Origin of the sequence: Sphingosinicella sp., from assembly GCF_052388015.1 — a bacterium.
Taxonomy (GTDB): Bacteria; Pseudomonadota; Alphaproteobacteria; order Sphingomonadales; family Sphingomonadaceae; genus Allosphingosinicella.
Genome location: NZ_JBQTIN010000023.1, coordinates 1 through 51,686 on the forward strand (window position 1 = coordinate 1; position 51,686 = coordinate 51,686).

The 51,686-nt window shown below is 67.6% G+C and carries 51 protein-coding genes, 3 tRNA genes and 1 pseudogene; 15 read left to right on the forward strand and 40 right to left on the reverse strand.

Going from position 1 to position 51,686, the window contains the following annotated elements; genetic code table 11:
• A partial coding sequence (locus ACT4N3_RS01620; protein WP_444853461.1) for a LysR substrate-binding domain-containing protein occupies nucleotides 1-521 on the forward strand: 521 nt, incomplete at its 5' end.
• On the opposite strand, the gene ACT4N3_RS01625 is transcribed toward ACT4N3_RS01620, so the two are convergent.
• Both ACT4N3_RS01625 and ACT4N3_RS01630 read right to left on the reverse strand, forming a co-directional pair.
• Nucleotides 518-2,320: an acyl-CoA dehydrogenase C-terminal domain-containing protein gene (locus ACT4N3_RS01625; RefSeq protein ID WP_444853462.1), complete on the reverse strand. Its 1,803-nt coding sequence runs from the start codon at nucleotides 2,318-2,320 to the stop codon at nucleotides 518-520. The genes ACT4N3_RS01620 and ACT4N3_RS01625 overlap by 4 nt on opposite strands.
• A 39-nt stretch (nucleotides 2,321-2,359) precedes the next feature.
• Nucleotides 2,360-2,767 carry a MerR family transcriptional regulator gene (locus ACT4N3_RS01630; RefSeq protein ID WP_444853463.1) on the reverse strand — a complete coding sequence of 136 codons (408 nt, stop codon included), beginning with the start codon at nucleotides 2,765-2,767 and terminating at the stop codon, nucleotides 2,360-2,362.
• A gap of 114 nt (nucleotides 2,768-2,881) precedes the next feature.
• Here ACT4N3_RS01630 and purF point away from each other — a divergent pair, with 114 nt between their 5' ends.
• Nucleotides 2,882-4,360, forward strand: coding sequence for an amidophosphoribosyltransferase (gene purF / locus ACT4N3_RS01635; protein WP_444853464.1), 1,479 nt, complete (start codon nucleotides 2,882-2,884; stop codon nucleotides 4,358-4,360).
• Nucleotides 4,360-5,070 carry an SDR family NAD(P)-dependent oxidoreductase gene (locus ACT4N3_RS01640; RefSeq protein WP_444853465.1) on the forward strand — a complete coding sequence of 237 codons (711 nt, stop codon included), beginning with the start codon at nucleotides 4,360-4,362 and terminating at the stop codon, nucleotides 5,068-5,070. Before purF ends, ACT4N3_RS01640 begins: the two co-directional genes overlap by 1 nt.
• 10 nt (nucleotides 5,071-5,080) lie before the next feature.
• Here ACT4N3_RS01640 and ACT4N3_RS01645 read toward each other — a convergent pair whose 3' ends face one another.
• The 4 genes from ACT4N3_RS01645 to ACT4N3_RS01660 form a co-directional block, all read right to left on the reverse strand.
• A complete protein-coding gene (locus tag ACT4N3_RS01645; protein ID WP_444853466.1) occupies nucleotides 5,081-5,650 on the reverse strand; it encodes a TetR/AcrR family transcriptional regulator in 570 nt (189 codons plus the stop codon).
• A 99-nt stretch (nucleotides 5,651-5,749) separates the two neighbouring features.
• Nucleotides 5,750-7,021 carry a class I SAM-dependent methyltransferase gene (locus ACT4N3_RS01650; protein ID WP_444853467.1) on the reverse strand — a complete coding sequence of 424 codons (1,272 nt, stop codon included), beginning with the start codon at nucleotides 7,019-7,021 and terminating at the stop codon, nucleotides 5,750-5,752.
• Between the two features lie 15 nt (nucleotides 7,022-7,036).
• On the reverse strand, nucleotides 7,037-8,059 hold the full coding sequence (locus ACT4N3_RS01655) for a 2-oxoacid:ferredoxin oxidoreductase subunit beta (RefSeq protein ID WP_444853468.1): 1,023 nt from the start codon (nucleotides 8,057-8,059) through the stop codon (nucleotides 7,037-7,039).
• Between the two features lie 81 nt (nucleotides 8,060-8,140).
• Nucleotides 8,141-10,021 (reverse strand): 2-oxoacid:acceptor oxidoreductase subunit alpha, encoded by a 1,881-nt coding sequence (locus ACT4N3_RS01660; RefSeq protein ID WP_444853469.1) that lies wholly within the window; start codon nucleotides 10,019-10,021, stop codon nucleotides 8,141-8,143.
• Between the two features lie 122 nt (nucleotides 10,022-10,143).
• Here ACT4N3_RS01660 and ACT4N3_RS01665 point away from each other — a divergent pair, with 122 nt between their 5' ends.
• From ACT4N3_RS01665 to ACT4N3_RS01675, 3 genes are read left to right on the forward strand one after another with little or no spacing between them, the layout of a single operon-like run.
• Nucleotides 10,144-11,094 carry an alpha/beta hydrolase gene (locus ACT4N3_RS01665; protein ID WP_444853470.1) on the forward strand — a complete coding sequence of 317 codons (951 nt, stop codon included), beginning with the start codon at nucleotides 10,144-10,146 and terminating at the stop codon, nucleotides 11,092-11,094.
• Nucleotides 11,091-11,558 (forward strand): RNA pyrophosphohydrolase, encoded by a 468-nt coding sequence (locus tag ACT4N3_RS01670; protein ID WP_444853471.1) that lies wholly within the window; start codon nucleotides 11,091-11,093, stop codon nucleotides 11,556-11,558. The genes ACT4N3_RS01665 and ACT4N3_RS01670 overlap by 4 nt, the downstream gene beginning before the upstream one ends.
• A gap of 57 nt (nucleotides 11,559-11,615) precedes the next feature.
• Nucleotides 11,616-12,038 carry a DUF3775 domain-containing protein gene (locus ACT4N3_RS01675; RefSeq protein WP_444853472.1) on the forward strand — a complete coding sequence of 141 codons (423 nt, stop codon included), beginning with the start codon at nucleotides 11,616-11,618 and terminating at the stop codon, nucleotides 12,036-12,038.
• On the opposite strand, the gene ACT4N3_RS01680 is transcribed toward ACT4N3_RS01675, so the two are convergent.
• Both ACT4N3_RS01680 and ACT4N3_RS01685 read right to left on the reverse strand, forming a co-directional pair.
• On the reverse strand, nucleotides 12,035-12,475 hold the full coding sequence (locus tag ACT4N3_RS01680; protein ID WP_444853473.1) for a 2'-5' RNA ligase family protein: 441 nt from the start codon (nucleotides 12,473-12,475) through the stop codon (nucleotides 12,035-12,037). The genes ACT4N3_RS01675 and ACT4N3_RS01680 overlap by 4 nt on opposite strands.
• Before the next feature lie 56 nt (nucleotides 12,476-12,531).
• Nucleotides 12,532-14,466, reverse strand: a complete 1,935-nt coding sequence (locus tag ACT4N3_RS01685; protein WP_444853474.1) for a potassium transporter Kup — start codon at nucleotides 14,464-14,466, stop codon at nucleotides 12,532-12,534.
• Between the two features lie 155 nt (nucleotides 14,467-14,621).
• Here ACT4N3_RS01685 and ald point away from each other — a divergent pair, with 155 nt between their 5' ends.
• Complete coding sequence (ald, locus tag ACT4N3_RS01690; protein WP_444853475.1) at nucleotides 14,622-15,722, forward strand: alanine dehydrogenase; 1,101 nt, start codon at nucleotides 14,622-14,624, stop codon at nucleotides 15,720-15,722.
• A 152-nt stretch (nucleotides 15,723-15,874) separates the two neighbouring features.
• Here the strand turns inward: ald and ACT4N3_RS01695 are convergent, their stop codons facing one another.
• Genes ACT4N3_RS01695 through ccmC form a run of 7 tightly spaced genes read right to left on the reverse strand, consistent with a single transcriptional unit; the run spans nucleotide 15,875 to nucleotide 20,743 of the window.
• Entirely contained in the window at nucleotides 15,875-16,570 is a 696-nt protein-coding gene (locus ACT4N3_RS01695; RefSeq protein WP_444853476.1) for a tetratricopeptide repeat protein, read from the reverse strand.
• Nucleotides 16,570-16,980, reverse strand: coding sequence for a cytochrome c-type biogenesis protein (locus ACT4N3_RS01700; RefSeq protein ID WP_444853477.1), 411 nt, complete (start codon nucleotides 16,978-16,980; stop codon nucleotides 16,570-16,572). The genes ACT4N3_RS01695 and ACT4N3_RS01700 overlap by 1 nt, the downstream gene beginning before the upstream one ends.
• Nucleotides 16,977-17,507, reverse strand: a complete 531-nt coding sequence (locus ACT4N3_RS01705; protein ID WP_444853478.1) for a DsbE family thiol:disulfide interchange protein — start codon at nucleotides 17,505-17,507, stop codon at nucleotides 16,977-16,979. Before ACT4N3_RS01705 ends, ACT4N3_RS01700 begins: the two co-directional genes overlap by 4 nt.
• Nucleotides 17,504-19,441: a heme lyase CcmF/NrfE family subunit gene (locus ACT4N3_RS01710; RefSeq protein WP_444853479.1), complete on the reverse strand. Its 1,938-nt coding sequence runs from the start codon at nucleotides 19,439-19,441 to the stop codon at nucleotides 17,504-17,506. The genes ACT4N3_RS01705 and ACT4N3_RS01710 overlap by 4 nt, the downstream gene beginning before the upstream one ends.
• Complete coding sequence (gene ccmE / locus ACT4N3_RS01715) at nucleotides 19,438-19,878, reverse strand: cytochrome c maturation protein CcmE (RefSeq protein ID WP_444853480.1); 441 nt, start codon at nucleotides 19,876-19,878, stop codon at nucleotides 19,438-19,440. Before ccmE ends, ACT4N3_RS01710 begins: the two co-directional genes overlap by 4 nt.
• A 14-nt stretch (nucleotides 19,879-19,892) precedes the next feature.
• Nucleotides 19,893-20,024: a heme exporter protein CcmD gene (gene ccmD / locus ACT4N3_RS01720; RefSeq protein WP_444853481.1), complete on the reverse strand. Its 132-nt coding sequence runs from the start codon at nucleotides 20,022-20,024 to the stop codon at nucleotides 19,893-19,895.
• A complete protein-coding gene (gene ccmC, locus ACT4N3_RS01725) occupies nucleotides 20,021-20,743 on the reverse strand; it encodes a heme ABC transporter permease CcmC (protein ID WP_444853482.1) in 723 nt (240 codons plus the stop codon). The genes ccmD and ccmC overlap by 4 nt, the downstream gene beginning before the upstream one ends.
• A gap of 89 nt (nucleotides 20,744-20,832) precedes the next feature.
• Here ccmC and ACT4N3_RS01730 point away from each other — a divergent pair, with 89 nt between their 5' ends.
• Nucleotides 20,833-21,750, forward strand: coding sequence for a DMT family transporter (locus ACT4N3_RS01730; protein WP_444853483.1), 918 nt, complete (start codon nucleotides 20,833-20,835; stop codon nucleotides 21,748-21,750).
• Between the two features lie 3 nt (nucleotides 21,751-21,753).
• Here the strand turns inward: ACT4N3_RS01730 and ACT4N3_RS01735 are convergent, their stop codons facing one another.
• The 8 genes from ACT4N3_RS01735 to lon form a co-directional block, all read right to left on the reverse strand.
• Nucleotides 21,754-22,806: a Leu/Phe/Val dehydrogenase gene (locus ACT4N3_RS01735; RefSeq protein WP_444853484.1), complete on the reverse strand. Its 1,053-nt coding sequence runs from the start codon at nucleotides 22,804-22,806 to the stop codon at nucleotides 21,754-21,756.
• 29 nt (nucleotides 22,807-22,835) lie between these two features.
• Nucleotides 22,836-22,912: transfer RNA gene (locus ACT4N3_RS01740), tRNA-His, on the reverse strand.
• A gap of 57 nt (nucleotides 22,913-22,969) precedes the next feature.
• Nucleotides 22,970-23,107 (reverse strand): hypothetical protein, encoded by a 138-nt coding sequence (locus ACT4N3_RS01745; protein ID WP_444853485.1) that lies wholly within the window; start codon nucleotides 23,105-23,107, stop codon nucleotides 22,970-22,972.
• A gap of 117 nt (nucleotides 23,108-23,224) precedes the next feature.
• On the reverse strand, nucleotides 23,225-24,760 hold the full coding sequence (locus ACT4N3_RS01750) for an ABC transporter permease/substrate-binding protein (RefSeq protein WP_444853486.1): 1,536 nt from the start codon (nucleotides 24,758-24,760) through the stop codon (nucleotides 23,225-23,227).
• Nucleotides 24,757-25,494 (reverse strand): ATP-binding cassette domain-containing protein, encoded by a 738-nt coding sequence (locus tag ACT4N3_RS01755; RefSeq protein WP_444853487.1) that lies wholly within the window; start codon nucleotides 25,492-25,494, stop codon nucleotides 24,757-24,759. The genes ACT4N3_RS01750 and ACT4N3_RS01755 overlap by 4 nt, the downstream gene beginning before the upstream one ends.
• 10 nt (nucleotides 25,495-25,504) lie before the next feature.
• A tRNA-Val gene (locus ACT4N3_RS01760) sits at nucleotides 25,505-25,579 on the reverse strand.
• Between the two features lie 57 nt (nucleotides 25,580-25,636).
• A complete protein-coding gene (locus ACT4N3_RS01765; RefSeq protein WP_444853488.1) occupies nucleotides 25,637-25,912 on the reverse strand; it encodes an HU family DNA-binding protein in 276 nt (91 codons plus the stop codon).
• A gap of 148 nt (nucleotides 25,913-26,060) precedes the next feature.
• Nucleotides 26,061-28,415, reverse strand: coding sequence for an endopeptidase La (gene lon / locus ACT4N3_RS01770; RefSeq protein ID WP_444853510.1), 2,355 nt, complete (start codon nucleotides 28,413-28,415; stop codon nucleotides 26,061-26,063).
• A 230-nt stretch (nucleotides 28,416-28,645) separates the two neighbouring features.
• Between lon and ACT4N3_RS01775 the strand changes: the two genes are divergently transcribed.
• The 3 genes from ACT4N3_RS01775 (at nucleotide 28,646) to ACT4N3_RS01785 (ending at nucleotide 30,246) form a co-directional block, all read left to right on the forward strand.
• The gene (locus ACT4N3_RS01775; RefSeq protein ID WP_444853489.1) at nucleotides 28,646-29,182 is read left to right on the forward strand and encodes a hypothetical protein; all 537 of its coding nucleotides are present in this window, start codon (nucleotides 28,646-28,648) and stop codon (nucleotides 29,180-29,182) included.
• A gap of 9 nt (nucleotides 29,183-29,191) precedes the next feature.
• A complete protein-coding gene (locus ACT4N3_RS01780; protein ID WP_444853490.1) occupies nucleotides 29,192-29,953 on the forward strand; it encodes a hypothetical protein in 762 nt (253 codons plus the stop codon).
• Nucleotides 29,954-30,087: 134 nt separating this feature from the next.
• The gene (locus tag ACT4N3_RS01785) at nucleotides 30,088-30,246 is read left to right on the forward strand and encodes a hypothetical protein (RefSeq protein WP_444853491.1); all 159 of its coding nucleotides are present in this window, start codon (nucleotides 30,088-30,090) and stop codon (nucleotides 30,244-30,246) included.
• Between the two features lie 38 nt (nucleotides 30,247-30,284).
• Here ACT4N3_RS01785 and ACT4N3_RS01790 read toward each other — a convergent pair whose 3' ends face one another.
• The 4 genes from ACT4N3_RS01790 to ACT4N3_RS01805 form a co-directional block, all read right to left on the reverse strand.
• Nucleotides 30,285-30,911 (reverse strand): hypothetical protein, encoded by a 627-nt coding sequence (locus ACT4N3_RS01790; protein ID WP_444853492.1) that lies wholly within the window; start codon nucleotides 30,909-30,911, stop codon nucleotides 30,285-30,287.
• A gap of 95 nt (nucleotides 30,912-31,006) precedes the next feature.
• Nucleotides 31,007-32,272, reverse strand: coding sequence for an ATP-dependent Clp protease ATP-binding subunit ClpX (gene clpX / locus ACT4N3_RS01795; RefSeq protein ID WP_444853493.1), 1,266 nt, complete (start codon nucleotides 32,270-32,272; stop codon nucleotides 31,007-31,009).
• 108 nt (nucleotides 32,273-32,380) lie between these two features.
• Complete coding sequence (clpP, locus tag ACT4N3_RS01800; protein WP_444853494.1) at nucleotides 32,381-33,019, reverse strand: ATP-dependent Clp endopeptidase proteolytic subunit ClpP; 639 nt, start codon at nucleotides 33,017-33,019, stop codon at nucleotides 32,381-32,383.
• Between the two features lie 220 nt (nucleotides 33,020-33,239).
• On the reverse strand, nucleotides 33,240-33,695 hold the full coding sequence (locus ACT4N3_RS01805) for a GNAT family N-acetyltransferase (RefSeq protein ID WP_444853495.1): 456 nt from the start codon (nucleotides 33,693-33,695) through the stop codon (nucleotides 33,240-33,242).
• Between the two features lie 119 nt (nucleotides 33,696-33,814).
• Here ACT4N3_RS01805 and ACT4N3_RS01810 point away from each other — a divergent pair, with 119 nt between their 5' ends.
• Nucleotides 33,815-34,180, forward strand: coding sequence for a hypothetical protein (locus ACT4N3_RS01810; RefSeq protein WP_444853496.1), 366 nt, complete (start codon nucleotides 33,815-33,817; stop codon nucleotides 34,178-34,180).
• 5 nt (nucleotides 34,181-34,185) lie between these two features.
• Here ACT4N3_RS01810 and ACT4N3_RS01815 read toward each other — a convergent pair whose 3' ends face one another.
• The gene (locus ACT4N3_RS01815; protein ID WP_444853497.1) at nucleotides 34,186-35,616 is read right to left on the reverse strand and encodes a terminase large subunit domain-containing protein; all 1,431 of its coding nucleotides are present in this window, start codon (nucleotides 35,614-35,616) and stop codon (nucleotides 34,186-34,188) included.
• On the reverse strand, nucleotides 35,613-36,326 hold the full coding sequence (locus ACT4N3_RS01820) for a hypothetical protein (RefSeq protein ID WP_444853498.1): 714 nt from the start codon (nucleotides 36,324-36,326) through the stop codon (nucleotides 35,613-35,615). The genes ACT4N3_RS01815 and ACT4N3_RS01820 overlap by 4 nt, the downstream gene beginning before the upstream one ends.
• A 345-nt stretch (nucleotides 36,327-36,671) precedes the next feature.
• Here ACT4N3_RS01820 and ACT4N3_RS01825 point away from each other — a divergent pair, with 345 nt between their 5' ends.
• Entirely contained in the window at nucleotides 36,672-36,956 is a 285-nt protein-coding gene (locus tag ACT4N3_RS01825; RefSeq protein ID WP_444853499.1) for a type II toxin-antitoxin system ParD family antitoxin, read from the forward strand.
• Nucleotides 36,953-37,258 (forward strand): type II toxin-antitoxin system RelE/ParE family toxin, encoded by a 306-nt coding sequence (locus tag ACT4N3_RS01830; protein ID WP_444853500.1) that lies wholly within the window; start codon nucleotides 36,953-36,955, stop codon nucleotides 37,256-37,258. Before ACT4N3_RS01825 ends, ACT4N3_RS01830 begins: the two co-directional genes overlap by 4 nt.
• Before the next feature lie 10 nt (nucleotides 37,259-37,268).
• On the opposite strand, the gene ACT4N3_RS01835 is transcribed toward ACT4N3_RS01830, so the two are convergent.
• The 5 genes from ACT4N3_RS01835 to ACT4N3_RS01855 all read right to left on the reverse strand — a co-directional run bounded on the left by ACT4N3_RS01835 (nucleotide 37,269) and on the right by ACT4N3_RS01855 (nucleotide 41,262).
• A complete protein-coding gene (locus ACT4N3_RS01835; protein WP_444853501.1) occupies nucleotides 37,269-38,342 on the reverse strand; it encodes an HNH endonuclease in 1,074 nt (357 codons plus the stop codon).
• A 21-nt stretch (nucleotides 38,343-38,363) separates the two neighbouring features.
• Nucleotides 38,364-39,308 (reverse strand): glycosyltransferase family 2 protein, encoded by a 945-nt coding sequence (locus ACT4N3_RS01840; RefSeq protein ID WP_444853502.1) that lies wholly within the window; start codon nucleotides 39,306-39,308, stop codon nucleotides 38,364-38,366.
• A gap of 23 nt (nucleotides 39,309-39,331) precedes the next feature.
• Complete coding sequence (tig, locus tag ACT4N3_RS01845; RefSeq protein WP_444853503.1) at nucleotides 39,332-40,789, reverse strand: trigger factor; 1,458 nt, start codon at nucleotides 40,787-40,789, stop codon at nucleotides 39,332-39,334.
• Nucleotides 40,790-40,841: 52 nt separating this feature from the next.
• A tRNA-Leu gene (locus ACT4N3_RS01850) sits at nucleotides 40,842-40,926 on the reverse strand.
• 78 nt (nucleotides 40,927-41,004) lie between these two features.
• Nucleotides 41,005-41,262, reverse strand: coding sequence for a hypothetical protein (locus tag ACT4N3_RS01855; protein ID WP_444853504.1), 258 nt, complete (start codon nucleotides 41,260-41,262; stop codon nucleotides 41,005-41,007).
• Nucleotides 41,263-41,434: 172 nt separating this feature from the next.
• On the opposite strand from ACT4N3_RS01855, the gene ACT4N3_RS01860 reads away from it, so the two are divergent.
• Complete coding sequence (locus ACT4N3_RS01860) at nucleotides 41,435-43,066, forward strand: M28 family metallopeptidase (RefSeq protein WP_444853505.1); 1,632 nt, start codon at nucleotides 41,435-41,437, stop codon at nucleotides 43,064-43,066.
• A gap of 148 nt (nucleotides 43,067-43,214) precedes the next feature.
• On the opposite strand, the gene ACT4N3_RS01865 is transcribed toward ACT4N3_RS01860, so the two are convergent.
• From ACT4N3_RS01865 to ACT4N3_RS01890, 6 genes and pseudogenes are all read right to left on the reverse strand, one after another.
• Complete coding sequence (locus ACT4N3_RS01865; protein WP_444853506.1) at nucleotides 43,215-44,207, reverse strand: polysaccharide deacetylase family protein; 993 nt, start codon at nucleotides 44,205-44,207, stop codon at nucleotides 43,215-43,217.
• An 83-nt stretch (nucleotides 44,208-44,290) separates the two neighbouring features.
• The gene (locus ACT4N3_RS01870; RefSeq protein ID WP_444853507.1) at nucleotides 44,291-45,145 is read right to left on the reverse strand and encodes a cupin-like domain-containing protein; all 855 of its coding nucleotides are present in this window, start codon (nucleotides 45,143-45,145) and stop codon (nucleotides 44,291-44,293) included.
• Complete coding sequence (locus tag ACT4N3_RS01875) at nucleotides 45,145-46,308, reverse strand: GNAT family N-acetyltransferase (protein ID WP_444853508.1); 1,164 nt, start codon at nucleotides 46,306-46,308, stop codon at nucleotides 45,145-45,147. Before ACT4N3_RS01875 ends, ACT4N3_RS01870 begins: the two co-directional genes overlap by 1 nt.
• A 43-nt stretch (nucleotides 46,309-46,351) precedes the next feature.
• A complete protein-coding gene (locus tag ACT4N3_RS01880) occupies nucleotides 46,352-47,941 on the reverse strand; it encodes a long-chain fatty acid--CoA ligase (RefSeq protein WP_444853509.1) in 1,590 nt (529 codons plus the stop codon).
• Between the two features lie 106 nt (nucleotides 47,942-48,047).
• A complete protein-coding gene (gene dnaE / locus ACT4N3_RS01885) occupies nucleotides 48,048-51,527 on the reverse strand; it encodes a DNA polymerase III subunit alpha (protein ID WP_444853511.1) in 3,480 nt (1,159 codons plus the stop codon).
• 60 nt (nucleotides 51,528-51,587) lie between these two features.
• A pseudogene (locus ACT4N3_RS01890) lies at nucleotides 51,588-51,686 on the reverse strand (ABC transporter); the annotation flags it as partial.

Sequence of the window (51,686 nt, forward strand, 5' to 3'; positions counted from 1 at the left end):
AGCGCACGCACCCCGAAATCGACCTGCGCCTCTCCACCAACAACAACCGCGTCGACATCGCCGAGGAAGGCCTGGATTTCGCGATCCGCTTCGGCGACGGCGCCTGGCACGGCACCGAGGCGGACAAGCTGTTCGACGCGCCGCTCACCCCGCTCTGCGCGACGGACGTGGCGGCGCGGCTGAAGGAGCCCGCCGATCTCGCCCACGAAACCTTGCTCCGCTCCTATCGCATCGACGACTGGCCCCTATGGTTCCGCGCCGCCGGTCTGGAGCCGCCGCGCCTGCGCGGGCCAGTGTTCGATTCCGCAGCGCTCATGGTCGAAGCGGCGCGGCGCGGCCACGGCGTCGCGCTCGCACCAGCCCGGCTGTTCTCACGTGTCCTCGCCGATAGCGACATCGCCCAGCCCTTCGCGATCGAAGCCGGTGGCGACGGCTATTGGCTGACGCGGCTCAAGTCGCGCCCGCTCAACGCGGCGATAACCGCGTTCCGCGATTGGCTGCTTGCCGAAACGGCGCCCTAAAACGCCTCCATCGGCAGCGCCATCAGGCTCTCGCTCCCGGTCTCGATCTTCCGCCTGAGCGCATTGCTTTCCGGCATGATCTTGTCGGCGAAGAAGCGGCCGGTGATCAGCTTGTTGCGGTGGAAATCGGCATCCTCCGCGCCGGCCGCCAGCGCCGCGCTGCTCGCGCTCGCCATCCGGAGCCACATCAGGCCGAGGCAGACGATGCCCATGATGTGCATGTAATTGTAGGAGGCGGCGCCGGCATTGTTCGGGTTGGTCATCGCGTTCTGCGTCAGCCACATCGATGCGGTCTGGAGGTCGCCATTGGCCCGCTCCAGCGCCGCGGCGAGCGCCGCCACCGTCGTGTCGGACGAGCCCTTGCCCGCCGCCGCTTCCTCGCCGACCATCTTCATGAAGGCCTGGATCGCGCGGCCGCCGTCCTTGGGCAGCTTGCGGCCAACCAGGTCGAGCGCCTGGACGCCGTTCGTGCCCTCGTAGATCTGGGCGATGCGGGCGTCGCGGACGAACTGCTCCATGCCCCATTCGCGGATATAGCCGTGGCCGCCGAACACCTGCTGGCTGTTGACCGCCGCGTCGAAGCCCTTGTCGGTGAGATAGCCCTTGATGACCGGCGTGAGCAGGCCGAGCAGGTCGTCGGCGGCGATCCGCTCCTCCTCGGTCTGCGCCTTGCGGCTGATGTCGACCTGGAGCGCGCCCCACAGGACGAAGGCGCGGGCGCCCTCGTTGAAGGCCCGCGCCTCCATCAGCATCCGGCGCACGTCGGGATGGTGGATGATCGTGTCGGCCTTGGCGTCGGCCTCGCGCTCCTCGGGGCGCAGCGCCCGACCCTGCCGCCGCTCTTTCGCGTAGGCGACCGCGTTCTGATAGGCGATCTCGCCCTGCGCCAGCCCCTGCAGGCCAACGCCGAGCCGGGCGGCGTTCATCATGATGAACATCGCCGCCAGCCCCTTCTCCGGCTCGCCGACCAGATAGCCGGTCGCATTGTCATAGTTGAGCAGACAGGTCGAATTGCCGTGGATGCCCATCTTGTGCTCGATCGAGCCGCAGGAGACGCCGTTGCGTTCGCCGAGCGAGCCATCGTCGTTCACGATGAACTTGGGGACGATGAACAGGCTGATGCCCTTCACATTGTCCGGCGCCCCGGTGATCTTGGCGAGGACGAGGTGGATGATGTTCTCGGCGAGGTCATGCTCGCCGGCCGAGATGAAGATCTTGGTGCCGCTGATCCGGTAGCTGCCGTCGGCCTGCGGCTCCGCCTTGGTCTTGATGAGCCCGAGATCGGTGCCGCAATGCGGCTCGGTCAGGTTCATCGTCCCGGTCCATTTGCCGGCGACCATGTTGGGCAGGTAGGTCTGCTTCTGCTCGTCCGAGCCCTTGACCAGGATCGAGGCCATCGCTCCCTGGGTCAGGCCGTTATACATCTCGAACGCCTGGTTGGCGGAGAGCAGATATTCGGTGACCGCGGTGGCGAGGACGGAGGGCAGCCCCTGCCCGCCATATTGCTCGGGCGAGTGAAGCGTCGTCCAGCCGCCGGCGACGAACTGGTCGTACGCCTCCTTGAAGCCCTTGGGCGTCGTCACGCTGCCATCGGCATGGCGGGTGCAGCCTTCCTCGTCGCCCGAGCGGTTGAGCGGGTGCAGCACCTCGCTCGCGAAGCGGCCGCCCTCGGTCAGGATCGCCTCGATCACGTCCGGCGTCGCATTCTCGAAGCCGGGCAGGTTCGAGTAGCGCTCGATCCCCAATATCTGCTCGAGGACGTAGCGCGTGTCGCGGACCGGCGCGGTGTAGCTGGGCATGGCTTCCCTCCCTCGGACTCGCGTCGGACGGCGCGGCTCTCAGGCCGACTCGACCATCGCGATGAAGCGTTCAAGTTCTTCGATCGTGGCGTCGATGTCGACCTTCTGCTTCCTGAGCAGATCGACCCGGCCCCGGCATTTTTCCAGCGTCACCCGCCGCTGCGAGGCGCGATCGTCGTCGACATCGTAAAGATCGATCATCTCGCGGATCTCGGCGAGGCTGAACCCGACTCGCTTGCCGCGCAGGATCCAGGCGAGCCGCGCCCGGTCGCGCCAGCTGTAAACCCGCGTCAGGCCTTCCCGCCGCGGCGCGATCAGGCCCTCATCCTCATAAAAGCGCAACGCCCGGGCGGTAACGCCGAACTCGTCGCACAATTGGGTGATCGTGTAGGTGCGCGCGCTGCGGTCGTCGGCCCGATAATCGGCGTGGAGCGCGGTTTGCGACATCGCCCGCCGCCTAGGCGCACTTTACGTTAACGTCAAGCATTCGACAAGGCGCGTGGACGGGGGCGACAAGCCGGCCCGTGACTCCTATATGACCGCCAGCGCGCCGGGATTCTCATGCTGACGACTCATCCATTTCAGGACGACAAGCTCCGCGAAGAGTGCGGCGTGTTCGGCGTCTGGGACATCGAGACCGCCGCCGCGGTCGCCGCGCTCGGCCTCCACGCCCTTCAGCATCGCGGCCAGGAGGCGGCGGGCATCACCAGCTTCGACGGCGCCGGCTTCCACAGCCACCGCGCCATGGGCCATGTCGCCGGCAATTTCGACAAGGACGAGATCATCCGCGCCCTCGCCGGCCGCTCGGCGATCGGCCATGTCCGCTATTCGACCACCGGCGCCTCGGCGCTGCGCAACGTCCAGCCCCTGTTCGCCGAGCTCGCCACGGGCGGCTTCGCGGTCGCCCATAACGGCAACATTTCCAACGCGATGCGGCTGCGCCGCGAGCTCAACGCCCGCGGCTCGATCTTCCAGTCGACCTCCGATACCGAGGTCATCATCCACCTCGTCGCCACCTCCGGCTACCGCTCGCTGCTTGATCGCTTCATTGATGCCCTGAAGCACGTCGAAGGCGCCTACAGCCTGGTCTGCCTGACCGAGGAAGGGATGATCGCCTGCCGCGATCCGCTCGGCATCCGGCCCCTGGTCATGGGCAAGCTGGGCGAGGCGACCATCTTCGCCTCCGAGACGGTGGCGCTCGACGTGATCGGCGCGACCTATGTCCGCAGCGTCGCGCCCGGCGAGCTGATCGTCGTCTCGGAGCGCGGCGTCGAGAGCCACCGGCCGTTCGCTCCGGCCCGACCCCGGCCCTGCATCTTCGAGCATGTCTATTTCTCGCGGCCGGATTCGATCGTCGACGGCGCCTCGGTCTACACCGTCCGCAAGGCGATCGGCGCCGAGCTGGCGCGCGAGAGCGGAGTCGAGGCCGACCTCGTCGTGCCGGTGCCCGATTCGGGCGTGCCGGCGGCATTGGGGTACGCGCAGGAAAGCGGCATTCCGTTCGAGCTCGGCATCATCCGCTCGCATTATGTCGGCCGCACCTTCATCCAGCCCGGCGATCAGGTCCGCCACCTTGGCGTCAAGCTGAAGCACAATGCGAACAGCGCCCTGATCAAGGGCAAGCGGCTGATCCTCGTCGACGATTCGATTGTGCGCGGCACGACCAGCCTCAAGATCGTCCAGATGATGCGCGAGGCCGGCGCGACCGAGGTCCATATGCGGATCGCCAGCCCGCCGACCCGCCATTCCTGCTTCTACGGCGTCGATACGCCGGAGCGGACCAAGCTGCTCGCCGCCCGCATGGATGTCGCGGCGATGAACCAATATATCGGCGCCGACAGCCTCGCCTTCGTGTCGATCGATGGCCTCTACCGCGCGCTCGGCGAACCCGGCCGCGATCTCCATGGGGATGTTGCCGGCGATGTTCACGCCCCCAGCCATTGCGACGCCTGCTTCTCCGGCGACTATCCGACCGCGCTGACCGATCATGACGATTCCGAGCAGCGCGGCCAGCTCATTCCGATCGAGCGCTACGCCTGATGACGGGATTGCTCGACGGCAGGCTCGCTCTGGTCACCGGAGCGAGCCGCGGGATCGGCGCGGCGACCGCCGAAGCGCTGGCCGGCGCCGGCGCCCATGTCGTCCTCACCGCCCGCACTGCGACCGAGCTCGAGGCGATCGAGGACCGGATCCACGCCAGCGGCGGATCGGCGACTATCGCGCCCCTCGATCTGACCGAAAGCGACAGCGTCGCCCGGTTGGCGAGCGCGATCGCCGGACGATGGGACAAGCTCGACATTCTGGTGCTCAATGCCGCGATGCTCGGGACGTTGGGGGCCGTCGCGCAGATCGACGGCAAGGAGTATAACCGCATATTGACCCTCAATGTCCTAGCACAACAGGCTATGATTGCTGCATTTGATGGACTGATGCGACGAAGCGACGGGGCCAGGTTGATCGCCGTCACTTCCAGCGTCGGACAGGCCCCGCGCGCCTATTGGGGGGGCTATGGCTCATCCAAGGCTGCGCTTGAGAATCTCGTTCTAAGCTATTCACAGGAAGTCGGAAATATCACAAGCATTCGCGCCGCGATCGTCGATCCCGGAGCGACGGCGACCCAGATGCGCGCCCGCGCCTTTCCGGGCGAAGATCCAGCAACGCTGAAGCCGCCGGCGGCGGTCGCCGACGCCATTCTCGACCTGCTCGAAAGCGACTTCGAAAATGGCCGGTTAATCGCCGTTAACGGTTGAAGCCTCCTCGTTAACCGGTCGGAAAGTTTGATTGCAAAATCGCCAGCAGCGCGCCGGACGGCGGCTTCGCGAAGCCGGCGGCGTCATCCGGCGATCGCAGCGGCGCGGCGAGGTGAATGGCGTGAAAAAGGCGGGCGAAAGCGTGCGCTTCGGCTCCCTTGATGCCGTATGCGGCCGCCAACAGGGTCGTCGTCACCAGCTCGCGCCGGTCATCGGCCTTGCGGACAATCTCGCTCAGCTCGGCATCGTTGAGGGTCAGCGCGCGCACCCCTCTTTCGAGCCGATGATCGGCCGTCTCGGTGAGCGCGAGCAGCGCCCGGAGACGCTCCAGGGGCTTGCTGCCGACCGATGCGGCACGCCCAACCGATTCGCTCTCCGCCTCCGCCCAGGCCCTTGCGACCGCGCCGGTCAGTTCCTCTATCCCCTTGAAATGGTGATAGAATGATCCCTTCGTCCGGTGCGCGCGCCGGCACAGATGATCGACCGTGAAGCGCGCCGGCCCCTCCAGCCGCAGCGTCTTGACCGCGAGATCGACCCAATCCTGGCGGCGGAAGATGGCGAGCGGCTTCTTAGCCGGCACGGGGCCGAACCGTACGATATGGTATGGTCATCGCCCCGGCCATACCGCCGGTCATGCTTTTCGGCAAGAAACGCCATACTTCGCGGTATGGCGCGCGATTCAACGCCGGATCAGCGTGATTTGGGCGACATCGATGCCGCCGCCCCGGAATCCGCCCTCGCAATACATCAGATAATAGCGCCAGAGATCGTTAACCTTGGTTACGAAACCCGGCGGCAGTCGATCTTCGGCGATCGCCGCATCGTAACGCTCACGCCAGATCCGCAGCGTTTCGGCATAATGACGGCCATAGCCCTGGCGATCAGTCCACTCGAGGCCCGCCTCGCTGGCGAGCCGGGCGAAGCGCTCCTCCTCGATCAGCATCCCGCCGGGAAAGATGTAGGTCTGGATAAAATCGGCGTTTGCCGCATAGGCGTCGAACAATTCCGTTCGCATCGAAATGAGTTGCAGTGCGGCCTTACCCCCTGATTTCAACGCGCGGGCGATCGCGGCGAGGTAATCTGGCCAGTAGGCCTGGCCGACCGCCTCGACCATCTCGACCGAGACGACCGCGTCGAATGACGCCATGACGTCACGATAGTCAGTGAGCGCTATCTCGACCCGGTCGGCCAAGCCGGCGGCCGCCAGGCGCCGTTCCGCATAGGCTTTCTGCTCTTCCGACAGCGTCAGGCCGACAACCCGCACACCGTAATCGCGGGCCGCCAGCTCCGCGAGGCCGCCCCAACCGCAACCGATCTCGAGCAGCCGCTGGCCCGGCTTCAGGTCCAGCCTGTCGAGCAGCAACCGGTTCTTGCGCGCCTGCGCCTCCTCCAGCGGCTCGCCGGGCGCGGCCGGATCGGCGAAGACAGCGCTGGAATAGGTCATGCCCGGATCGAGCCAGGCCGCGTAGAAATCGTTCCCCAAGTCGTAATGATGGGCAATGTTCGTCCGCGCCCGCGCCCGGTCGTTGTGGCGAAGGGCGTGGGCGAGGCGATTGAGCAGGCGCCACGGCCCCTTCGCGCGACCGGCATTGCCCAGGGGGGCGGCGTTGCGCGCGAACAGATCGAAGAGCGGCACCGGATCAGGGCTCGACCATTCGCCCTTCGCCCAGGCCTTGTACCAGCCCACCGAACCCGAGACGGCGAGCCGGACGAGTGCCCGCCAGTCGTGCAAGCGCACAATGGCCACGGGCCCGTCGTCCCGGCCGCCGAGCGTTCGTGTCGCACCGTCCGGCAGCGTCGCTTCAATCCTGCCCTGCGCCAGGCCCGCGTCGATCCTATCGAGCAGTCGCGAGAAACCGCCGGCAAACAGTCGTGAGATCAGCCCGCCCCCTGTCGCGAAGCCGCGATCGGCCTGGACGAGGTGGAGGCCGCGAGCGTCCGGTGACGTCATGACGCCGCCCGCACGCTAAATCTCCCGCGGCTCCTTGCCGACCTGCCAGGTCTGGCCCTTGGCGACCAGCGCCTGCAGGTCGGCGGGCTTGCCCTTCGCCGCCGCTGCATTCTGCTCGCGCACAGCGCTCTCGAAGGTCGGGCGGGGATCGTCGTAGATGACGCCCAGCGCCATCGGGAAGCTGCCGATCGGCATGTCGATCAGCATATGCGCCACCGCCTTGTTGGCCGGATCGTGGACGATGACATCGGCCGCCTGCCAGTCTCCCTCGACCACATCGACGACCGTGAGGTTCAGCGCTTCCCGGTCGAGGGCGATGCCCTTGGCGCCGTTGTCGAACAGCATCGGTTCGCCCGCCTTCAGCCAGAGCTGCTTGCCGGCATTCTCCTTGGCGGTGAAGGGTGCGAACACGTCGTCATTGTAGACGATGCAGTTCTGGAAGATCTCGACGAAGGCGGCGCCCTTGTGGGCGTGGGCGGCCTTGAGCACGTCCGGCAAATTCTTGTGCACGTCGATCGCGCGGGCGACGAAGCGGGCCGACGAGCCCAATGCGAAGGCGCAGGGGCGAACCGGCCGGTCGACCGAGCCGAACGGCGTCGAGGGCGAGCGCGTGCCGACCCGTGATGTCGGAGAATATTGGCCTTTCGTAAGACCATAAATCTCATTGTTGAAAAGCAATATCTGGCAATCGAGGTTGCGGCGGATGAGGTGCATCGTGTGATTGCCGCCGATCGACAACGCGTCGCCGTCGCCGGTGATGATCCAGACGTCGAGATCGGGATTGGCGAGCTTCACCCCCGTCGCGATCGCCGGCGCCCGGCCGTGGATCGTGTGGAAGCCGTAGGTTTCCATATAATAAGGAAAGCGGCTCGAGCAGCCGATGCCGGAGACGAACACCGTCCGCGCCGGATCGACGCCGAGGTCCGGCATCGTCCGCTGCACCGCCTTCAGCACCGCATAGTCCCCGCAGCCGGGGCACCAGCGTACCTCCTGATCGGTGGCGAAATCCTTGGGGGTCAGCTTGACCATCTCGGTCATGGATCAATCCTCAACGCATGTAGTAGATGATCGCCAGCACGACGATCAGCATCAGCACCAGCGGGATCAGGCGGGGCGGGTTCATCGGAGCGCCTCCCCGATCGCCGCCTCGATCTCGGCGATCTTGAACGGCTGGCCGGAGGTCTTGGTCACCGGCCGGGCGTCGACCAGATACTGGTCGCGGAGCAGGGTCTTGAGTTGCCCCTTGTTCATCTCCGGCACGATGATCCGGTCGTAAGACTTTAGAAGATCATCAAGATTCACTGGAAGCGGCCAGATATGGCGGATGTGGATGTGGCTGACGTCCAGTCCCCGCTTGCGGGCGCGGCGAACGGCCTGATGGATCGGCCCGAAGGTCGAGCCCCAGCCGACGACGGCCAGCTTGCCGCCCGCCTCGCCGAGGCAGACCTCCTGGTCCGGGCAGGAGCGGGCGACGCCGAGCACCTTGTCGGCGCGGATGTCGGTCATCGCCTGATGGTTGTCGGGGGAATAGTCGATATGGCCGGTGCCGACGTTCTTCTCGATGCCGCCGATCCGGTGCATCAATTTCTCCGTCCCCGGCCTGATCCAGACCCGGGCGAGCTTGCCGTCGCGGGCATAGGGATTGACCGCCTCGCCCTCCCCCGGCGGTTCGTCGTGGAACGCGACCGGGAACGGCGCGTAGCCGGCCATGTCCGGCACTTTCCAGGGTTCGGCGGCATTGGCGATATAGCCGTCGGTCAAGAGCATCACCGGCGTCATATACTGGACCGCGATCCGGCACGCCTCGATCGCGCAATCGAAAGCGTCGGCGGGCGAGCGGGCGGCGATCACCGGCAGCGGCGCGTCGCCGTTGCGGCCATAGACCGCCTGATAAAGGTCGGACTGCTCGGTCTTGGTCGGCAGGCCGGTCGAGGGACCGCCGCGCTGCGAGTTGATGATCACCAACGGCAGCTCGGTCATGATCGCGAGGCCCATCGCCTCGGTCTTGAGCGCGATGCCGGGGCCGGACGAGGAGGTAACGCCGAGCGAGCCGGCGAAGCTCGCCCCGATCGACGCACCGATCGCCGCGATCTCGTCCTCCGCCTGGAAGGTGGTGACATTATATTCCTTGAGGCGCGACAGATGGTGGAGGATCGCCGAGGCCGGGGTGATCGGATAGCCGCCGAAGAACATCGGCAGCCCGGCGAGCTTCGCGCCCGCGACGAGCCCGAGCGAGATCGCCTCGGCGCCGGTGACCGTGCGGTAAAGGCCCGGCTCGGCCGCGGCCGGCGCGATGCTGTGCTGGTGGACATGGCCGTCCATCTCCGCCGTCTCGCCATAGGCATGGCCGGCGTTGAGGGCGGCGATATTGGCCTCGGCGAGCTCGGGCGCCTTGGCGAACTTGGCCTTGAGCCAGTCGACGATCGGCTGGCGGTCGCGGTCGAACATCCAGAGCGCGAGCCCCAAAGTCCACATGTTCTTGCAGCGCAGTGCTTCCTTGTTGCCGAGGCCGAAGGGCTTCACCGCATCGAGGGTCAGCTGCGAGATGTTGAGCCGCACGACCCGCCACTGGGCGAGCGTGTCGTCGTCGAGCGGATTGCCGTCATATCCCGCCTTGGCGAGGTTGCGCGCGCCGAACTCGCCTTCGTCGGCGATGATCAGGCCGCCGAGCTTCAGGTCCGCGACATTGGTCTGGAGCGCCGCCGGGTTCATCGCGATCAGCACGTCCGGCGCGTCCCCCGCCGTCTCGATCGCCGCCGAGCCGAAATTGATCTGGAAAGCCGAGACGCCGAACGTCGTCCCCTGCGGCGCGCGGATCTCGGCCGGGAAATCTGGGAAGGTGGCGAGATCGTTGCCGGCGAGCGCGGTCGAGAGGGTGAACTGGCCACCGGTCAGCTGCATGCCGTCGCCGGAATCGCCGGCGAAACGGACCACCACCGATTCCAGCGGTTCGTCATGATGGGCTTCTTCGGGCGTGAGATAATGGGTGGCGGTCGCCAAGAGTCGGCCTTTCGCGGGGTGGACAGCCAATCTAGACCCCCACCCTCGCCGCGACAACCGCGCCAGGCCGATTTCCTAGGGGGCGATGGACGAGCCGCTTCCAGCTTCGTAGGAAGCTCGCCGTGAGCGAACCCTATGTGCGGCCGGACGTGCGGCTCTTCCTTGACTATCTGAACGCGCTGCCGGGCCCGAAAACCTATGAGGTCGGCCCGGTCGAGGCGCGGCGGATGATCGTCGCCTCGCGCTTCGTCGCCGACGCGCCGACCGGCGAGCTGGCGCTGATCCGCGATCTCTCCTGCCCCGGCCCGGGCGGCGACATCCCACTGCGGCTGTTCGACGCCCAGGCGGAACGCGGCGAAGCCGGCTCGCTGCTGGTCTATTTCCACGGCGGCGGCTTCGTGTTCGGCGATCTCGACACCCACGAGCCGATCTGCGCCGAACTGGCGCGTCAGCTCGACATGCCGGTGCTCGCGGTCGATTATCGCCTTGCGCCCGAGCATCCCTGCCCGGCCGGCGTGGAGGACGCGATTGCCGCGACGCGCTGGGCCGCGGGCAGTCCGGCGGCGCTGGAGCGCCAGGTCTCCGGGCTGGTGCTGGCCGGCGACAGCGCCGGCGGCAATTTCGCCATCGTGACCAGCCTTTCGCTCCGCGACGAGCCGGCGGCGGTGCCCGTCCTGGCCCAATGGCCGATCTACCCGGCCGCCGATCCGGGCACGACCCATCCGAGCCGCGCCGATTTCGGCGCCGGCTATATGCTGACCGAAGCCAGCATCGACTGGTTCGATGATTGCTATGCCGGCAATGAGGGCGACTGGCGCTACGCCCCGCTGGTCAAGAGCCAGGCCGGAATGCCGCCGACTCTCGTCACCACCGCCAGCCTCGATCCGATCCGCGACCAGGGTCGGGCCTATGCGGCGGCCTGCGTCCAGGCCGGCGTGCCGACCATCTTCATCGAGGCGGTGGGCAATGTGCACGGCTTCGTCAATCTGCGGCGCGCCGTCCCGTCCACCGACGGCGACATCTTGCGCTCGGTCGCGGCGCTGAAGCTGCTTCTCGCGGCGCGCGCGCGATGAAGGACGCAGGCTATCGGCCGGCGGCGGCGGTGATGCTGCTCAACCGCGAAGGGAAGGTCTGGGTCGGCCAGCGGCTCGATAACGCGCTGGACGCCTGGCAGATGCCGCAGGGCGGCCTCGATCCCGGCGAGGACCCGCTCGAAGGCGCTTACCGCGAGCTGGAAGAGGAAACCGGGATCGCCCGCCGCCATGTCGAGCTGATCGCCCGTGCACCAGAGGAGCTCCTTTACGATCTGCCGCCGGATCTCATCGGCAAGGTCTGGAAGAAGAACTGGCGCGGCCAGCGCCAGAGCTGGTTCCTCATGCGCTTCGCCGGCGAGGATTCGGACGTCAACATCCAGACCGCCGAGCCGGAGTTCCGCGCCTGGAAATGGGCCGAGCCCGCCGAGCTGCCGGCGATGATCGTGCCGTTCAAGAAGCAGCTCTACGAGGACGTGCTGAGGACGTTCGCGCAGTGGCTCTAGGGGCCACGGGAACCGCATCCCCCACCTCACGTTTCCGAACTTCGAAGGAGAGGCGCAATGGACCTGCTGACCCCGCTCGACACGTTCTGCCGGCTGATCCTGCGCGCCAAGGAGCTGGAGGCGCAGGTGCCGACGGCGAACGAGGTGCAGGATGCCGACGACGTCGATGATTATGACGACGACGGCGATCAGGCGCTGTCGGTGCTGGACGACGATCTCAACGACGGCGTCGAGGAGGAGGTGCAGGCGCTGCTCGACGACCTCGCCGACGATCAGCTCGCCGAGACGCTCGCTTTGGCCTGGGTCGGCGCCGGCACCTATGACGCGGGCGAATGGGACGAGGCGTTCGCCGAGGCGAGCGAGCTCGACGCGGAGCAGCGGCTCGGCGAATTGATGGACATGCCCCTGCTCGGCGGCCATCTCGAAGCCGGCCTCGCCGCCTTCGACTATAATTGCGACGGCGTCGGCCAGACCGACTAAAGCCGGAACGGCCACTCCCGGATCGGCTCCCAGGGGCCGCCGCGATAGCGCCAGGCGGCTAGTCCCCGGATCGCGAGCGGCCTCGGTATGAAGCCGGCCGCGAGCCGCTGCTGCAACGCCCGCGCTTTCTTCGTTTCGACCTTGTTCTGGATCGTGATATGCGGCCGCCACGGCGCCTGGTCCTGCGGGATCAGAAGGCCGTGAAAGGCCTCGGCCAGCGCCTCCCGGATTGCCGCCAGCGCCTCGCTCTCGACCCTGAAAGCGGTTCCGCCCCCAAGATCGAGGATGCCGGCGACGATCGCCGCCGGTCGCGGCGACGCCGTGGCAATGGCGAGCCGCCGCCCGAGTTCGTCCTCCATCGTCGGCGGCAGATGACGGAACAAGGTCAGATGCGCCGGCACCTGGTTGCGCTCCGCCGGATAATGTTTGCGCCGCAATTGCTGGAGCCAGCCATCGTCGCCCGGCGCGAAGGTCGCGGTGACGATGAGCGCGCTCAGATCTCGACCTGCGAGCCCAGCTCGACCACCCGGTTCGGCGGCAGCTTGAAGAAGTCCATCGCGCTTTCGGCGTTGCGCATCATCCAGGCGAACAGATGCTCGCGCCAGATCGCCATGCCGGGCTTCGGGCTGGCGATCAGGGTCTGCCGGGCGAGGAAGAAGCTGGTGTCCATCATCTTGAACTGAGGCCCGCACTCCTCGACCCGCGCCAGCGCCGCGGGCACGTCGGTCTCCTGCATGAAGCCGTAGCGGATGATCAGCCGGAAGAAGCCTTCGCCGAGCGGCTCGAGATGGAAGGTCTTCTCCTCCTCGACATAGGGCACATCCTCGATCTTCACGGTCAGGATCAGGATGCGCTCGTGCAGCACCTTGTTGTGCTTGAGGTTGTGGAGCAGCGCGTGCGGGATGCCGTCCGCGGCGGTGGTCATGAAGACGGCGGTGCCGGGTACGCGGGCGGCGCTGGCGGCGGCGGACTTGATGAAGATCTTGGCCGGCATCGCCGCCTCGTTCATCCGCAGAATCATCAGCTTGCGGCCGCGCGCCCAGGTGGTGAGCAAAGTGAAGGCGAACAGGCCGACAAGCAGCGGGAACCAGCCGCCGTCCGGCACCTTGATCAGATTGGCGCCGAAATAGGCAAGGTCGACGAGGAAGAAGAGCGCCAGTATCGGTATCGCCAGCCAGGGCTTCCAGCGCCAGAGCTGGAACAGCACCACCGCGAGCAGGCAGGTGTCGATGAACATCGCTCCGGTCACTGCGATGCCGTAGGCGGCGGCGAGGTTGGATGAGTTCTGGAAGCTGAGCACCAGGGTGATCACCATCACCATCAGCGCCCAGTTGATCACCGGGATGTAGATCTGCCCCATCGCCCGCTCGCTGGTGTGCCGGATGCGAAGCCGCGGGATGAAACCGAGATGCATCGCCTGCTGCGTCACCGAGAAGGCGCCCGAGATCACCGCCTGGCTGGCGATGACCGTCGCGAAGGTGGCGAGGATGACGAGCGGCAGCCGCAGCGCTTCCGGCGCGAGCAGGAAAAAGGGATTGCGCAGCGTCTCGGTCGCGGTCGCGGCGTCCTGAGCCAGCACCATCGCCCCCTGCCCCATATAGTTGAGCATCAGCGCGGGCATGACGAAAACCAGCCAGGAGACGCCGATCGGCCGCCGCCCGAAATGGCCCATATCGGCATAGAGCGCCTCGGCGCCCGTGACTGCGAGCACAACCGAGCCCATGGCGATAAAGGCGGCCCAGCGGTCGGTGAGGAAGAAATTGACCGCGTTCAACGGGTTGATCGTATGCCAGATGATCACGGGATCGGTTGCGATATGCATGATTCCGAGCACCGAGATGGTAATGAAATAGAGGATCATGATCGGCCCGAAGAGCGCGCCGACCCGCGCAGTGCCGTGCGCCTGGATCGCGAACAGGCCGACCAGGATGCCGACCGCGATCGGCACGACATAGGGGCCGAAGCCCGATTCGACCGTGGTCAGGCCCTCGACCGCCGACAGGACCGAGATCGCCGGCGTGATCATCGAATCGCCATAGAACAAGGCGCAGGCGAACACGCCGAGCAGGACGATGCCCGCCGTCCAGCGCCGCTGCTCCTTCTCCGTCTTGCGATTGATCAAAGCGAGAAGCGCGAGGCTGCCGCCCTCGCCTTTGTTGTCCGCCCGCATGATCGTCATGACATATTTGAAGGTCACGACGATCATCATCGACCAGAAGATCAGGCTGAGGACGCCGAGAATCTCGGTCGGCCCATGCTCCAGCCGGTGATGGCCGGAGAAGGTCTCGCGAAAGGCGTAGATCGGGCTCGTGCCGATATCGCCGAAGACGATGCCGATCGCGCCGACCGACAGCCTCAGGATTCCCGAATGATGTTCGTGCCCGGCCGCATGCGCGGCGGGTGTGTGGGCGGCAGCGCTATCGCTCATTGGTCAGGAACGTAAACGTCCGCCTTCCTCGCTCGCTCCAACCCCCCGGAGCGGCGCGCGGCTTAGCATCGCCCTTCCGCCTCCGCAACGGCGACAAGCTTGCGGCGTCCCGTTATAGAGCCGCCGGAAACCGGCCTGAACTAGGGAGAGACCAGATGCGCGTCGGCGTGCCCAAGGAGATCAAGAATCACGAATATCGGGTCGGGCTGACGCCGCCCTCGGTCGCCGAGCTGGTCGCCGCCGGCCACGAAGTGATCGTCGAAACCAAGGCCGGCGACGGCATCGACTTCACCGACAAGGAATATCAGGCAGTCGGCGCGCGCATCGTCGCCACCGCCGCCGATGTCTTCGCCCAGTCCGACATGATCGTGAAGGTGAAGGAGCCTCAACCGGTCGAGATCGCGATGCTGGAGCCCCGGCATTTGCTCTTCACCTATCTCCACCTCGCCCCCGATCCCGAGCAGACCAAGGGCCTGATGGCCTCCGGCGCGACCTGCATCGCCTATGAGACGGTGACCGCCAGGGACGGCTCGCTTCCCCTGCTGAAACCGATGAGCGAGGTCGCGGGCCGGATGTCGGTCCAGGTCGGCGCCCATTATCTCGAAAAAGAGCAAGGCGGCCGCGGCGTGCTGCTCGGCGGCGTGCCCGGCGTCGCGCCGGCGCGGGTCGCGATCCTCGGCGGCGGCGTCTCGGGCGTCAACGCGGCGCAGATGGCGGTCGGCATGCGCGCCGACGTCACCATCTACGACATCTCCAACGCCCGGCTCGCCGAGCTCGACATGTTTTTCGGCAGCCAGATCAAGACCGCTTATGCCAGCAAGGCGGCGATCGCCGCGGCGGTGAAGAACGCCCATCTGGTGATCGGTGCCGTGCTGGTTCCGGGCGCGGCCGCTCCGAAGCTCGTGACGCGCGAGATGCTGAAGACGATGAAGCGCGGCTCGGTGCTGGTCGACATCGCGATCGATCAGGGGGGCTGCTTCGAAACCTCGCGTCCGACCACCCACAGCGACCCCGTGTTCGAGGTCGAGGGCGTGATCCATTATTGCGTCGCCAACATGCCGGGCGCGGTCGCCCGCACCTCGGCCTTCGCGCTCAACAACGCCACCCTCCCCTTCGCGCTCAAGCTCGCCAATCTCGGCGCCGAAGCGGCGATGAGGGCGGACCCTCACTTGGCCGAGGGCCTCAACGTCTCCGGTGGCAAGATCCGCCATCAGGCGGTCGCCGAAGCGCTCGGCCTGCCGTACGAGGCGGCCTGACGGTCCACCCTTCGGAGTCATCCCGGCGAAAGCCGGGACCTATGAGCACCTGCCGATATGGAGAGGCGTTACTGCGTTCGCCTCGTTCTCCAATTCCGAGTGCATGGGTCCCGGCTTTCGCCGGGATGACTCCTGTTTGAAGTGCCTGCTGCTTACCGGCTGTTTTGCACCGCAGGCGCGACGCCATTCGCATCGGCCGGAGCCGCAGGCATCGGCCCGGCCGGTATCTCGCCCCGCGCCCGCGCCGTCTCGAGCGCGCGCAGCCGTTCCTCGATCGCGGCGCGGTAGGTCGCGCTCGGCGGCGCGCTGGCGAGCAACTGCCGCCACACCCGCTCCGCCTCGGCATAATTGCCGCCCTGGGCGAGCGCGAGGCCATAGAAGAAGGCCGGGCCGGGATGTTCCGGCGCGATCTGCGCCGCGCGCTGGAAGGCGAGTTGCGCCGACGGGCTCATCATCCCGTTCGCGTGGATGACCAGCGCATTGCCGAGCCCCACCCAAAGATCGGCGTCGCGCGGGCTCTCGCGCAATCCCGCCTGAATGATCTCGACCGCGGTACGCGTGTCGCCCCGCCGCTGATAGCCCTCAGCCATGGTCAGCCAGCGCGACGCCGCGTCGAAGCGGCCGAGCAGCTCCTGTCTGAGCTGCGCGAACTGGCTCTCCTCCATCGGCTGGCGAGCCGGCGGCGCCTTCGGGCTTCCGGCGAGCCCAGGCCGCCCCTGCCAGGCATAGCCGGCGAGCGCGACGAACAGGGCCGCGCCGAGCAATTGCCGTGCCGCCATGTCGCGCACGAACCACCACAGGCCGGCGAAGACCAAAAGCGCCAGGATCAGGATGGTGATCCAGCCCATCAGGTCTTCCGCCGCTTGAAGCGGTTGCGGGCGAGGAACAGGCCGAACAGGACGAGCAGGATCGGCGCGCCCCAGAGCGGCCAGGTCAAGGGCTCGACCGGCGGATCGTAGGTCACCCAATTGCCGTAGCGGGAGATCAGCCAGTCGCGGATTTGCTCCGGCGTTTCGCCGGCTCGAATGCGGGTGCGGACGAGGTGGCGCATGTCGCCGGCCATCTCGGCATCGCTGTCCGAGATCGCCTGCCCCTGGCAAACGAGGCAGCGAAGCGTTTCCATCAGCGCCCGCGCCTGCGCCTCCTGCCGCGGATCGGGCAGCTGCCTGTTCGCATATTCCGCCGCCGGCATCAGCGAATCGGCGAGCACCGGCGTCGCGACGAGCAGCAGCAAGGCGGCGGCGAGCAAGGCCCTCATCGCGCCGCCTCCCAGGCCGCGACGATCCTTGGCACGTCCTCGGCCATCACCGCGCCGATATGCTGGTGGCGGATGATGCCGCGGCCGTCGATCACGAACGTCTCCGGCACGCCGGCCGAGCCCAGGTTCAATTGCACCCGCCGGTCGACATCGGCGCCGATCGCCTGGAACGGGTTGCCATAGGTGGCGAGGAAGGCGGCGAGATCCTCCGGCCGGTCGCGCACGGCGATGCCGTCGATCGGGACGCCGCGCCGGGCAAGCTCGGCGAGCGGCCCCGCCTCGGCCCGGCAGGGAATGCACCAGCTGGCGAAGATGTTGACCACCCGCGGCTGGCCCTGACGATAGGCCGCGCTGGTCAGGCCCGGCTGGTTCGGCATGCCCGGCGCAAGCGTGAATTCCGGCACAGGCTGGCCGACGAGCGCCGACTGGATGTTCCGGCTCGCCGGCCAATAGAGTCCGCGCACGATGAAGCCGACGATCAGGACGAAGACGATCAGCGGCACCCAGAGGATCAGCCGGCGCTTCATGCCATCGCCTCCTCGAGCTTCGCCCGCGCCGCCTTGCGCTCGCGCCGCACGCGGCCGATCAGCGCCAGCAGACCGCCGAGCGCGACCATGCCGCCGCCCAGCCAGATCAGGGTCACCAGCGGCTTCCACCACAATCGGAGCTGCCAGCGCCCCTGCTCGTCCGCCTCGCCGACCGAGATATAGAGCTGGCCGTCCCACAGGGTCGCGATCGCCGCCTCGCTGGTCGGCGTCGGCGGCGTGGAGAACATCCGCGCCTGCGGAGCCATCTGAAAGGGGGTCGCGCCCTCGCCGCGCTGTGCCGTCAGCCGCGCCTCGACCGCGGTCCAGTTCGGCCCGGCGACCGGCTCGACGCTGTCGAAGCGGACGCTGAACGGGCCGACATGCGTCGTCTGGCCCGGGCTGGCCGCCACCAGCGTCTCGCGGATGAACGCGCTTTCCGACGCCATGCCGGTCAGCGCCACCGCGATGCCGAGATGGGCGATCACCATGCCCCAGATGAAGAGCGGCGTGCGCCGGAGATTGCGGCCCCACAAAGGCGCGACGCTCGCCGCCGCCACGCCTGGCGCCAGCATCAGGCCGAGCAGCGGCAGGAGCCGGATGTCCGGTGCGAAGACGATCAACGCGAGGAGAGCCGCGGCGCTGAGCAGGATCGGCAATGCCAGCCGGTTGCCGAGCGCCTTGAACCGATCGCTCCGCCAGCGCAGCAGCGCCCCAGCGCTCATGATCGCCACGAGGACGAGCGCGACCGGCCCGGCGGCGCTGTTGAAATAAGGCGGCCCGACCGAAAGCTTCTCCCCGGTCACCGCCTCGACGATCAGCGGATAGATCGTGCCCACGAACACAACGCCGAGAATGACGGTGAGCAACAGATTGTTGACCACCAGCGCGCCCTCGCGGCTGACCAGATCGAAGCGCGAACCTTCCTTCACCGTGCGGATGCGGAGCGCGAACAAGGCGAGCGCGCCGCCGATATAAAGGACCAGAAGCGCAAGGATGAACGCGCCCCGCTCCGGATCGACCGCGAAGGCGTGGACGCTGGTCAGGATGCCGGAGCGGACGAGGAACGTCCCGATCATCGACATCGAGAAGGCGACCACCGCCAGCATCACCGTCCAGGCGCGGAGGCCATCGCGGGTCGCGAGCACGGTCACGCTGTGCAGCAAGGCGGTCGCCGCCAGCCAGGGCATCAGGCTCGCATTCTCGACCGGGTCCCAGAACCACCAGCCGCCCCAGCCAAGCTCGTAATAGGCCCAATAGGAGCCGGCGGTGATGCCGAGCGTCAGGAAGATCCAGGCCCCCAGCACCCAGGGCCGCATCGCCCGCGCGAAGGCCGGCCCGACGTCGCGCGTGATGAGAGCGCCGACCGCGAAGGAGAAGGCGATCGAGATGCCGACATAGCCGAAATAGAGCGTCGGCGGATGGAAGGCCAAACCGGGGTCCTGCAGCAGCGGGTTGAGGCCGTTGCCCTCGATCGGCGCCGGCGTCAGCCGGGTGAACGGGTTCGAGGCGAAGAGCAGGAAGGCATAGAAGCCGAGCCCGATCGCCGCCTGCGCCGCCAGCGTCGCGATAAGCGTGTTCCTGGGCAGCTTGCGCTCGAATAAGGCGACGATCGCGCCCGCCACCGCGAGCACCGTTACCCAGAGCAGCATCGAGCCTTCGTGATTCCCCCAGGCGCCGGCGAACTTGTAGAGCCAGGGCTTGGCCGAATGGCTGTTCGCCGCGACCAGCTGCACGGAAAGGTCGGTCCTGAGGAACAGCCAGATCAGCATCAGGAAGGCGATGGCGGCCAGCACGCCCTGCGCCACCGCCACCGGCCGGACCGCGCCGGCGAGGTTCTCACCGCTCGGCCTCAGGCTCGCCGCGCCGAGGAAGAACTGCAGCAGCGACAAAGCCGCCGCCAGCCACAATGCCGCAAGGCCCCCTTCCGCGATCATCTGAGCGTGTTCGTTTCGTGCCGGTCGCCCTGCGGGCCGAGCCGGGGCGGCATGTAATTCTCGTCATGGCGGGCGAGGATCTCGGTCGCCATGAAGCGCCCGTCGGGCTGAAACCGCCCTTCCGCCACCACGCCGCTATTCTCACGGAACAGCTCCGGCGTGATGCCGGTGAAGCGCACCGGGATGGTCGCCGCCGTGTCGTCGCCGACGGTGAAGTCGATCGTCACCCCGTCCGGATGGCGCTGGATCGAGCCCTGTCGCACCATCCCGCCGATCCGCACCGCCCGATCGAGCGGCAATCCGCGCCGCGCGACGTCGCCGGGAGCGTAGAAGAAGCTCGCCTGGTCGCGCATCGCCGCCATCGCCAGCAGCACCGCGCCGAACACCGCCAGGCCCGCCATGACGAGCAGGATCAGGCGCTGGTTCTTGCGCTTCATGGCGTGGGCGCCAATCATGTATCGCGGCCGATCCGCTCCGCTTCGGCCTCGGCCCGCCGCATCGCCCGCCAGCTCAAAGCCGTCAGCACACCCGTCGCGACCAGCGCGATGGCGTAGGCGCCGATCACGAACGGCCAGGGGTTCATGTCGCGGCCAGCCTCTTCATCCGCGCCTCGATCTTGTTGCGCGCCAGTTCGGAGCGCATCCGCATAAGCACGACCGCGCCGAACAGCAGCGAGAAGCCGAGCGCCGAGACCAGCAGCGGCCAGAGCATCGCGGCATCGATCGTCGCGCTGCCGCGCACGAAGCTGATGCTCTGCCCCTGGTGGAGCGTGTTCCACCAGACGACCGAATAATGGATGACCGGCAGGTTGATCGCTCCCACCAGGCCGTAGATCGCGGTCAGCCGGCCTTCCCCATCCTTCTCCTTCTCAGCGCCGGCGAGCGCGATGAAGCCAATGTAGAGGAAGAATAAAACGAGCATCGAGGTCATCCGCCCGTCCCATTCCCACCAGGTTCCCCAGGCCGGCCGGCCCCAGATCGATCCGGTGGCGAGGCAGATGAAGGTGAAGACGGCGCCGGGCAGCGCGATCGCCGTTGCCGCGACCGAGGCGAGCGGGTGCCGCCAGACGATCTGCATCAGGCTTGCGACCGCGATCCCGGTCCAGCCGGCCATGCCGAGCCAGGCGGCCGGGACATGGATATAGATGATCCGCACCACTTCGCCCTGCAGCCGGTCGGGCGGCGAGATGAACAGGCCCGCGATCAGCGCGCCGGCGATCAACGCCGTCCCCGTCCAGCCCAACCAGCCGGTGAGCGGACGCGCGAGCTTCAGGAAACGGGCCGGATTCGCGAGAAAATGCATAGGTTCGGGGCGGGATGGTAGCGAAGCCGTCCGGCGCGGGGAAGCCGTCGCTTGCGCGCGCAACCCGCGCCGGGCAGGGACACGGCACCGTGACCGACGCCGCCTCCTCCCATTCCGGCCGCAGTCCCTTGTTCGGCATCGGCCTCAGGCTCGGCGCGACCATCGCCTTCGCCTTGATGGCGGCCTTGATCAAGCTGGCCGCCGATCACGGCGTCAACGCGCCGGAGCTGGTCTTCTACCGCAGCCTGTTCGCATTGCCGCCGCTCATGGTCTGGATCGCCGCCAGCCGAAACCCCGGTCGCTGGCGCACGCAGCGGCCGATCGCCCACCTCACCCGCGGTGCGATCGGCCTCACCAGCATGTTCCTCTCCTTCGGCGCTCTCACCCTGCTGCCGCTCGCCGAGGCGGTGACCCTGAGCTTCATCGCGCCTTTGTTCGCTGTCGCGCTATCGGCGCTGATCCTCTCCGAGCCGGTCGGCCGCCACCGCTGGGCCGCCGTCGCGATCGGCCTGCTTGGCGTCCTCGTCGTCATGCGGCCGGCCGGGACCGGCCTCTCACCGCTCGGCCTCGGCCTCGCCGTCGCCGGCGCGTTCAGCGTCGCGGCGGCGATGATCACCATCCGCCAGATCGGCCGCACCGAATCGACCCAGAGCATCGTTCTCTGGTTCACCCTGATCTGCACCGCCGCCGGCGCGGCGACGATGCCGGTCTTCGGCCAGCTTCACGATGGAACGACCTGGGCACTGCTTGTCGCCATGGGAACGTTCGGGGGCGTCGGCCAGCTCTTGATGACCGCCTCCCTCCGCGCCGCGCCGGTCGGCGCGGTGGTGCCATTCGATTACGCCCATCTGATCTGGGCGGCCTTGCTCGGCTGGCTGATCTGGGACACGCGCCCGCGCGCCACCACCTGGGCCGGCGCCGCGATCATCATCGCCAGCGGCCTCTACACCCTCTACCGCGAACACAAGCTCGGCCGCGAAAAGCCGCCCTCGCCGGAGCCGCTCTGAGCGTCAGCCCCGCCCGATCAGCCGGCGCGCCATGTCGCCGGCGACGCGGGCCGGGTTGTGGCCGGTGGCGGCGCTTTCCTGCCAGATCTGCTCGAGCCTGCCGGGAATGGTTTCAATCCGCGCCTTGACCGTGCCCTGGTCGCCGTCCTTCAGATATTCGGTCGAGACGTTGATGATGCCGCCGGCGTTGATCACATAATCGGGCGCATAGAGGATACCCCGCGCCTGGATGCGGTCGCCGTCGTCGCGGGTCGCGAGCTGGTTGTTGGCCCCGCCCGCCACGATCGGGACGTTCAGCGCCGCGATCGAGGCCTCGTTGAGGATCGCGCCCAGCGCGTTCGGGCTGAGCACGTCGGCCTCCAGCGTCATGATCGCGTCCGGCGAGACGACGGTGCCGCCGGTCTCGCCGCCCAGCGCCTGTGCCTTGGCCTGGTCGACGTCGGCGACGCTGATCCGCGCCCCCTCCGCCGCCGCGCGCCGCGCGACGCCGCCCGCGACGCTCCCCGCGCCCTGCAGTGCGATGTGAAGACCCGACAGACTGTCCTTGCCGAGCGCCCGCTTCACCGCCGCCTTGACGCCGAGATAGACGCCATAGCTGGTGTGCGGCCCGGGATCGCCGCCCACCGCGCCTTCCGCCACCGGCAGGCCGGCGACAAAAGGCGTCTCCTTCGAGATCGCGACCATGTCGGCGACGCTCATCCCGACATCCTCTGCAGTGACGTAACGGCCGCTGAGATTGTGCACCGCCTTGCCGAACGCGGCGAGCATCTCCGGCGTCTTGGCCCGGGCCGCGTCGTTGGCGAGAATCACCGCCTTGCCGCCGCCCAAAGGCAGGCCGGCCATCGCATTCTTGTAGCTCATGCCGCGCGACAGCCTGAGCGCGTCGGTGATCGCCAGGTCCTCGTCGGCATAATGCCACAGCCGGGTGCCGCCCGCGCCCGGCCCCAGATGGGTGGAATGGACGGCGATGACGGCCCTCAGCCCGCTCTTCCGGTCGGTGACGAAATGGACGAGCTCATGCTCGTCGAAATCCGGATAATCCCAGAGCGATTCCATCAAGTTCCTGTCCTAAGTCTTTGTAATGATGGGGCGGCCAACGGGACTTGAACCCGCGACCCCCGGTACCACAAACCGGTGCTCTAACCAGCTGAGCTATGGCCGCCATGAGTATTGATGCGGCGCGCACATAGGGGGGCGGTCGCCCCAGCGTCAAGGACGGCTAGGAGGTGCGCGCCCGGGCGGCGAGCAGGTCGGCCAGCTCGAGATGGCGGCGTCTGACCTGGTCGTCGCCGGCACAGGCCGCATGATGGCGCTGCTCGGCTGCCCGACGGGCATAATAAGCGCGGTCGTCCGTCATCAAATCCCTTCCCCGGCTGACCGGACCCGCTAGGCCGGCGATGAGGAAACGGCCAGCACAGACACGTTAATCCGCGGCGATTTCGCGACAACAGGAGCGATGGCGCGACGAGTCGCGTCAGCGGCGCGGCGGGTCGAGCCAGCGCGCCGCCTCGGCCGGGGTTCGTTTGTCGACGTCGCGATCGACCAGCAGGTTCGCCTGTCGCATCCGCTCGACCGGAATCGCGCCGATCAACGGCGTCAGCGCGGCGGCGAACCGCGCGTCCCCCGCCCGCCGCGGCGAAAGCAGCAGCAGCGCCTCGTAGCTCGGGAGCGCCCGGCGCGGGTCGGCCAGCGTCACCAGGTCGAGCGCCGCGATCCGCCCGTCCGAGGAGAAAGCGGTGATCACGTCCGCGCTGCCCTCGCTCAGCGCCCGGTACATGAAGGTCGGGCTGTAGGGTCGCTGGTCGGCGAAGCGCAGCCCATAAGCGTCGCGGACCGCGCGCCATTCCGGCCGCGTCAGGAATTCGAGGTCCGCGCCCAGCCGCAAATTCGGGCCCGCGCGCGTCAGCTCGTCGAGCGAGCGCAAGCCAAGCTCGGCCGCCCGCCCGCGCCGCATCGCCAGCGCATAGGCGTTCTCGAATCCCAGAGACCCCAGCACCCGCACGCCGTCGCGCGCCCGCAGCGCCTCGGTCAGCGCCGCGCGCATCACCTCGGGCGGCGGCGTGTCGGTGCGGCCGAGGATGTTGGTCCAGAGCGTGCCGCCATAATCGACATAGACGTCGATCTCCCCGGCCGCGAGCGCCTGATAGGCTACGGTCGAGCCGAGATTGTCGCGCCGCTCGGTCCGGTACCCGGCCGCCCTGAGCCGATCTTCGATCACGCTGGCGAGAATATATTGCTCGGAGAAATTCTTGGCGCCGATCACCACCGTCTCTCCGCCGTCCGCCGCCCGGCCCGGCACGAGCGCGAGCAGCAGCGCCGCGCCGAGCAGTCCGATCCCGCCCCACAGCCGCGTCCGCGACCGCCGCGCGAGCCCGCCTTCGACCAGCGCCAGACAGCCGTCGACGATCAGCGCCAGCGCCGCCGCCGCGGCGCAGCCGACCAGCACTCGCGCCCAATTCTCGGTCTGCAGGCCGGAGAAGATGAGGTCGCCGAGGCTCGGCTGGCCGACCGTCGTCGCCAGCGTCGCCGCCCCGATCGTCCAGACCGAAGCGGTGCGGATGCCGGCGAGGATCACCGGCCCACCGAGCGGCAGCTCGACGATCCGCAGCCGCTGCCCCGCCGTCATCCCCATCCCGTCCGCCGCCTCGATCACCGCCGGATCGATCCCGGTCAGCGCGACCACGCAGTTCCGCACGATCGGCAGCAGCGCATAGAGGCTGAGCGCGAGCAAAGCCGGCAGGAAGCCGAGCGAGGGAATCGCCAGCCCGGTCGCCTGCCCCAGGATCAGCAGCATCGGATAGAACAACGCCAGCAACGCCAGCGCGGGAACGGTCTGCACCAACCCGGCGAAAGCCAAGACCGGCCCTCGTACTCGCCGGCTGCGCGCGGATAGGATCGCCAACGGCAGGCCGGCAAGAACCCCAATGCCCACCGCGCTGCCGCTGAGCAGCAAATGGGCGCGAACCAGCGCCGGCAGCTCCGCCACGGCCTCGGCGAACGGCACGCTCACAGCGCCGCCAGCCTTCGTGCCTGAGCGAGCGGCGTCTCGACCAGCGCCCGCACCTCCGGATCGTCGGATTGGCGCAGCGCGGCGGGCGCGGCGTCGGCGCGCACCCGCCCCTCGATCAGCACGACGATCCGGTCGGCGAGCAGCAGCGCTTCGCCCAGATCGTGTGTCACCATGATCGTCGTCAGGCCGAGCCGGCCATGCAGCGCGCGATAGGCCCGCCCCAATTCCTCGCGAGTGATCGGGTCGAGCGCGCCGAACGGCTCGTCCATCAGCATCAGTCCGGGCCGCGCCGCCAGCGCCCGCGCGACGCCGACCCGCTGCTGCTGACCGCCGGAGAGCTCGCGCGGATAGCGCACGGCCATCTCGGCCGGCAGCGAGACCAGCTCCAGCAGCTCGGCCGCCCGGTCCTCGCTGCTCCCCGTCAGCTTCGGCACGAGGTTGATATTCTCGGCGACGGTCAGATGCGGGAACAGCCCGATGCTCTGGATCACATAGCCGATGCCGTGCCGCAGCACCGGCAGCGGCACGGCCGCTGTATCGCGCCCGTCGATCAGCACCGCCCCTTCGTCGGCCGCGATCAACCGGTTGATCGACTTGAGCAAGGTGGTCTTGCCCGATCCGGACGGCCCGACCAAAGCGACGAACGCGCCCGCCCCGATCGTGAGCGACACATCATCGAGGATCGCGCGTCCGCCCCTGCGAACAATCAGGTCACGAATATCGATGGCGCTCATGAGCAAGACGTGGTGGGCGCGGCAAGGATTGAACTTGCGACCCCCGCGGTGTGAACACGGTGCTCTACCACTGAGCTACGCGCCCACGCCTTGCTCGGCGGAAGGCGGCCCTTAACGGGCCGGCAAAATGCTGTCCAGACGGTCAGCCGTTCACCGCGTCCTTCAGGCCCTTGCCGGGCTTGAACTTGGGCTGGGTCGATTCCTTGATCTGCATCGGCTCGCCGGTGCGCGGGTTGCGCCCGGTCGAGGCCTTGCGGCGCGAGCAGGAGAAGGTGCCGAAACCGACGAGGCGGACTTCGTCGCCGCGCTTCAGCGCGTCGGTGATGAGATCGAACAGGGTCTCGATTGTCCGCGTGGCGTCGCCACGCGACAGGCCGGTCGAATCCGCGACCCGGACGATCAGTTCCTGCTTGTTCATCTGGTCCGCACCCCCTCTGACGACTCCGGCCGCCGGCCGGAACCGCGCCCGATTAAAAGACCGGCGCGGTTCCTAAGTCAAAAGGAAAGACGCGCGCGCGCCCGCGACTGGCACCACGGGACGCGCGACTGTCCTTTTCAGGACCGTATCAGTGGCGAACCGAAACGTCGGGCAGATTGTCCGGCGACGCCAGCTCGGCGGGCGGCAGCGCCGCGAGCTCGTCGGCCTCGGTCCATTCGATCGGCGCGATCGGCGCGACGAGCGCGTGGCTCAGCACGTCGTCGACATGGGCGACGGCGACGATCTCCAGTCCTTCGCGGATATTGGCCGGGATTTCAGCCAGATCCTTCTCGTTCTCGGCCGGGATCAGCACTTTGGTGATGCCGCCGCGCAGCGCCGCCAGCAATTTCTCCTTGAGCCCGCCGATCGGCAGCACCCGCCCCCGCAGCGTGACCTCGCCGGTCATCGCCACGTCGCGCCTCACCGCGATGCCGGTCAGCGTCGAGATGATCGCGGTCACCATGCCGACGCCCGCGGACGGGCCGTCCTTCGGCACCGCGCCCTCGGGCAGGTGGACGTGGATGTCCTTGCGCGCGAACACGCTTGGCTTGACGCCATAGGCCGGCGCCCGCGCCTTCACGAAGGCGAAGGCGGCCTGCACCGATTCCTGCATCACCTCGCCCAGCTTGCCGGTCGTCTTGATCTGGCCCTTGCCGGGGACGGTGACCGATTCGATGGTCAGCAATTCGCCGCCCACCTCGGTCCAGGCGAGGCCGGTGACGGCGCCGATCTGGTCCTCTTCCTCGCTGATTCCGTGGCGGAACTTCCGCACCCCCACGAACTCGGCGAGATTGTCCGGCGTGACGATCGCCTTCTCGGCCTTGCCCTCCAGGATCTGGCGCAACGCCTTGCGCGCGACCTTGGCGATCTCGCGCTCCAGCGTCCTGACGCCCGCCTCGCGGGTGTAATAGCGGATCAGGGCGCGCAGCCCCTCCTCGCCCAGCTCGAACTCGCCGTCCTTCAGGCCGTGCGCCTCGATCTGCTTGGGCACCAGATGCTTGAGCGCGATCGCGACCTTCTCGTCCTCGGTATAGCCCTCGAGGCGGATGATCTCCATCCGGTCCATGAGCGGCTGCGGCATGTTCATGCTGTTCGCGGTGGTCACGAACATCACGTCCGAAAGATCGTAGTCGACCTCCAGATAATGGTCCTGGAACTTCGAATTCTGCTCCGGATCGAGCACTTCGAGCAGCGCCGAGGACGGGTCGCCGCGGAAGTCCTGGCCGAGCTTGTCGATCTCGTCGAGCAGGAAGAGCGGGTTGCTCGTCCCCGCCTTCTTGAGGTTGGTCATGATCTTGCCGGGGAGCGAGCCGATATAGGTCCGGCGGTGGCCGCGGATCTCGGCCTCGTCGCGCACCCCGCCCAGCGACTGGCGGACGAACTCGCGGCCGGTCGCGCGGGCGATCGAGCGGCCCAGTGACGTCTTGCCGACGCCCGGCGGCCCGACCAGGCAGAGGATCGGCCCTTTGAGCTTGTTGGTGCGCGCCTGCACCGCGAGATACTCGACGATCCGCTCCTTGACCTTCTCGAGGCCATGATGGTCCTCGTCGAGGATCCGCTCGGCCTCGACCAGCTCGTGCTTGAGCTTCGATTTCTTGCCCCAGGGCAGGCCGAGCAGCACATCGAGATAGTTGCGGCTGACGGTCGCTTCGGCCGACATCGGCGCCATCGCGCGCAGCTTCTTGAGCTCGCTCGTCGCCTTCGTCTTGGCTTCCTTGGAAAGCTTGGTGCGCTCGATCGTGCGGGCGAGGTCCGCCAGCTCGTCGCCGCCGCCTTCCTCGCCTTCGTTGCCGAGCTCGCGCTGGATCGCCTTCAATTGCTCGTTCAGATAATATTCGCGCTGGGTCTTCTCCATCTGGCGCTTGACCCGGCTGCGGATTTTCTTCTCGACCTGGAGCACGCCCAGCTCGCCTTCCATGAAGGCAAAGGCCATCTCCAGCCGCCGCACCGGGTCGAGCTCCGCCAGCAAGGCCTGCTTGTCGGAGACTTTGATGTTGATGTTCGCCGCGACCGCGTCGGAGAGCTTGGACGGCTCCTCGATCTGGCCCAGCTGCACCGCCGTCTCGGCCGGCAGCTTGCGGTTGAGCTTCGAATAATTCTCGAACTGTTCGATCACCGAGCGCATCAGCGCCTGCGCCTCGGCGCCCTCGGGCTCCTGACCCACGACGAGCGTCACCTCGGCGACGAGATGGCCGCCCTCCTCCTTCAGCGCCTGGAGCGAGGCACGCTGCTTGCCCTCGACGAGCACCCGCACCGTCCCGTCCGGCAGCTTCAGGAGCTGCAGCACGGTCGCGATCACGCCCAGGTCGTAGAGCGCGTCGCGGTCGGGATCGTCCTCGGCCGGGTCGAGCTGCGAGACCAGGAAGATGTTCTTGTCCGCCGCCATCGCGCTTTCCAGCGCGGCGACCGATTTGTCGCGGCCGACGAACAGGGGCACGATCATCTGCGGAAAGACGACGATGTCGCGCAGCGGCAATACGGGAAGCGTTTCGCTCACAAGGGTCTCCACTCGCGGCGCCGAAGATCGCGCCGCCCTTTGACCGCTATATGGGGCAGCGATGGTTTACCATCAATGAGCGGCCGTTAAGGCTTTCGACAGCCATGGTTTGCGATTGACCGTGCCCGGGCCGGGGTTTAGTTTCCCCCGGTCTCCGTAACGGGGAGTTTCAGCTCATGTTTCGTGGCTTGTTTCTCGGCACGTCGCTGGTCGTGGCGTCGCTTGCCGTTTCCCTTCCCACGCCCGGCGACGTCGCCGCGGCCCAGTCCCTGACCGGCGAGCAGTGCCAGCGCCGCAACGAGGGCCGCCGCGCCGGCGGCGCCGCCCTGGGCGCGCTCGGCCGCGGGCTGCTCGGCCGCTTCGGCGGCGGTGGCGTTGCGGCGATGATCCCGATGGCCTCGCTGCTCGGCGAGGGCATCATGCGGATGCTCGACTGCGATGAGCAGGACAAGGCCGCGACCGCGACCGAGGAGGTCGTCGAGCGCGCCTCGGCCCAGCGCGGCTCGGCCGCGGTCGGCACGACCACAACCTGGCAGAGCGAGAGCCGCCCCGGCGTCACCGGCTCCTCGACCGTCACCGCGGTCGAGCCCAACGCGCAGGATGGCGATTGCATGACGGTGACCGATATCGTCATCGTCGACGGCCAGGAGACCCGCGCGCCGAAGCGGATGTGCCGCCGGCCGCCGTCGAACCGCTACGTTCGCGTCACTTAGGCTTCACTCATGCGTAAGTTCGCGTCCCTCGTTGCGCTGGTCGCCCTGATCAGCGGCCATGTCGCGGCCGCGCAGCAGGTGGATTCCAACAATCCGACCTGTCCGGCGGCCCCGAACTGGTCAAACTATCGGGAGATGCGCTTTTCCGAGCAGGAGGTGAACGGGCGGCGGGTGCTGCTCGCCGAGGGCCAGATCGACGACAATCTGATGCCCCGTCTGCAGGCGGCGGTACAGAATTTTCAGGGGGATGAAATCTGGCTCCGATCGCCGGGCGGGAATGCCCGCGTCGGCAATCAGGCTGGCCGCTTCATCCGCGACAATAATCTGACGACACGGATCCCGGCAGGCTGGGCCTGCTTCTCGGCCTGCAACTTCATGTTCATGGGCGGCGGCATTCGCTTCGTCGATAATGGCGGCCTGTTCATGGTCCACATGTTCACCCACACCGGCAATCGGTCCGCGCTCGAGGGCGCGCTCCAGCGCGATTCGGCGGGAACGGTGGGTCAGATCGAGCAGCAATCCGCTTTGCTCGCCAGCGAGGACAACGACTTCCTGATCCGGATGGGCATTTCGCGCCTGTTGCTGACGGAAGTCATGTACCAGCAGAGCGCGGTCCAGAGTGCCGCCAACCGCTCGACCCGCCGCTGCCTCACGCAGCAGGAGGTCAACCGCTACAATGTCGCCACCGTCCCATGGCAGGGCGCGACCGCCGCCGCCCAGCCGGCTGCCGCGCCGGCGAACGAAACGCGCCGCAATCGCCGCCGCAACTGAGCGGCAGCCGGGGCGCCGTCTCACAACGGGAACATTGGCGGGGTAACTGACCCTTGCCACGACTCGCCGGCCCGGTGGGAACAGGGTGGCGCGCCGGTTCGTCCCGGCACGGATAGCAGAGCAGAGGAGTGTTCATGCGCGAGCTTATCGCATTGATTCTGCTTGCCTTGTTGCTGATCGCGTTCACGACTCTGGCCGTAGTTCTGCGGCGCAGGGCGAACCACGCGCGCTGGTTCCGGCGCGGTCATGCCGATTATTCGAAGGTCAGGCCACGCCGCGGGCTCTTCGGCTGACAGCACGCCCAGCCCCAGGGGCTCGCCTGGCTGAACGATCAGCCGCTCGCGTCGGATTTCAGCAGCTTCGCGAGCACATAGGCGAAGCTGACCTGCCACGGCGTGTAGATCCACAACAGGTCCAGCAGCCCGCCTTCCCGGCCGGCGGGAGTGGCCGAAAGATACATATGCACGCCGAACGATCCCACGAGGATGAGCAGCAACGTCCCGATCGCCGCCAGCGTCAGCGCCTGCGAATCCCGGCGGAGCAGACCGAGCAGGATGCCGAGGATGAGCGAGGCGGCGCTGCCCACCGCGCCGCCGACGGCGCCGGCGACCCAGGTAGATTCGCCCGAATAGCTCTGGATCGCCGCCTCGACCGCCAGATAGTGAATGGCCGTGAAGGCGACGATGACGAGCAGCGCCCTGGCCCAGAAACGGCCCTTCGCGCTGGCCAGCAGCCAGACAATTCCGAAAAGCGGCGTAATCCAGATATTGCCCCGTTCAACGTTGGCGTTGATCACGACCGCCAATCCGGCGACATATAAAAAGTGTCCGGCAACCAGCCACATGAAGGCGCGCGCCGCGCCGCTGCTAAGACCAAGGCTGAATGAAGAGTTGTTGGCCATCATTCGCCTCCCCCACGTCCGAGTCCTGCGCGCCGGCAATAGTGCGCCGACGTCCACGAGGCGTCAATCGTAACGCTTCACGCGACGAGCGACGGGGAAAGGTGGCGATTATTCGGGTTTGACTTCAGGGCCCGCCGGGAAATTCGCTCCGTTCAGGCCGCGTCGCCGGCCTGCTCTTCCTTGCCGGTATAGACACGCACCGGGTCCTTGGTCCCGGCGACGACGTCCTTGTCGATCATCACCTCGTCGACGCCCTCCATGCCGGGCAGGTCGAACATCGTGTCCAAAAGGATATTCTCCATGATCGAGCGCAGGCCGCGGGCGCCGGTCTTGCGCTCGATCGCCTTCTTCGCGATCGCGACCAAAGCCTCGTCGGTGAAGCCAAGCTCGACATCCTCCATGTCGAACAGCTTCTGATATTGCTTCACGAGCGCGTTCTTCGGCTCTTTCAGGATCTCGACCAGGGCCGCGACGTCGAGGTCCTCGAGCGTCGCCACCACCGGCAGCCGGCCGACGAACTCGGGAATCAGCCCGAACTTCAGCAGGTCCTCGGGCTCGGTATGGCGCAGCACCTCGCCGGTGCGCCGCTCGTCGGGCGCCGCGACATGGGCGCCGAAGCCCATCGATTTGCCCTCCAGCCGGTCGCCGATGATCTTCTCGAGGCCCGCGAAGGCGCCGCCGCAGATGAACAATATGTTGGTCGTGTCGACCTGCAGGAACTCCTGCTGCGGATGCTTGCGCCCGCCCTGCGGCGGCACGCTCGCCGTCGTCCCCTCCATCAGCTTGAGGAGCGCCTGCTGCACGCCCTCGCCGGAAACGTCGCGGGTGATCGATGGATTGTCGGACTTGCGCGAAATCTTGTCGATCTCGTCGATATAGACGATGCCGCGCTGCGCCCGCTCGACATTATAGTCGCTCGACTGGAGCAGCTTCAGGATGATGTTCTCGACATCCTCGCCGACATAGCCAGCCTCGGTCAGCGTCGTCGCGTCGGCCATCGTGAACGGCACGTCGAGGATCCGCGCGAGCGTCTGCGCGAGCAGGGTCTTGCCGCACCCCGTCGGCCCGACGAGCAGGATGTTCGACTTGGCGAGCTCGACCTCGCCGCCCTTCGCGCCATGGGCGAGCCGCTTGTAATGGTTGTGGACCGCGACCGAGAGCACCCGCTTGGCGTGGTTCTGGCCGACGACATAATCGTCCAGCACCTTGCAGATTTCGGTCGGCGTCGGGACGCCGTCGCGGGTCTTGACCAAAGCGGACTTGGTCTCCTCGCGGATGATGTCGTTGCACAGCTCGACGCATTCGTCGCAGATGAACACGGTCGGCCCCGCGATCAGCTTGCGGACCTCGTGCTGCGATTTGCCGCAGAACGAGCAGTACAGGGTGCTCTTGCCGTCGCCGCCACTCAGTTTCGTCATCGGTCCTTACCGTCTCACGCCGCCACCGACGCCATCCTGACGCGGAACTAGCACAATCACAATGGCCTAAAGGTTAAGCCGTTCCACCCTGCCCCGGAACGGCGCAGCTCAGGCCGCCTTCGCTTCCTCGCCGTCGCTCGGCACCGGGCGCTTGTCGAACACCGCGTCGACCAGGCCGAATTCCTTCGCCTCCTCGGCCGACATGAACTTGTCGCGGTCCATCGCCTTCTCGATGTCCTCCAGCGGCTTGCCGGTATAGAGGGCGTAGAGCCGGTTGAGATCGGCGCGCATGCGCAGAATCTCCTTGGCCTGGATCTCGATGTCGGCGGCCATGCCCTGGACGCCGCCGGAGGGCTGGTGGATCATGATCCGGGCATTGGTGAGCGCGACCCGCATGCCGGGCTCGCCGGCCGCGAGCAGGAAGCTGCCCATCGAGGCGGCCTGGCCGATGCACACCGTGCCGACCTTGGGCCGGATATATTGCATCGTGTCGTGGATCGCCATGCCCGCGGTCACCACCCCGCCCGGCGAGTTGATGTACATGTAGATGTCTTTCTTGGGATTTTCGCTTTCGAGGAACAGCAGCTGGGCGGTGATCAGGCTCGCCATATGGTCCTCGACCGCGCCGGTGATGAACACGATCCGCTCGCGCAGCAGCCGCGAATAAATGTCGAAGCTGCGCTCGCCGCGGTTCGACTGCTCGATGACGATGGGGACGAGCTGGCTGGTGATGTCCTGATGGTCCATAAGAAAGAAGGGTCCTGTCGGTGCGTGTGATCCGGTGCGAAGCTACATCGGAGGAACCGCGCGAAGGTTCAAGAGCGAAGCCGCAGGCGAGCAGCGCGAAGCGCAGCGATCGCTGTCGGCGCACGCCAGCCGACAGGTTCGCAACGCGGAGCCTGATCGACGTCGCGGGACAATGGTCCCGCTGCGAAGCCAAAAAACTGACGGGCCGAAGCGTCGAAGGTCAGGCCGGTGCGAGCCGCTTCGCCATCGTCGGCGCCCGGCCGAAGCGGGTCCGGGTCTCGCCCTCATGGGTAAAACCGCAGCGCCGGTAGAAGCCGAGCGAGGTCGGATTGGCGACGACCGCGAGGCGGCTGCGCCCCGCCCCGGCCGCGACCTCGGTGATCGCGGTCAGCAGCGCCCGGCCGACGCCGCCGTGCCAGCGCGCCGGCTCGACGAACAAGGCGTCGAGCTCGGCCTCGCCCGGCCGGCCGGTGTCGATCCAGGCGGCGAAGCCGGCCAGCCCGGCATCGTCCTCGGCGACCAGCACCCGTCCGGCCGCGATCTGCTCGGCCGGCACCTCGATCGCGTCCGGCTGCGCCTCGATCTGGTCGCGATAATCGGGCGCCGCCAGCGAGGCGCGCCGCATCAACGCCTCGAGCGGCGCCTGCTCGGATGGACAAGCCTGGCGGATGATCAACCGGTCGATCGCCGGCTGCTACACGCCGCGGCCCGCGGCGTCGAGCCGGGCCCTCGTTCGGCCGCCGTTAAGCTGGTTTGCGGGACCCTGCGCGCCAGCCTTGGGACAAGGAGCCACCGATGCGCATCGCCACCGCTTCGCCCCTTCTGCTCTCTCTTTTCGCCTTGCCGGTCCAGGCCCAGATCGTCGGCCATCGCGACTACGGCCCGACGCCGGCCGCCAGCCCGTTCCTGCCCGACAGCCGCCTGCCCGGCGCCGGCATCGGCCGCGAGGCCGCCCATCTTCGGAACCGGATCGACCGCGCCCGCGACGCCGGCCTCATCTCGCGCCGCGAGGCCCGCCGGCTGGACCGTGAGGCGCGGCTGATCGGCGCCATAGCCCGCCGCTATGCCCGAAATGGGCTCTCCGGACCTGAGCGGCGCGAGCTGGAGAACCGAACCCGCATTCTCGATGGCGCGATCAGCGCCGCACCGCTTCGCCGCTAACGCCGCTAGAATCCGACAATCCGCGGCTCCCTTCGCGGCTTGATCAGCTCGGTCATCGCCCAAACCATGGCATCGAGGCGGTCGGGGCTACCCTGCCCCCGATAGCCGTCCCAGGTCAGCGCGCAGAGCTGGTCCTCAAGCTCCGGGAAGCTGCCGGCGAGCCGCGCCTTGCCGGTCTCGAAGCGCAAGGCGACCGGCTCGGCGCGTGCGGGCTTGCTCTTCGTGGCGGGGACGAGACGGACGGGGAGGCAAGCATCCACGCCGCGCAGGACGCTGGCGATCATGTCGCCGCCCTGATTCTTCTCGGCGACGACCAGGCTCGCGCCCCATTCCTCCGCCGCCGCGGCCACCCGCCGCGCCCAGGCTTCGGGGGAGAGGCCGCGGGCGCTCAGGTCGGCCAAGACATGGAGCAGGCCGGCTTCGTCCGCGCCGCAGACGACGATCCCGCAGGCGTCGCCGCCGGTCGAGGCCGGCGGATCGAGGCCGACGACGATGCGCTGAAGGTGGAACTCCCCTCCCTCCAAGGGAGGGGACAGGGGTGGGTCAGCCCCGAGGCGGCTCGATGCCGCCGAGGGGCTCCAGGCCATGGCGTTGAGGCTCCCTTCGGTCGCACCCACCCCTAACCCCTCCCTGCCAGGGAGGGGGATCCTTACCCGCGCCCTCTCGATCATCTCCCGCGTCCACAACGCCCCCTCGAAATCCTCGAACAGCACACCCTCCAGCTCCTGCCGGCCGAGCCGCGTGCCGCCGTACATCGCCTCCACCGCTTCCCTGAAGTCATGCGGCAGATGCGGGTTCTCGTCGGTCCGCCCGTGCGTCGCGGCGCAGCGGTCGAGCGCCAGGATCACCTTGAGCAGCGGCACCGGCTGCGGCGTCGTGGTGACGATCGTGCGCGGGCGCTCGCCCAGGCGCAGGCCCAGCATCAGATTGTGCCAGGTCTCGTCCGGCTCGGTCCACTTGGCGAGCTCATCGCACCAGGCAAAGTGATGCTGGAAGCCGCGCAGCTTCGCCGGCTTGGCGGCGGTATGGGCGAAGCCGAGCGCGCCGGAGGGAAACTCGAATGTCCCGCGGCTGGGGATCCAGCGCGGCTCCTCGCCCGTCCGCGTGCAGGCGAGCAGCCCACTCTCCCCTTCCACCATCACCTTGGCGACCTCATCGAGGCTCGCCGCGACCAGCGCGATCCGCGCGGCCGGATATTCACGCGCCCGCGCCCAGACCCATTCCGCCCCGGCGCGGGTCTTGCCAAAGCCGCGCCCGGCGACGATCGCCCAGATCCGCCAGTCGCCGGGCGGCTCGATTTGCCCGCCATGCGCCCACCATTTGTCCTCGATCCCGCGCGTGACTCCGGAAGGAAGGGCGGCGAGCAGCTCGCGCCGCCCCTCCGGCGCCATCCCGCCCCAGGCTTCGAGCACGGCCCGCGCCTTTCGGCTGCTCACTCCTCGTCCGCCTCTTCATCCTCGCGGATCGGAATGCCGATGGCCCTGAGCTTGCGTTCGATCGCCTCGATCGCTTCCTCGAAGGTCCATGCCTTCAGATGGGCGCGCGAGACCTGTCGGACACCCACGCCGCCGCCTTTGCGGTCGAACCGCTGAAGAAGCTTCAGTACGCGCTCGAATTCCTGCGCGATCTCACCTTCGGGAATCAGCCCGTCCCTGAGCTGCTGCTGGGCGAGCAGCCGCTGGCGGAGCGCCTCGGCCTCCAGCCGGACAACGCCCTGTTCGAGCGCCGCCTGGTAACGCGCGGCGAAGTCCGGGTCCTTCTGGCGATGGCGGCAGATGGTGGAGGTCGAGACCCCGGCGGCTTCAGCGGCGGCGGTCTCGTCGCACGTGCCGGCGAAATGGGCGAAAAAGACCTCTTGCCGCCAAGGCTCGAACCGCAGGCGGCGAATGCGCCGGAGCTGCAACGGGCGGCCGTTCCCGGCGCTGATGAAGCGCGGCGTGTTGGACAGCTCCAGCGCTTCCTCGACCGCCTCGTCGAAGGCCGGATCGCGCTTGCGCGCCTTCCAGAATGCGCCGCCCGAGAAGCCGGCGGCGCGGGCGGCATTCTCCATCAGGAGGCCGCGTTTCAGCTCGGCGAGAAAGACGCCCTTCGCCTCGTCGTCGATGCGGCGCGCATTGCGCCAGCCCGAATCGCTCTGTTTGCTCATCGGTCAGCTTAGAACATAAATGGTACTATGTAGGAAAGTATTTTGTGCCGTTTAGGTTATTGCGAACTGCGTGGCGACCCGGCTTAACCGAAAAGTAGAAATGGTTCGCGCGGAGACGCGGAGGAAACGGAGAGCGCGGGAGGTGTCGGGCGGATGACTCCTGCGCTCGCAAAATCCCCGTTGCTGCAGAGCTGTGTGCGGCTCCTCCGCGTCTTCCCTTCCTTCCTCCGCGTCTCCGCGTGAACCCACTTCCTTTTGCCAGGAGGCCGCTCGCGATCCGGCGACTGATCACACTCCCGCGCTGCGCACCATTGTGGTATGAATAAATCCTACCAGGAGGCAGGAATGGGCGCGGTTCGGAAGCTCAGCATCGCTCTCACCGAGGAGTTGGCGGGCGAGGTCGAAGCGGCGGTGGCCAGCGGCGATTACGCGACCGCCAGCGAAGTGGTGCGCGACGCGCTGCGCGCCTGGCGACGCGAGCGCCAGGATCGCGAGGCCGCCATCCGGCGCCTCAGGGAGTTGGTGGAAGAAGGCCTCGCCAGCGGCGAGCCCGAGCCGATGCCGGAGAACTGGGCTGAAGAAATTATCGCGCGCGGCCGCGCGCGACTGGCGGGCCGCGAACAGGAATGAAGCCGGTTTTCATCCGCCGCTCGGCGGACCGCGACCTCGACGACATCTTCGCCTGGATCGCTGCGGACGACCCGGCGGCGGCGGAGCGACTCGTCCATCGGCTTGTAAGCGCGGCGCGGCGGCTGGCCGATTTTCCCGACAGCGGGACGCCGAGGCCGGAGCTGGGCAAGGGCATCCGCAGCCTGCCGGCCGGCCGCTATCTGCTCCTCTACGGGGTCGGGCCCGACAGCGTCGAGATCGTCCGTTTCGTCCACGGCGCGCGCGATCTGTCCGGGCTGGTGGACGACGGCGAGCCGGGTTGACTCGTCCACATCATTCCTTCGAGCCAAACCTATGGTTTGTCGCGAGGGTCACAGGCTGGCGTAGCGCGGAGATATCGGACTTGCGCGGCGCCAGATGCATGCGGCGATGGCAATTCGGGCATAGAGCGACGACATTCTCGATGCAGTCCGGGCCGCCATCCGCGAGACGCAGGATGTGATGGCATTCAAGGAATGGGCCGGCGGCCGTGCGAAACGGCGCGTCGTTCCCGCAAAGATCACAACGGCCGTTCGCCGTCCTCTTGGCGTAGGCGCTGATCCAGGGAGAACGGGCAATCGACTGGCCCCTGGAACTGGTGCGCGGCGGTTCTTGTCTCGCCTCGCGTTCCGCACGATCACGTAGGCCGGCCAAATCCATTTGCGCGAGGTCTTGCTCGACCTCCAGCTCCTCGCCTTCCTTCGGCACGATCATGAACCCGAGCGCCGCGAGGACGTCGTTGGTCGGCCAGCCCCCGCCGCGATTGTTCCTGACGCCGGCCAGTTGGGCGGCGCGGCTCAGGATCACCTTGGGCGGATATCGATCGCCGGAGTTCGGATGGAGAACGTCCCACCGGGTCGATCGCCGCTCGGCGCGATATCCCTCCTTCGCTACTTGTTGAAATGCCGCCAGGACATGCGCGCGCGTGATCGGCTGGTTGGGCCACCTCCGCTCTGTTTCCTCTCTCAATCTTTCGGGCCGCAGAGATACCTTTTCGCTGGTTTGCCTCGGCAAGTGGTGAGTGATCTGCCGAACCGCGAATGGCGGTAACGCATCGTGAATGTCGCCCGCTGTCGCCTGCCAGCTTACGCGTGCTTCGTGCCGATGGTTCGACCCACGCCGGGCGTTCGCGACGAGCCGATAACTTTGCGGGCCTTCGGCAATTCCGTATCCGACGACGCCAAAGCCGTTCGCATAAGCGAAGATCGTATCCCCAGCTTGATAGCGTCTAAGAACTTGTTGCCCCCTGCCTCCCGGTTCGTTGCCAAACCCGGCCGTGATCGTTCCGCTTCCGCGAAGGCTGTCCCACAGCGACTGCATTGTCGCCGGCGGCACTGGCATCCCAAGATTGTGGAAATAGGCGACCATATTCCTGCTTTCCTAGCAAGTTCAGTAGGTAGGGGGCCCGCCTATCCCCGGCAGTGCAAGATAGTGAAGCCGCCGCACCTCCCGCCTGCCCCGCACCACGGTGTCGAGAATCAGGCCGGTGAAGAAGCACAAGGCGGCGAGGATCATCAGGCCGGTGGCGAGAATCGCGGTCGGGAAGCGCGGCACCAAGCCGGTCCGGGCGTAGGTGATGGCGAGCGGGATCGAGATCAGGATCGCGATCAGCGCAAGCAGCAGCGCGTAGAAACCGTAGAACATCACCGGCCGTTCGATCCGGTAGAGATGCAGGATGGTGCGAAGAATCCGAGAGCCGTCACGATAGGTGGAGAGCTTGGATTCCGAGCCTTCCGGCCGGGCGCCATAAGCGGTTTCGACCTCGCCGACCGGCATGGCGAGCTCCAGCGCGTGGACGCTGATCTCGGTCTCGGTCTCGAAGCCGCGCGAAAGGGCCGGGAAGCTCTTCACGAAGCGTCTTGAGAAAACCCGGTAACCCGAGAAGATATCCGTGAAAGTGCGCCCGAACAGGCGCGCGAGGATGCCGGTCATCGTCCGGTTGCCGAGCACGTGGCCGCGGCGATAGGCGTCGGCCGCCTGATGGACGCGGGTGCCGACGACCATGTCGAGCTGCTCGTCGATGAGCTTGGCCACCAGCGCCGGCGCGACAGCGGCGTCATAGGTCGCGTCGCCGTCGGCCATCACATAAATGTCGGCTTCGACATCGGCGAACATGCGGCGGACGACATGGCCTTTGCCCCGCATCCGCTCGGTGCGGACCATCGCGCCGGCCGCCGCCGCGACCTCAATGGTGCGGTCCTTGCTGTTATTGTCGTAGACGTAGATCGCCGCGTCGGGCAGCGCGGCGCGGAACCCCGCCACCGTCGCCGCGATCGCGGCCTCCTCGTTGTAGCACGGCAGGAGGACGGCGATGCGATGCTGCGGTGCTGGCACGGCCGATCCCCCTTCGCCGGCGACTATGCCTTCTTCGCGGCCTTCTTGGCAGGGGCTTTCTTCGCCGCCGGCTTTTCGGCCTTCGCCGCGGCCTTCTTCTTCGGCTTCGTCTTCTCGCCATGATCGTGGCCGCAGCCCGGGCCATGGACATGCGTGTCCTCGGCCTCGACCGCCGCCTCGAGCGCCTCGCGGGTCACCTCGCGATCGCTGATCTCCGCGGTGCCGAACAGGAAATCGACCACCTTGTCCTCGAACAAGGGCGCGCGCAGCTGCGCCGCGGCCATCGGCTCGTTCTGGATATATTCGACGAACTTCTGACGGTCCTCCGGCCGGTATTGCTGGGCGGCCTGCATCACCAGCTGGTTCATCTCCTGCTGGCTGATCTCGACGCCGTTCTTCTGGCCGAGGTCGGAGAGGAGCAGGCCGAGGCGGACGCGGCGCTCGGCGATCCCGCGATAGTCGTCCTTCTCGCCTTCCATCTCGGCGAGCGCCGCCTTCGGATCGGCCTCGTGGCTGGCCTCATGCTGGAGCTGGCGCCAGATCTGGTCGAACTCGGCGTCGACCATCGAGTCCGGCACCGGGAAGCTGTGGCTCTCCGCGAGCTGATCGAGCAGCTGGCGCTTCATATGGGTGCGGGTGAGGCCGCCCATCTCCTGCTCCACCTGGCCCTTCATCAGCTGGCGGAGCTGGTCGATGCCTTCCAGGCCCATCGACCTGGCGAACTCATCGTCGGCCTTGACCGGCTTCGGCGTCTGCACCTCGTTCACGACCACGGCGAATTTCGCCTCGCGGCCCTTGAGATAGTCGACCGGATAGTCGTCGGGGAAGGTGACGGTGACATTCTTCTCGTCATTCGCCTTCACGCCCACGAGCTGGTCCTCGAAGCCGGGGATGAGCCGGCCGGAGCCGAGCTCGACCGACATGCCTTCGCCCCGGCCGCCCTCGAACGGCTCGCCGTCGACCGTGCCCTCATAGTCCATGACGACGAGGTCGCCCATTTCGGCCTTGCGCCTGGCGGGCGCGGGATCGAAGCTCTTCTGGCCGGACGCGAGCCGGTCCACCGCGGCGTCGATCGCCGCCTCGTCGGCCGGGACGGTGAGCCGCTCCAGCTTCAGGCCCTCGATCTTCGCCTCAGGCACGTCCGGCAGCGTCTCGACCTCGACGGTGACGACCGCGTCCTTGCCCTGACCGCCCTCGGTCAGTTCCACGCTGGGCTGCATGGCGGGGCGGAGGTTCTGCTCGCTCATCAGCTGCTGGACGCCGGCCTGGACCGCGCTCTGCAGCGCCTGCGCCTCGATCTGCGCGCCGTGCATCTTGCGGACCAGGTTGGTCGGCACCTTGCCGGGGCGGAAGCCGGGCATCCGCACCTGCGGCGCGATCGACTTCAGCTCCTCGTCGACCCGGGCATCGATATCCTTGGCCGAAATGGTCAGGCGATAGGCCCGCTTGAGGCCCTCGTTGAGCGTTTCCACAGTCTGCATTTGGAATCACACTTTCGTCAGCATTGGGGCCGGGCGGGCGACGGCGGCGCGCTGGTGCGGGCGGAGGGGCTCGAACCCCCACATCTTGCGATACCAGGACCTAAACCTGGCGCGTCTACCAGTTCCGCCACGCCCGCATGAGGCCGGCAAGCGGCGCCCTATAGCAAGGCTGGCGTGGCTGGCAAGGCGAGCCGCCGCCCCAACACCCTGCCTGCTCAGGCGGCGGTCGCGTAATCGTCGTCGATGCGGGCGCGCGGCCGGAACAGGCCGGCGCCGACCGTCATCCGGTCGGTGAGCGGCAACGCCGTGCCGCAAAAGCCGCATTCGGCCGAGACGCGGCCGATATGCCAGTGCGAGCGGCCGCAGCCGGGGCAATGGTTCACCTCGCCGGCGCGATAGGCGACATGGTAGCCGCGCGTCGCGGGTGCGTGAAAACCGGCTTTCCCCCGGCGGCCGAACAAAGAAACAAACATTCTTCTTACTCCCTGGCCGTCCGAACCCAGACGACGAACCGTTCTTTTCCATAGGCGAATTGAACGGGAGCTGACCGCGCTTGTTGGCGAGTGTTCAGCTTCGCGCATCCGCTTGTCAGCCGCGCGCGCGTGACCTAGGCCGGTAAGACAGCTGTTAAGGACCGGCTTTTCGATGCAATCGCTCTTCCGTCTTGCCGCCGTCGCGGCGGCCTCGCTCAGCTTCGCCGCCTTCGGCCAGGCGCCGGCCGGGGATTTCTCGCCGGACGCTTTTCGCGCCCATGTGACATTCCTCGGCGACGACCTGCTCGAGGGGCGCGAGGCCGGGAGCCGCGGCTACGATATCGCGGCGCGCTACGTGGCGAGCCAGTTCGCCGCGCTGGGCTTGCGACCGGCGGGCGCGAACGCAAGCTGGTATCAGCCGATCCAGTTCGTCCGCTTCCCGGTCGATCCGGCCACCAGCCTGACGGTGGGCGGGCGCCGGCTGCAACAGGGGCGGGAGATCGTGTTCCGGCCAAGCCTCAATCCTGCCGCGATGTCGGTGGAGGCGCCGCTCGTTTTCGTTCGCTACGGGCTCGACATGCCGGCGCGCGGTTTCAACGATTATGCCGGCGTCGACGTGCGCGGCCGGATCGTCGTCGTGCTGAGCGGCACGCCGTCCGGCACGCCGAGCGACGTCGCCGCCCATCTCAATGCCGAAAAAAGGCGGATGGCGGCGGCGCGTGGCGCGGTCGGGATGATCACCGTACGCACCCCCGCGGACGCGGCACGGGTGCCCTGGCAGCGGCTGGCCGCGAGCAGCCGGCCGGCGACGACCTGGATCGGCGCTGACGGGCGCCTGTTCACCGAGGGCGACGGCCTCGCCTTCAGCGCAACCATCGACCCCGCGACTGCGGAAACCCTGTTCGCCGGCGCCGAATGCACCGCCGAGCAGGTGCTGGACGCGGAAGCGCGCGAGGGCGGCTGCCCGCGCGGCTTCGCGCTTGCGCAGACCGCGCGGGTCGAGCGGGCCGCGGTGCGCGAGACGCGCTTCACCAGCGCCAACGTGCTCGGCCTGATCCCAGGCTCCGACTCTGCCCTGGCGGACCAGCCGATGCTGCTGATGGCGCATCTCGACGGGCTCGGCATCCGCACCCCCCGCCCGGACGATGCCGCCGGCGCCGACCAGATCCGCAACGGCGCGATGGACAACGCGACCGGCGTCGCCACCCTGATCGAGGTCGCGCGCCAGCTCATGCGCGACTCCGACCGGCCGCGCCGGCCGATCCTGCTCGCCGCCGTCACCGCCGAGGAAATCGGCCTCCTGGGCGCCGAATATCTCGCTCACAATCCTGTGGGCGGTCGCGTCGCGGCGGTGGTCAATCTCGACATGCCGGTGCTGACCTATCCGTTCAGCGACGTGATCGCCTTCGGCGCCGAACATTCGACCTTGGGCCCGATCGTACGGCGGGCGGCGGCGCGGATGAACGTCGCGCTGGCTGCCGATCCGCTGCCGCAGGAAGGCCTGTTCACCCGCTCGGACCATTACAAATTCGTCCGCGAGGGCGTGCCTTCGGTGTTCCTGATGACCGGCTTCGCGGGCGAAGGGCGCGAGCGCTTCACGCGCTTCCTCGCCGACACCTATCACAGCCCGCGCGACGACCTCAGCCTGCCGTTCGACTGGCAGGCCGGCGCCCGCTTCGCCCAACTCAATTATCTGATCGCGCGCGAGATCGCGGATGCGCGCGAGGTGCCGCGCTGGTATGCCGACAGCTTCTTCGGCGATGCGGTCGCGGCGGGCCAGCCGCGGGCGCAGCGGGCGCACTGAGCGGACAAGACGAGCCCCCAAAGAGTCATTCCGGCGGAAGCCGGAACTCATGAACACCGCCCGAGGAGAACTCGCTCGACGCGAGGCAACTCACTTTCAAACTTCTGTGGTCATGGGTCCCGGCTTTCGCCGGGATGACTCATGAGGGTTAAGCCGCCGCGCGGCGGGCGGCCCAGTCGGCCTGCACCCGCGAGGCGGTGGTGAACGTCCCTCCCAGTTCGTCGCGGAAATAGGTCAGCGCCGTTTCGATCGCGGCGAGGAACGCTGCCAGATCGGCCTCGTCGCCGACATAAGGCGTGTGCCCCGGCGCCAGGCTGGGGCTGTGATAGGTGAGGCTGAACAGCCGGTGGCCGCGCTTCGCCATTGCCGCGAGCAGCCGGCATTGCTCCTCGGCCGGGACGCCTTCCGGGCTCAGCCGTGAGCGGGCGAGGAGGCCGCTGCGCGCCAGCATGCCCGGCACGCGCAGCCGCGCCGCGCCGGGATGCGAGAAGAGCCCGCCGGCCTTCTTGCCGAGGCCCGCGGCCGCGCCGATGAAGCCGACGGTCAGCGGGATTTCGAGCAGGCCCCTGCCTTCGTCCAGCCAATAGGGCCGGTCCGGCCAGCCGACGAAGCTGGGGCCGCCATCGGCCGAGAAATCGCTATGCGGCACGACGCTGCAATCCACCTTGTAGCCCAGTTCGGCGATCACCCGCCTGGTGTTCGGGCCGAAGCCGTAGCGACCGGCCTTGAACACGGTCGGGCGCGCGCCGAACCCCTGCTCGATCGCATCGGTGAGCGCTTCGACCTTCGCCCGCTCCAGCACCGGCGGCAGATTGCAATGGTAGGAATTGAAGGTCGTGACCTCCTCCTCGTGCGGCGGCGTCACCCACGGGTGGAGATGGGCGCCGATCTCGGCCTTGCCGGCGTCGCGCAGGCCTTTGAGGAAGACGACCGCCCGCGGATCGGTCGCGACCGGATGGTCGATCACATAGGTCGGGACGACGCCGAAACGGTCGTAAATCTCATGCGCCCGCGCCTGGGCCGGGATCGCAGTCGTCGCCTGGTTCTCGCGCGAAAAGGGCGCAGTCCAGTCGAACTCCTCCTCGGTATCGACAATGATGATCAGCTCCGGACCGTTTTCGAGTTGGGCCGAACGGCCCAACGGCTCGGAAAACGGTCCAGATTCACTATCTGGCCCGCTCCCCGGGCGCAAAACCGGCCTCCACTTTTGCTGAGAGCGCGCAGTCACGGCGCGTCGCGGCCCGCCAGCCGCCGCACCTTCGCGATCGCCCGATAGGAAAACGACTTGATGTGGTTCTGGTGCGGATAACGCTTCGGCCGGGCGGGGTGCATCCCCGCATGGCGAAGCAGCCGGTTCATCCCGTGCGCGCATTCCTCGCGGAAGCTCCAGTCCGAGCGCCAGGTGATCGAAAAGGAGACCGAGACCGCATCGCCATTCTTCACCCAATGCGGCGCCATGAACGGGACGTGCAGTGCATCGCCGGGCGAGAGATGGAACTTGCTGCCCCGCGTCTGGAACTCGTCACGCCACGGCAAGTTGCGATGGCCCCCCGCATAATAACGCTCATGCTCCTCCATCGGCGCCAGCTCCTCGTCGTCGGCGGGGAAGATCGACATCACCTTCTCGCCCCGGATCTGGAGCAGGATATTGTGCTCCGGATCGAAATGGAGCGGCGTCGCCGATCCGGGCGAGGAGATGAAGACGAAGCCGCGATGCGTGTGCATCGCGCCGGTCGGGCGGACCGCCGGCTCCAGGGGCGCCAGCGCCTCGTCCAGCAGGGCGCGATAGGTCTCGTCTTGCTCGACGAACTTGAGAACCATCCACGAACCGCATTGCTCGATACGGCGGATCGTCTCCTGAATCGAGAGGCCGTTGCCCGGCGCCGACTTGGGGTCGACGCCGAACGGCGTGTCTCCGGGATAATATTCGATGTCCTCAGGCCGCATCCGCCCGGCGAGCGCGGCCAGAGATTCGAGCGTCAGCAGCTCATGGCCGCACAGGCCGTGGCGAAGCTTGACCGGCTGCTCCGGATAGGCGGCGGCAAAGGCGTCGAGTTGCGGTCGTTCGAAGCTGGTCATCAACGGGTCTTTCGGAGGGCGGCACGGGTGGTGGCGGCGGCGCGCTCGAGCGCACGGCAGACGGCGTGGAGGGTGCGGCGGCGTACGCCGGCGAGCGGGACGGTGACGCGGACGATCGACCGGCGCTCGCGCCAGAAGCTGTCGATCATCGGATGATCTTCGGCCGCGCAGCTGTCCATCCAGGCGATCTCGGCATCGTCGAGGATCGCCAGATTCTCGCGCTGGATCAGCACACCCGGTGAGAAACGGGCTAATTCCTCATCGAACACCGTCTTGAACGAGAAGCTGCCCGGCGGGCAGCGGAAGTTGACCAGCATCGCCATCGCTTTCTCGTCGAGATCGAGGCGCAGGAACTGGAGCCGGCCGGCGGCGCGGGCGCCGGTGACGACATCGCGGAAAAACTGGGCGCGCGGCGGCGAGCAGGCGAACGCGGTGCCCGTCTCCCCCTTCCAGCCGCCGCGCTCGAGCCGGAGATAATCGTCACACCAGGTGGCGAGATCGTCATCGGCACCGAGGCGGCGCATGGTCACCGGACCAAGCTCGGCGAGCCGATTGCTCTGGCGGCGCAATTCCTTGCGCTTCTTCGCCCGCACCGCCTGCTCGTAATAGGCCTGGGGAGAAAGGTCGCTCCGCAGGAACGCACGCTGCTCGCGCCAGGCGACGGCGCAATTTCGCGCCGCGATCAGGCCGCGATGGACCGGGCCGCCCTCGACCAGGCTGCGCAGGTGAAGCAATGTCGGCCAATCCTCGCCGTCGAGCAGGTCGAGCGCAGCACGCCAGAAAGCCTCCTCCTCGCCTGCCGCGACCAGAGGCGTGCCGACGAACATCTGGTCGTGGCGCCAGTTGACCGCGAACCGCACCGGCAGTTTCGCATAGCCCATCTCGGCCGCGATCGGCATCAGGCCGATCAGCTTGGGCCCACGCCGCACTTCGAGCAGCCGCACATCGCCGGCCGCGCCGGACGCGGCGGCGACGAACCAATGCTCGTAAAAGGGATTGGGCTCGGCCGCCCCGGCCGCGAGCAGGGTCCAGTCGTCGGCCAGCTCCGCAATCGCCTCGCGCAGCGGGCGCAGTCGCGCGACCGGCGCGGCGGGCGCGCGCGCCAGCACAACGCGCGGCCCGAGCCGCCGCTCCGCCGCTGCGATCCGCCCCATCGACGTCATGGGCCGGCGATAGCGGCCGAGAGTAAAGATATGGTGCTTGCGGCTAGGCCGCGACGGTCGCCAGTTGGTGGTCCTTATATTGCTCGCGCAGCGCCGTCTTGAGCAGCTTGCCGGTCGCGGTGTGAGGCAGCTCGTCGACGAACAGGATCTCGTCCGGCAGCCACCATTTCGCGACATGGTTCTTCAGGTGATCGAGGATCTGGCCCTCGGTCACGTCGCTGCCCGGTTTGCGGACGACGAGGAGCAGCGGTCTCTCATCCCAGCGCGGGTGATAGACGCCGATCGCCGCCGCCTCGGCGACGCCCGGGCAGCCGACGGCGGCGTTTTCCAGCTCGACCGAGCTGATCCATTCGCCGCCCGACTTGATCACGTCCTTGGAGCGATCGGTGATCTGCATCGTCCCGCAGGGATGGATGACGGCGACATCGCCGGTGTCGAACCAGCCGTCCGCATCGGCAGCGTCCGCATCGGCCTGGAAATAGCGCTTGATCACCCAAGGGCCGCGAATCTGCAGCCGGCCGGAGCTCTCGCCGTCGCGGGGCTGGATCGCGCCCTCGTCATTCACGACGCGCAGCTCGACGCCGAACGGCACGCGCCCCTGCCTGCAGACCAGATCGACCTGCTCCTCGAAGCTCAGCTCGTCCCAATTGCCCGGCGGCGCGCCCATCGTGCCGATCGGCGAGGTCTCGGTCATCCCCCAGGCATGGCCGACGCGGATCCCCATCTTCATCAGCCGCTCGACCATCGCCCGCGGCGCCGCGGAGCCGCCGATCGTCACCAGCCGCAGATGCTCCGGCTTCTCGCCGGTCGCGTCCATATGCTGGAACATGGCGAGCCAGACGGTCGGCACGCCGGCCGAATGGGTGACCTTCTCCTCGTTCATCAGCCGGCAGAGCACCTTGCCGTCATTGACCGCGGAATAGACGAACTTCGTCCCCGACATCGCGCCGGCGAAAGGCAGGCCCCAGGCGGCGGCGTGGAACATCGGCACGATCGGCAACGCCACGGCGCGAGGGCTAAGATCGAACACCGACGGCTGCACCTCGGTCATCGCGTGGATCACGGTGGAGCGATGCTCGTAGAGCACGCCCTTCGGGTTGCCGGTCGTGCCGGACGTGTAGCAGAGCATGCAGGGCTCGCGCTCCGAGCCCTCGGCCCAGGCATAGTCGCCGTCCTGGGCGGCGATCAGCTGCTCGAACTCGCCATTGTCGAAGCAGACATAATGGTCGATCGACGTCCATTGCGGCCTCAGCCGGTCGATGATGGGCTGGAAGACCTTGTCGTAGAAGAGGACCTTATCCTCGGCATGGTTGGCGATGTAGACGAGCTGCTCGTCGAACAGGCGCGGATTGATCGTGTGGATGACGCCCCCGACGCCGATCGCGCCATACCAGGCGACGAGGTGGCGGCTATGGTTCATGCCGAGCGTCGCGATCCGGTCGCCGCGCTTCACGCCCATCTTCTCAAGCGCTTGCGCCAGCTTCCTCGCATCGCGCGCGATTCCGGCCCAGTTCGTGCGGGTGATCGTGCCGTCGGCCCAATAGGTGACGATCTCGCGCTGGCCGTGCTCGCGCTCGGCATGCTCGATGATCCGCGGCACCCGAAGCTCGAAATCCTGCATCCCGCCCAGCATCGCACCCTCTCCTCGTCTTCTTATGACGAGAGAATGTCATTGCGAGCGCGGCGAAGCAATCCAGTCTGGATTGCCGCACCGCTTCGCGGCTCGAAATGACCATGGGTCAGGAAACGAGCGCGAGGCGTGGGCCTTCGACGACTGACAGCTTTACGGACCCGATCCCCTCGATGCGGCCGATCCGGGCGGCGAGCTCCGCGTCGATCCGCCAGCTGCGGCCGAGGATCAATGTCGCCTCGCCGCCGTCGAACGCCGTCTTGAGCCGTATCTGTCCCGATCCGCCATGCTCACCGGCCACCGCCGTCGCGAGCCGCGCCAGCGCGGCGGGATCGGCGATCTCGACGTCGAGCCGCAGCCGGGCGCGGCCAGCGAGGCTGTCCAGCGACTGGAGCGAGCGGATCGCGACGCGCGGCGTCTCCTCGCCCGGGCGGCGATCGGCCTCGACGTTCAGCAAGGCGCAGACTCCTGCTTTCGCGGCGGCCGTCACCTGCTCGATCGCGCCGTCGTCGAAAATGCTCGCCTCGAACTGGCCGGACGGGTCGGACAAGGTCGCCAGCATGTAGCGCCGGCCCCGCGCCGAGGTGCGCCAGCGGGTGCTCTCGACCAGGGCCGCCATCGTCGCGCTTACCCGACCGCCGTCCGCCGGCGCCGGCATCGCGGCGAGCTGGGCGAAGGTCTTGGCGCCATGCGCGTCCACGAGGTGGCGGTAATTGTCGACCGGATGGGCGGAAAAATAGAAGCCGTAGCTCTCCTTCTCCGCCGCCATGCGCTGGGCCAGCGTCCAGGGCTCGGTGCGCGGCATGCGGATCGGCGCGACATCGGCCGGCCCCTCGCCGAACAGGCCGCCCTGGCCGCTCGCGCGCGCCTCGGCGGCGCTCGAAGCGACGGCGAGGATCGTCTCGGCGGCGGCATGCACCGCCCAGCGCTCGGCGATGCCGTCGAACGCGCCGGCGCCGGCGAGGCTCTCGATCTGGCGGCGGTTGAGCAGGCGCGGATCGATCCGGGCGGCGAAATCGTCGAGGGTGCGGAACGGGCCATTGGCCTCCCGCTCGGCGACCAGTTGCGCCATCGCCTTCTCGCCAACACCCTTGAGCGCGCCGAGCGCGTAACGAACGGCCAATCCGTCCTCATGCATTTCAACCGAGAAATCTGACTTGCTCGCATTGATCGCCGGCGGCAGGCAGGTGACGCCGAGCCGGCGCATGTCGTCGGCGAGGATCGCCAGCTTGTCGGTCTGGTGGATGTCGAAGGCCATCGAGGCGGCGAAGAATTCGTGGCGATGATGCGCCTTCAACCACGCGGTTTGGTAGGCGACGAGGGCGTAAGCGGCGGCGTGGCTCTTGTTGAAGCCGTAGCCGGCGAACTTGTCGATCAAATCGAACAGAGCGTTCGCCTGGCCGGCCGGAATCCCGTTCACCCGCGCGCAGCCCTCCACGAAGCCGGCGCGCTGTGCGTCCATCTCCTTCTTGATCTTCTTGCCCATCGCGCGGCGCAGCAGGTCCGCCTCGCCGAGGCTGTAGCCGGCAAGGATCTTCGCCGCCTCCATCACCTGCTCCTGATAGACGAAGATGCCGTAGGTTTCCTTCAGCACCTCCTCGAGCAGCGGATGGGGATAGGAGATCGGCGCGCGGCCATTCTTGCGGTCGCCGAACATCGGGATGTTGTCCATCGGCCCCGGCCGGTAGAGCGAGACGAGCGCGATGATGTCGCCGAAGCTGGTCGGGCGAACGGCGGCGAGCGTCCGCCGCATCCCTTCCGATTCCAGCTGGAACACGCCCACCGTGTCGGCTCGCTGGAGCAGCGAATAGACCTCTGGATCGCCCCAGGGGGCGAGCCGATCGAGGTCGACCGCGATCCCGCGCGCCGCGAGCAGCTCGGTCGCCCGGCGGAGAACGGAAAGGGTCTTGAGGCCGAGAAAGTCGAACTTCACCAGTCCCGCTTTCTCGACATATTTCATGTCGAACTGGGTGACCGGCATGTCCGAGCGCGGATCGCGGTAGAGCGGGACGAGCTGCTCCAGCGGTCGATCGGCGATCACCACCCCCGCGGCGTGGGTCGAGCTGTGCCGTGGCAGACCTTCGAGCTTCATCGCCAGGTCGAACAAGCGGCGCACTTGCGCGTCGTCGCGATATTCGGCCGCCAGCTCGGAAACCCCGTTCAGCGCACGGTCCAGCGTCCAGGGTTCGGTCGGATGGTTGGGCACCAGCTTGGCGAGCCGATCGACCTGCCCATAAGGCATTTGCAGCACCCGGCCTGTGTCCTTGAGCACCGCGCGCGCCTTCATCGTTCCGAAGGTGATGATCTGCGCGACCCGGTCGCTGCCGTAGCGGCTCTGGACGTAGCGCAACACCTCGCCGCGCCGCGTTTCGCAGAAGTCGATGTCGAAATCCGGCATCGAGACGCGCTCGGGATTGAGGAAGCGCTCGAACAGCAGGCCGAGCCTGATCGGGTCGAGATCGGTGATGGTGAGCGACCAGGCAACCACCGAGCCGGCGCCGGAGCCGCGGCCGGGGCCGACGGGAATGCCCTCCCCCTTCGCCCATTTGATGAAGTCGGCGACGATCAGGAAATAGGCCGAGAAGCCCATGCTGGTGATGACGTCGAGCTCGAACTCGAGCCGGTCGACATAGGCTTGGCGCTCTTCCGCGGAGAGGGCTTGATCCGCGCCGAGCCGAACTCCCAGCCCTTCGCGAGCGTCGGCGCGCAGCTGCGCCTGCTCGGCCGCCGCATCGCCGGCGATGCTGGGCAGGATCGGCTCGCGCTGCGGGGCGCCGACCGCGCAGCGGCGGGCGATCACGCCGCTATTGGCGATCGCCTCGGGAAGATCGGCGAACAGCCGCGCCATCTCGTCCGCCGGCTTGATCCAGGCTTCCGTCGACGAACGCATCCGGTCGTCCCGCTCGAGCTGGCTCGATTGGGCGATGCACAGCATCGCGTCATGGGCCGCATGGAAATCCGGCTCGGCATAAGCGGCCGGATTGGTGGCGACGAGCGGGAGCTCGCGGGCATAAGCCAGCTCGATCAGCCGCGCCTCGGCCGCCCCCTCGATCCGGTCGCCGCGCCGGCTGAGCTCGACATAAAGGCGGCCCGGGAACAGCGCCTGCAGCCGGTCCGCCATCGCCTCAGCGGTCTCGTCCTGCGCTTCCGCGATCAACCGCGCCAACGCGCCCTCGCCGCCGCCGGTCAGCGCGATCAGGCCACCGGTGCGGCCGTCAAGCGCCTCGAAGGGAACATGGGCGTCCTCCTCCGGCGGCCGGTCCAGATGCGCGGCGGAAACGAGCGCGCAGAGGTTCTGGTAGCCCATCTCGTCCTGGGCATAGAGGGCCAGCCAATCGATGACCGGCGGCGTTCCAGCCGGAGCGCCGGGCCGCGCCACGCCGAGCAGCGTCCCCACGATCGGCTGGACGCCAAGCTCGAGGCAGACGTCGGTAAACGGCATCGCCGCATAGAGGCCGTTGCGGTCGGTCAGCGCCGCCGCGGGAAGGCCGAGCTCCCGCGCTCGCTGGGCGATCGCCTTCGGCGCCATTGCCCCTTCGAGCATCGAATAGCAGGAGAAGAGGCGCAGCGGGACGTAGGGCGCAGGCATCGGCTCGATATGGGCCGCGCCGGCGATTCGGAGAAGCGGCGCCGCGCCGCTTATCCACATCTATTCGATTTTGCCCTCGTGAAGCCTAAGCACGCGATCCATTTTGGCGGCGATGCGCTCGTTATGAGTGGCGACCAGGGCGGCGCTGCCTTCGTCGCG

Excerpts from the sequence above, each read along its gene's own strand:
- ACT4N3_RS01745 (WP_444853485.1), bottom strand. The coding sequence starts at position 23,107 with ATGACGGACGACCGCGCTTATTATGCCCGTCGGGCAGCCGAGCAGCGC.
- ACT4N3_RS01700 (WP_444853477.1), bottom strand. The coding sequence starts at position 16,980 with ATGAGGGCCTTGCTCGCCGCCGCCTTGCTGCTGCTCGTCGCGACGCCG.
- ACT4N3_RS01650 (WP_444853467.1), bottom strand. The coding sequence starts at position 7,021 with ATGACGTCACCGGACGCTCGCGGCCTCCACCTCGTCCAGGCCGATCGC.
- ACT4N3_RS01785 (WP_444853491.1), top strand. The coding sequence starts at position 30,088 with ATGCGCGAGCTTATCGCATTGATTCTGCTTGCCTTGTTGCTGATCGCG.
- ACT4N3_RS01810 (WP_444853496.1), top strand. The coding sequence starts at position 33,815 with ATGCGCATCGCCACCGCTTCGCCCCTTCTGCTCTCTCTTTTCGCCTTG.
- ACT4N3_RS01685 (WP_444853474.1), bottom strand. The coding sequence starts at position 14,466 with ATGAGCGATAGCGCTGCCGCCCACACACCCGCCGCGCATGCGGCCGGG.
- ACT4N3_RS01825 (WP_444853499.1), top strand. The coding sequence starts at position 36,672 with ATGGGCGCGGTTCGGAAGCTCAGCATCGCTCTCACCGAGGAGTTGGCG.
- ACT4N3_RS01775 (WP_444853489.1), top strand. The coding sequence starts at position 28,646 with ATGTTTCGTGGCTTGTTTCTCGGCACGTCGCTGGTCGTGGCGTCGCTT.
- ald (WP_444853475.1), top strand. The coding sequence starts at position 14,622 with ATGCGCGTCGGCGTGCCCAAGGAGATCAAGAATCACGAATATCGGGTC.
- ACT4N3_RS01830 (WP_444853500.1), top strand. The coding sequence starts at position 36,953 with ATGAAGCCGGTTTTCATCCGCCGCTCGGCGGACCGCGACCTCGACGAC.
- ACT4N3_RS01710 (WP_444853479.1), bottom strand. The coding sequence starts at position 19,441 with ATGATCGCGGAAGGGGGCCTTGCGGCATTGTGGCTGGCGGCGGCTTTG.
- ACT4N3_RS01670 (WP_444853471.1), top strand. The coding sequence starts at position 11,091 with ATGAAGGACGCAGGCTATCGGCCGGCGGCGGCGGTGATGCTGCTCAAC.
- ACT4N3_RS01820 (WP_444853498.1), bottom strand. The coding sequence starts at position 36,326 with ATGAGCAAACAGAGCGATTCGGGCTGGCGCAATGCGCGCCGCATCGAC.
- ACT4N3_RS01695 (WP_444853476.1), bottom strand. The coding sequence starts at position 16,570 with ATGGGCTGGATCACCATCCTGATCCTGGCGCTTTTGGTCTTCGCCGGC.
- ACT4N3_RS01855 (WP_444853504.1), bottom strand. The coding sequence starts at position 41,262 with ATGTTTGTTTCTTTGTTCGGCCGCCGGGGGAAAGCCGGTTTTCACGCA.
- ACT4N3_RS01765 (WP_444853488.1), bottom strand. The coding sequence starts at position 25,912 with ATGAACAAGCAGGAACTGATCGTCCGGGTCGCGGATTCGACCGGCCTG.
- lon (WP_444853510.1), bottom strand. The coding sequence starts at position 28,415 with ATGATCGTGCCCCTGTTCGTCGGCCGCGACAAATCGGTCGCCGCGCTG.
- ACT4N3_RS01780 (WP_444853490.1), top strand. The coding sequence starts at position 29,192 with ATGCGTAAGTTCGCGTCCCTCGTTGCGCTGGTCGCCCTGATCAGCGGC.
- tig (WP_444853503.1), bottom strand. The coding sequence starts at position 40,789 with ATGCAGACTGTGGAAACGCTCAACGAGGGCCTCAAGCGGGCCTATCGC.
- clpX (WP_444853493.1), bottom strand. The coding sequence starts at position 32,272 with ATGACGAAACTGAGTGGCGGCGACGGCAAGAGCACCCTGTACTGCTCG.
- ACT4N3_RS01870 (WP_444853507.1), bottom strand. The coding sequence starts at position 45,145 with ATGACCAGCTTCGAACGACCGCAACTCGACGCCTTTGCCGCCGCCTAT.
- ACT4N3_RS01705 (WP_444853478.1), bottom strand. The coding sequence starts at position 17,507 with ATGAAGCGCCGGCTGATCCTCTGGGTGCCGCTGATCGTCTTCGTCCTG.
- ACT4N3_RS01655 (WP_444853468.1), bottom strand. The coding sequence starts at position 8,059 with ATGACCGAGATGGTCAAGCTGACCCCCAAGGATTTCGCCACCGATCAG.
- ACT4N3_RS01625 (WP_444853462.1), bottom strand. The coding sequence starts at position 2,320 with ATGCCCAGCTACACCGCGCCGGTCCGCGACACGCGCTACGTCCTCGAG.
- ACT4N3_RS01640 (WP_444853465.1), top strand. The coding sequence starts at position 4,360 with ATGACGGGATTGCTCGACGGCAGGCTCGCTCTGGTCACCGGAGCGAGC.
- ACT4N3_RS01880 (WP_444853509.1), bottom strand. The coding sequence starts at position 47,941 with ATGCTGGGCGGGATGCAGGATTTCGAGCTTCGGGTGCCGCGGATCATC.
- ACT4N3_RS01630 (WP_444853463.1), bottom strand. The coding sequence starts at position 2,767 with ATGTCGCAAACCGCGCTCCACGCCGATTATCGGGCCGACGACCGCAGC.
- ccmC (WP_444853482.1), bottom strand. The coding sequence starts at position 20,743 with ATGCATTTTCTCGCGAATCCGGCCCGTTTCCTGAAGCTCGCGCGTCCG.
- clpP (WP_444853494.1), bottom strand. The coding sequence starts at position 33,019 with ATGGACCATCAGGACATCACCAGCCAGCTCGTCCCCATCGTCATCGAG.
- ACT4N3_RS01875 (WP_444853508.1), bottom strand. The coding sequence starts at position 46,308 with ATGACGTCGATGGGGCGGATCGCAGCGGCGGAGCGGCGGCTCGGGCCG.
- ACT4N3_RS01835 (WP_444853501.1), bottom strand. The coding sequence starts at position 38,342 with ATGGTCGCCTATTTCCACAATCTTGGGATGCCAGTGCCGCCGGCGACA.
- purF (WP_444853464.1), top strand. The coding sequence starts at position 2,882 with ATGCTGACGACTCATCCATTTCAGGACGACAAGCTCCGCGAAGAGTGC.
- dnaE (WP_444853511.1), bottom strand. The coding sequence starts at position 51,527 with ATGCCTGCGCCCTACGTCCCGCTGCGCCTCTTCTCCTGCTATTCGATG.
- ACT4N3_RS01735 (WP_444853484.1), bottom strand. The coding sequence starts at position 22,806 with ATGGAATCGCTCTGGGATTATCCGGATTTCGACGAGCATGAGCTCGTC.
- ACT4N3_RS01860 (WP_444853505.1), top strand. The coding sequence starts at position 41,435 with ATGCAATCGCTCTTCCGTCTTGCCGCCGTCGCGGCGGCCTCGCTCAGC.
- ACT4N3_RS01755 (WP_444853487.1), bottom strand. The coding sequence starts at position 25,494 with ATGAGCGCCATCGATATTCGTGACCTGATTGTTCGCAGGGGCGGACGC.
- ccmE (WP_444853480.1), bottom strand. The coding sequence starts at position 19,878 with ATGAAGCGCAAGAACCAGCGCCTGATCCTGCTCGTCATGGCGGGCCTG.
- ccmD (WP_444853481.1), bottom strand. The coding sequence starts at position 20,024 with ATGAACCCCTGGCCGTTCGTGATCGGCGCCTACGCCATCGCGCTGGTC.
- ACT4N3_RS01675 (WP_444853472.1), top strand. The coding sequence starts at position 11,616 with ATGGACCTGCTGACCCCGCTCGACACGTTCTGCCGGCTGATCCTGCGC.